The sequence below is a fragment of the Nonomuraea sp. NPDC003727 genome (assembly GCF_053586935.1).
In genome coordinates, this window is the sequence record NZ_JBSFNE010000017.1 from 96,646 (window position 1) to 153,624 (window position 56,979).

Annotated in this window: 51 protein-coding genes and 1 pseudogene (1 of these 52 only partly in view); 29 read left to right on the top strand and 23 right to left on the bottom strand. The window is 71.0% G+C overall.

Annotated elements, in window-relative coordinates; genetic code table 11:
* Positions 1-181: 181 nt before the first annotated feature.
* Positions 182-1,378 carry a cytochrome P450 gene (locus tag ACWDLG_RS35210; protein ID WP_449928454.1) on the bottom strand — a complete coding sequence of 399 codons (1,197 nt, stop codon included), beginning with the start codon at positions 1,376-1,378 and terminating at the stop codon, positions 182-184.
* Between the two features lie 166 nt (positions 1,379-1,544).
* On the opposite strand from ACWDLG_RS35210, the gene ACWDLG_RS35215 reads away from it, so the two are divergent.
* The 3 genes from ACWDLG_RS35215 (at position 1,545) to ACWDLG_RS35225 (ending at position 3,765) form a co-directional block, all read left to right on the top strand.
* A complete protein-coding gene (locus tag ACWDLG_RS35215; RefSeq protein WP_449928457.1) occupies positions 1,545-2,261 on the top strand; it encodes a CPBP family intramembrane glutamic endopeptidase in 717 nt (238 codons plus the stop codon).
* 443 nt (positions 2,262-2,704) lie between these two features.
* Positions 2,705-3,043 (top strand): PadR family transcriptional regulator, encoded by a 339-nt coding sequence (locus ACWDLG_RS35220; RefSeq protein WP_354909969.1) that lies wholly within the window; start codon positions 2,705-2,707, stop codon positions 3,041-3,043.
* Positions 3,040-3,765 (top strand): hypothetical protein, encoded by a 726-nt coding sequence (locus ACWDLG_RS35225; RefSeq protein ID WP_449928459.1) that lies wholly within the window; start codon positions 3,040-3,042, stop codon positions 3,763-3,765. Before ACWDLG_RS35220 ends, ACWDLG_RS35225 begins: the two co-directional genes overlap by 4 nt.
* 75 nt (positions 3,766-3,840) lie before the next feature.
* Here the strand turns inward: ACWDLG_RS35225 and ACWDLG_RS35230 are convergent, their stop codons facing one another.
* On the bottom strand, positions 3,841-7,092 hold the full coding sequence (locus ACWDLG_RS35230) for a glycosyl hydrolase family 95 catalytic domain-containing protein (protein ID WP_449928461.1): 3,252 nt from the start codon (positions 7,090-7,092) through the stop codon (positions 3,841-3,843).
* Positions 7,093-7,362: 270 nt separating this feature from the next.
* Here ACWDLG_RS35230 and ACWDLG_RS35235 point away from each other — a divergent pair, with 270 nt between their 5' ends.
* From ACWDLG_RS35235 to ACWDLG_RS35270, 8 genes are read left to right on the top strand one after another with little or no spacing between them, the layout of a single operon-like run.
* A complete protein-coding gene (locus ACWDLG_RS35235) occupies positions 7,363-8,208 on the top strand; it encodes a fumarylacetoacetate hydrolase family protein (protein ID WP_449928463.1) in 846 nt (281 codons plus the stop codon).
* The gene (locus ACWDLG_RS35240; RefSeq protein ID WP_449928464.1) at positions 8,205-9,494 is read left to right on the top strand and encodes an L-fuconate dehydratase; all 1,290 of its coding nucleotides are present in this window, start codon (positions 8,205-8,207) and stop codon (positions 9,492-9,494) included. Before ACWDLG_RS35235 ends, ACWDLG_RS35240 begins: the two co-directional genes overlap by 4 nt.
* Positions 9,491-10,261, top strand: a complete 771-nt coding sequence (locus tag ACWDLG_RS35245) for an SDR family NAD(P)-dependent oxidoreductase (RefSeq protein WP_449928465.1) — start codon at positions 9,491-9,493, stop codon at positions 10,259-10,261. The genes ACWDLG_RS35240 and ACWDLG_RS35245 overlap by 4 nt, the downstream gene beginning before the upstream one ends.
* Positions 10,258-11,301 (top strand): sugar ABC transporter substrate-binding protein, encoded by a 1,044-nt coding sequence (locus ACWDLG_RS35250; RefSeq protein ID WP_354909954.1) that lies wholly within the window; start codon positions 10,258-10,260, stop codon positions 11,299-11,301. Before ACWDLG_RS35245 ends, ACWDLG_RS35250 begins: the two co-directional genes overlap by 4 nt.
* Entirely contained in the window at positions 11,301-12,773 is a 1,473-nt protein-coding gene (locus tag ACWDLG_RS35255; RefSeq protein ID WP_449928466.1) for a sugar ABC transporter ATP-binding protein, read from the top strand. The genes ACWDLG_RS35250 and ACWDLG_RS35255 overlap by 1 nt, the downstream gene beginning before the upstream one ends.
* A gap of 5 nt (positions 12,774-12,778) precedes the next feature.
* Positions 12,779-13,741 (top strand): ABC transporter permease, encoded by a 963-nt coding sequence (locus ACWDLG_RS35260; protein ID WP_354909949.1) that lies wholly within the window; start codon positions 12,779-12,781, stop codon positions 13,739-13,741.
* The gene (locus tag ACWDLG_RS35265; protein ID WP_449928467.1) at positions 13,741-14,046 is read left to right on the top strand and encodes an L-rhamnose mutarotase; all 306 of its coding nucleotides are present in this window, start codon (positions 13,741-13,743) and stop codon (positions 14,044-14,046) included. Before ACWDLG_RS35260 ends, ACWDLG_RS35265 begins: the two co-directional genes overlap by 1 nt.
* Positions 14,043-14,954 carry an aldo/keto reductase gene (locus tag ACWDLG_RS35270; protein ID WP_449928468.1) on the top strand — a complete coding sequence of 304 codons (912 nt, stop codon included), beginning with the start codon at positions 14,043-14,045 and terminating at the stop codon, positions 14,952-14,954. Before ACWDLG_RS35265 ends, ACWDLG_RS35270 begins: the two co-directional genes overlap by 4 nt.
* Positions 14,955-15,042: 88 nt before the next feature.
* On the opposite strand, the gene ACWDLG_RS35275 is transcribed toward ACWDLG_RS35270, so the two are convergent.
* Positions 15,043-15,636: a TetR/AcrR family transcriptional regulator gene (locus ACWDLG_RS35275; protein ID WP_449928469.1), complete on the bottom strand. Its 594-nt coding sequence runs from the start codon at positions 15,634-15,636 to the stop codon at positions 15,043-15,045.
* 118 nt (positions 15,637-15,754) lie between these two features.
* Here ACWDLG_RS35275 and ACWDLG_RS35280 point away from each other — a divergent pair, with 118 nt between their 5' ends.
* Positions 15,755-16,606 (top strand): SDR family oxidoreductase, encoded by an 852-nt coding sequence (locus ACWDLG_RS35280; protein ID WP_449928470.1) that lies wholly within the window; start codon positions 15,755-15,757, stop codon positions 16,604-16,606.
* A 65-nt stretch (positions 16,607-16,671) separates the two neighbouring features.
* Here the strand turns inward: ACWDLG_RS35280 and ACWDLG_RS35285 are convergent, their stop codons facing one another.
* From ACWDLG_RS35285 to ACWDLG_RS35295, 3 genes are all read right to left on the bottom strand, one after another.
* Complete coding sequence (locus ACWDLG_RS35285) at positions 16,672-17,613, bottom strand: DNA polymerase ligase N-terminal domain-containing protein (RefSeq protein ID WP_449928471.1); 942 nt, start codon at positions 17,611-17,613, stop codon at positions 16,672-16,674.
* A 9-nt stretch (positions 17,614-17,622) separates the two neighbouring features.
* Complete coding sequence (locus ACWDLG_RS35290; protein WP_354909936.1) at positions 17,623-18,063, bottom strand: GNAT family N-acetyltransferase; 441 nt, start codon at positions 18,061-18,063, stop codon at positions 17,623-17,625.
* Between the two features lie 166 nt (positions 18,064-18,229).
* Entirely contained in the window at positions 18,230-19,081 is an 852-nt protein-coding gene (locus ACWDLG_RS35295; protein WP_449928472.1) for a leishmanolysin-related zinc metalloendopeptidase, read from the bottom strand.
* A gap of 198 nt (positions 19,082-19,279) precedes the next feature.
* Between ACWDLG_RS35295 and ACWDLG_RS35300 the strand changes: the two genes are divergently transcribed.
* From ACWDLG_RS35300 to ACWDLG_RS35310, 3 genes and pseudogenes are all read left to right on the top strand, one after another.
* Positions 19,280-19,735, top strand: a complete 456-nt coding sequence (locus ACWDLG_RS35300) for an SgcJ/EcaC family oxidoreductase (RefSeq protein ID WP_449928473.1) — start codon at positions 19,280-19,282, stop codon at positions 19,733-19,735.
* Between the two features lie 45 nt (positions 19,736-19,780).
* Positions 19,781-20,566, top strand: coding sequence for an arylamine N-acetyltransferase family protein (locus ACWDLG_RS35305; protein ID WP_449928474.1), 786 nt, complete (start codon positions 19,781-19,783; stop codon positions 20,564-20,566).
* Between the two features lie 257 nt (positions 20,567-20,823).
* Positions 20,824-20,949: pseudogene (locus ACWDLG_RS35310) on the top strand (sigma factor); the annotation flags it as partial.
* Positions 20,950-20,973: 24 nt separating this feature from the next.
* Here the strand turns inward: ACWDLG_RS35310 and ACWDLG_RS35315 are convergent.
* The 4 genes from ACWDLG_RS35315 to ACWDLG_RS35330 form a co-directional block, all read right to left on the bottom strand.
* Positions 20,974-21,645 carry a FadR/GntR family transcriptional regulator gene (locus ACWDLG_RS35315; protein WP_449928475.1) on the bottom strand — a complete coding sequence of 224 codons (672 nt, stop codon included), beginning with the start codon at positions 21,643-21,645 and terminating at the stop codon, positions 20,974-20,976.
* A gap of 24 nt (positions 21,646-21,669) precedes the next feature.
* Positions 21,670-22,617, bottom strand: a complete 948-nt coding sequence (locus tag ACWDLG_RS35320; protein ID WP_449928476.1) for an MBL fold metallo-hydrolase — start codon at positions 22,615-22,617, stop codon at positions 21,670-21,672.
* Positions 22,618-22,847: 230 nt separating this feature from the next.
* Positions 22,848-23,966, bottom strand: a complete 1,119-nt coding sequence (locus ACWDLG_RS35325) for a steroid 3-ketoacyl-CoA thiolase (RefSeq protein WP_449928477.1) — start codon at positions 23,964-23,966, stop codon at positions 22,848-22,850.
* 44 nt (positions 23,967-24,010) lie between these two features.
* Complete coding sequence (locus ACWDLG_RS35330; protein WP_449928478.1) at positions 24,011-24,961, bottom strand: NADP-dependent oxidoreductase; 951 nt, start codon at positions 24,959-24,961, stop codon at positions 24,011-24,013.
* Between the two features lie 135 nt (positions 24,962-25,096).
* Here ACWDLG_RS35330 and ACWDLG_RS35335 point away from each other — a divergent pair, with 135 nt between their 5' ends.
* Entirely contained in the window at positions 25,097-25,741 is a 645-nt protein-coding gene (locus ACWDLG_RS35335; RefSeq protein WP_449928479.1) for a flavin reductase family protein, read from the top strand.
* Between the two features lie 6 nt (positions 25,742-25,747).
* Here ACWDLG_RS35335 and ACWDLG_RS35340 read toward each other — a convergent pair whose 3' ends face one another.
* Positions 25,748-26,362 (bottom strand): TetR family transcriptional regulator, encoded by a 615-nt coding sequence (locus ACWDLG_RS35340; protein ID WP_449928480.1) that lies wholly within the window; start codon positions 26,360-26,362, stop codon positions 25,748-25,750.
* A 179-nt stretch (positions 26,363-26,541) separates the two neighbouring features.
* On the opposite strand from ACWDLG_RS35340, the gene ACWDLG_RS35345 reads away from it, so the two are divergent.
* Genes ACWDLG_RS35345 through ACWDLG_RS35370 form a run of 6 tightly spaced genes read left to right on the top strand, consistent with a single transcriptional unit; the run spans position 26,542 to position 32,651 of the window.
* The gene (locus ACWDLG_RS35345) at positions 26,542-28,167 is read left to right on the top strand and encodes an AMP-binding protein (RefSeq protein ID WP_449928481.1); all 1,626 of its coding nucleotides are present in this window, start codon (positions 26,542-26,544) and stop codon (positions 28,165-28,167) included.
* Positions 28,168-29,016, top strand: a complete 849-nt coding sequence (locus ACWDLG_RS35350; protein ID WP_449928482.1) for an acyl-CoA dehydrogenase family protein — start codon at positions 28,168-28,170, stop codon at positions 29,014-29,016.
* On the top strand, positions 29,016-30,170 hold the full coding sequence (locus tag ACWDLG_RS35355) for an acyl-CoA dehydrogenase family protein (RefSeq protein ID WP_354909907.1): 1,155 nt from the start codon (positions 29,016-29,018) through the stop codon (positions 30,168-30,170). The genes ACWDLG_RS35350 and ACWDLG_RS35355 overlap by 1 nt, the downstream gene beginning before the upstream one ends.
* Positions 30,167-31,051: a bifunctional MaoC family dehydratase N-terminal/OB-fold nucleic acid binding domain-containing protein gene (locus ACWDLG_RS35360; RefSeq protein WP_449928483.1), complete on the top strand. Its 885-nt coding sequence runs from the start codon at positions 30,167-30,169 to the stop codon at positions 31,049-31,051. The genes ACWDLG_RS35355 and ACWDLG_RS35360 overlap by 4 nt, the downstream gene beginning before the upstream one ends.
* Positions 31,051-31,488: a MaoC family dehydratase gene (locus ACWDLG_RS35365; RefSeq protein ID WP_449928484.1), complete on the top strand. Its 438-nt coding sequence runs from the start codon at positions 31,051-31,053 to the stop codon at positions 31,486-31,488. The genes ACWDLG_RS35360 and ACWDLG_RS35365 overlap by 1 nt, the downstream gene beginning before the upstream one ends.
* Complete coding sequence (locus ACWDLG_RS35370; RefSeq protein ID WP_449928485.1) at positions 31,485-32,651, top strand: lipid-transfer protein; 1,167 nt, start codon at positions 31,485-31,487, stop codon at positions 32,649-32,651. The genes ACWDLG_RS35365 and ACWDLG_RS35370 overlap by 4 nt, the downstream gene beginning before the upstream one ends.
* 163 nt (positions 32,652-32,814) lie before the next feature.
* Here the strand turns inward: ACWDLG_RS35370 and ACWDLG_RS35375 are convergent, their stop codons facing one another.
* Positions 32,815-34,806 (bottom strand): hypothetical protein, encoded by a 1,992-nt coding sequence (locus ACWDLG_RS35375; RefSeq protein WP_449928486.1) that lies wholly within the window; start codon positions 34,804-34,806, stop codon positions 32,815-32,817.
* A 236-nt stretch (positions 34,807-35,042) separates the two neighbouring features.
* Here ACWDLG_RS35375 and ACWDLG_RS35380 point away from each other — a divergent pair, with 236 nt between their 5' ends.
* The 5 genes from ACWDLG_RS35380 to ACWDLG_RS35400 all read left to right on the top strand — a co-directional run bounded on the left by ACWDLG_RS35380 (position 35,043) and on the right by ACWDLG_RS35400 (position 39,813).
* Positions 35,043-36,092, top strand: a complete 1,050-nt coding sequence (locus ACWDLG_RS35380; RefSeq protein WP_449928487.1) for an ABC transporter ATP-binding protein — start codon at positions 35,043-35,045, stop codon at positions 36,090-36,092.
* A complete protein-coding gene (locus ACWDLG_RS35385; RefSeq protein ID WP_354909892.1) occupies positions 36,085-36,762 on the top strand; it encodes an ABC transporter permease in 678 nt (225 codons plus the stop codon). The genes ACWDLG_RS35380 and ACWDLG_RS35385 overlap by 8 nt, the downstream gene beginning before the upstream one ends.
* Positions 36,759-37,430: an ABC transporter permease gene (locus tag ACWDLG_RS35390; protein ID WP_449928488.1), complete on the top strand. Its 672-nt coding sequence runs from the start codon at positions 36,759-36,761 to the stop codon at positions 37,428-37,430. The genes ACWDLG_RS35385 and ACWDLG_RS35390 overlap by 4 nt, the downstream gene beginning before the upstream one ends.
* A gap of 36 nt (positions 37,431-37,466) precedes the next feature.
* Positions 37,467-38,396 carry an ABC transporter substrate-binding protein gene (locus tag ACWDLG_RS35395; protein WP_449928489.1) on the top strand — a complete coding sequence of 310 codons (930 nt, stop codon included), beginning with the start codon at positions 37,467-37,469 and terminating at the stop codon, positions 38,394-38,396.
* 181 nt (positions 38,397-38,577) lie between these two features.
* Positions 38,578-39,813: a GNAT family N-acetyltransferase gene (locus ACWDLG_RS35400; RefSeq protein WP_449928491.1), complete on the top strand. Its 1,236-nt coding sequence runs from the start codon at positions 38,578-38,580 to the stop codon at positions 39,811-39,813.
* 40 nt (positions 39,814-39,853) lie between these two features.
* Here ACWDLG_RS35400 and ACWDLG_RS35405 read toward each other — a convergent pair whose 3' ends face one another.
* Both ACWDLG_RS35405 and ACWDLG_RS35410 read right to left on the bottom strand, forming a co-directional pair.
* Complete coding sequence (locus ACWDLG_RS35405; RefSeq protein WP_449928493.1) at positions 39,854-41,056, bottom strand: hypothetical protein; 1,203 nt, start codon at positions 41,054-41,056, stop codon at positions 39,854-39,856.
* Positions 41,053-41,580: a SigE family RNA polymerase sigma factor gene (locus tag ACWDLG_RS35410; protein WP_449928495.1), complete on the bottom strand. Its 528-nt coding sequence runs from the start codon at positions 41,578-41,580 to the stop codon at positions 41,053-41,055. The genes ACWDLG_RS35405 and ACWDLG_RS35410 overlap by 4 nt, the downstream gene beginning before the upstream one ends.
* A 187-nt stretch (positions 41,581-41,767) precedes the next feature.
* On the opposite strand from ACWDLG_RS35410, the gene ACWDLG_RS35415 reads away from it, so the two are divergent.
* Positions 41,768-42,244: a flavin reductase family protein gene (locus ACWDLG_RS35415; protein WP_449928497.1), complete on the top strand. Its 477-nt coding sequence runs from the start codon at positions 41,768-41,770 to the stop codon at positions 42,242-42,244.
* A 62-nt stretch (positions 42,245-42,306) separates the two neighbouring features.
* Positions 42,307-42,807, top strand: a complete 501-nt coding sequence (locus tag ACWDLG_RS35420) for a DinB family protein (RefSeq protein ID WP_449928499.1) — start codon at positions 42,307-42,309, stop codon at positions 42,805-42,807.
* A 72-nt stretch (positions 42,808-42,879) separates the two neighbouring features.
* On the opposite strand, the gene sppA is transcribed toward ACWDLG_RS35420, so the two are convergent.
* The 9 genes from sppA to ACWDLG_RS35465 form a co-directional block, all read right to left on the bottom strand.
* The gene (gene sppA, locus ACWDLG_RS35425; protein WP_449928501.1) at positions 42,880-44,577 is read right to left on the bottom strand and encodes a signal peptide peptidase SppA; all 1,698 of its coding nucleotides are present in this window, start codon (positions 44,575-44,577) and stop codon (positions 42,880-42,882) included.
* 341 nt (positions 44,578-44,918) lie between these two features.
* Positions 44,919-46,628, bottom strand: coding sequence for a S8 family peptidase (locus ACWDLG_RS35430; RefSeq protein WP_449928503.1), 1,710 nt, complete (start codon positions 46,626-46,628; stop codon positions 44,919-44,921).
* A gap of 144 nt (positions 46,629-46,772) precedes the next feature.
* A complete protein-coding gene (locus tag ACWDLG_RS35435) occupies positions 46,773-48,656 on the bottom strand; it encodes a S8 family peptidase (RefSeq protein WP_449928505.1) in 1,884 nt (627 codons plus the stop codon).
* Positions 48,657-48,784: 128 nt separating this feature from the next.
* Positions 48,785-50,938 (bottom strand): 1,4-alpha-glucan branching protein GlgB, encoded by a 2,154-nt coding sequence (glgB, locus tag ACWDLG_RS35440; RefSeq protein WP_449928507.1) that lies wholly within the window; start codon positions 50,936-50,938, stop codon positions 48,785-48,787.
* A 328-nt stretch (positions 50,939-51,266) separates the two neighbouring features.
* Positions 51,267-52,427, bottom strand: a complete 1,161-nt coding sequence (locus tag ACWDLG_RS35445; protein ID WP_449928509.1) for a copper amine oxidase — start codon at positions 52,425-52,427, stop codon at positions 51,267-51,269.
* Between the two features lies 1 nt (position 52,428).
* Entirely contained in the window at positions 52,429-53,079 is a 651-nt protein-coding gene (locus ACWDLG_RS35450; RefSeq protein WP_449928511.1) for a hypothetical protein, read from the bottom strand.
* 84 nt (positions 53,080-53,163) lie between these two features.
* Positions 53,164-54,486: a maltokinase N-terminal cap-like domain-containing protein gene (locus tag ACWDLG_RS35455; protein WP_449928513.1), complete on the bottom strand. Its 1,323-nt coding sequence runs from the start codon at positions 54,484-54,486 to the stop codon at positions 53,164-53,166.
* Between the two features lie 3 nt (positions 54,487-54,489).
* The gene (gene treS, locus ACWDLG_RS35460; RefSeq protein WP_449928515.1) at positions 54,490-56,202 is read right to left on the bottom strand and encodes a maltose alpha-D-glucosyltransferase; all 1,713 of its coding nucleotides are present in this window, start codon (positions 56,200-56,202) and stop codon (positions 54,490-54,492) included.
* Between the two features lie 20 nt (positions 56,203-56,222).
* Positions 56,223-56,979 carry the 3' end of an alpha-1,4-glucan--maltose-1-phosphate maltosyltransferase gene (locus ACWDLG_RS35465; protein WP_449928517.1) on the bottom strand. Its footprint extends 1,430 nt past the window's final position, so only the last 757 of its 2,187 coding nucleotides appear in the window; its start codon lies off the right edge, out of view — the gene reads right to left on this strand; it ends in the stop codon at positions 56,223-56,225.

The window sequence follows — 56,979 nt, forward strand, 5'->3', positions numbered from 1 at the left end:
GCTGTATGGCGGGTGCGGGACCGTGCGTGTCGAGGGTTTGTCGGCCCGCTGTATGGCGGGTGCGGGACCGTGCGTGTCGAGGGTTTGTCGGCCCGCTGTATGGCGGGTGCGGGACCGTGCGTGTCGAGGGTTTGTCGGCCCGCCTGTACGGCGGGTGCCGGGCCGCCATATGTCGTCGTCCTCACAGGTGCCGGGTGCCGAAGTCCACGCGCATCTCCTTGATGCCGTTGATGAAGTTGGAGCGCAGCCGGCGGACCTCGCCCGCCAGGGCGATGTCGGGCAGGCGGCGGGCGATGGTCTCGAACAGCACGCGCAGCTCCATCCTGGCCAGGTGCGCGCCGAGGCAGAAGTGCGGCCCTCCGCCGCCGAAGCCGAGGTGCGGGTTCGGGTCCCTGCCGATGTCGAACACCTCGGGACGCGCGAACACCGAGGGGTCCCGGTTGGCGGCGCTGTAGTAGACCACGATCTTGTCGCCGCGGCTGACCGGTTGGCCGCCGATGCTGGTGTCGGCCATCGCGGTCCGGCGGAACTGCATGACCGGCGTGGCCCACCGGACGATCTCCTCGACCGCGGTGGGAAGCAGTTCGGGATGCGCCAGCAGCCGCCGCCACTGCTCCGGGTGGTCGAAGAACGCCTTCATCCCGAGCGAGGCCGCGTTGCGTGTGGTCTCGTTGCCCGCCACGGCCAGCAGGATCGTGAACATCCCGACGTCGTCGGGTGACAGCACCGCCCCGTCGGCGTCCGGAGTGATCATTTTGGTGATCAGGTCGTCGCGGGGGTCGTGGGTGCGCTCGGCCGCCAGCGCGTTGCCGTACGCCATCAGCTCGCTCCCCGCGGCCTGCCCGTCCTCGTAGGTGGTCTGGAACTCGGGGTCGTCCCACCCGATCAGCCGGTTCGACAGGTCGAACAGCAGGTCCCTGTCCTCGACGGGCGCGCCGAGCAGTTCGCAGATCACCTGCAGTGGGAGCGGCGCGGCGACCTGGGTGACGAAGTCGCCCTCGCCCGAGCACCGGTCGAGGAGGTCGTCGCAGACCTCCCTGATGTGCTGTTCGAGCCTGCCGATCATGCGGGGGGTGAATCCCTTGTTGACCAGCGAACGCCGTTTGGAGTGCTCGGGCGGGTCCTGGTTGAGCATCAGCAGCCGTTGCAGTTCCTTGTCGGGCTCCGGGTACTCCCCGCTCATCGCCAGGCCCTCGTAGGAGGAGAACAGTTCGGGGTGCCGGGAGACGTGCACCACGTCGGCGTGCCTGGTGACCGCCCAGAATCCGGGGCTTTGCGGGTCGGGGTGCCAGTGCACGGGGGAGTGCTCCCGCAGCCATGCCAGATCCCGGTACGGCACGCCGCGCTCGTAGACGGCGGGGTCGTAGAGCTCGATCATGCGGCGCTCCTCACTTGATCAAGCGCTTGGTCTCGTATGTGTTGTATTACGGTCCTGTACGCCCGTCAAGGAGTACTGCTTTTCTAGCTAGGTTGCATTCCTAACTAGCTTGTTTTACGGTCTAAGTCGTTACGGAAACTTCCTCGATGGTCGGAGGTCGCCCCCCATGCCTGTCGTCCTGTTCGCGCTCCTGGTGATCCACCTGGCCGTCGTCAGCCCCCTGCTCGGCCGCCGCTCCTACGCCGCCCTGCGCGAGAACCGGAGCCGGTACACGCGGATGTCCCTCATCTGGATCGGCGAGCTGTGGGCGATCGCGCTCGTGGCGCTGGCGATCGTCGGGCTGTCCCCCGAGCTGGACCTGGCGGGCATCGGCCTGCTCGCGACCGAGGACCTCTCGACGGTGCTCGGGATGATCGTCGGCCTGACGATCGTGACCCTCGCCGCCGGCCTGGTGATCCGGCTCAAGAAGATCACGATGCCGGGGCAGGCCGCGTTCGAGGCGCTCATCCCCAGGACGGCGGGCGAGCGCTGGCTCGCGCTCGGCCTGGCCATCAGCGCAGGCGTCTGCGAGGAGATCGTCTACCGGGGGTTGCTGATCTCGGGCTTCATGTCGATCCTCGACCTTCCCCGGCCGGTCGCGGCGGGCCTGGCACTGGCGATCTTCGTCGTGGGGCACCTCTACCAGGGCTGGAGGGGCATGGTGATGGTGACGCTCGCCGGGTTCTCCCTCACGATGCTCTATTTCTCGACCGGGTCGCTGCTCCTGCCGATCGTGCTGCACATCCTGGTCGACGTCCGCTCCCTCCTCATCACGCCCCGGCTCGCCCCCACCGCCGAGGGCAGGGAGAACGGCACGGCGGGCGTCCCCGCCGCCCACGCCTGACCGCTTCCCGCCGCCGGCGGGACCACCCGACCTCTCCTCACCCCGAGCCGCCGGTGCTGCTCGGGGTGAGGTGTTGGACGGCCCGCCGAGGCACACGCCGTGGCCGGGGAAGCGAAGGGCTTGCCGGATCAGGCAGGAAGATCAACGGGCGGCGAGGTGGGCCGTTCCAATGGCTGGAGATCGCTGGGCGGCGAGGTGGGGCCTGCGTGCGGCGAAGTGGGGCTTGCGTGCGATGAGGCGGGGCCTGCGTGAAGCGAGTTGGGGCCGGCGGGCGGTGAGATGGCCGGCGGGCGGTGAGGCGGCGGCCGTTCGGGTGACTGGAGATCGGGGGCGGGCCGTCTCGAGGGGTGGGGATCGGTGGGGAGGGAAGGCGGGCTGCTGGGCTGGCGGTGTAGGTGGTGGAGCGGGATAGGTAGCATCACTACCGTGGAAAGATGGGGCGCATGACCGCTGATCGCCGTGCGAGCTGGCTCAAGGGCGTGCTCGACCTCCTGGTCCTCGCCAGCCTCACCGAGGGCGAGAACTACGGCTACGAGATCGCCAAGAGCCTCGCCGAATCAGGCCTGGGCCAGATCAAGGGCGGCACCCTCTATCCCGTCCTCAACCGCCTGGAGGAGGCCGGCCTGGTCGCCGCCGAGTTCCGGGTGACCGAGCGGGGCCCCGGCCGTCGCTACTACCGGCTCACCGAGCAGGGCAGGCGGACGCTCACCGAGCAGGGCGGCCTGTGGCTCGCGTTCGACCGGTCCGTGCGGTCGGTGCTGGAGCAGGGAGGCGTCAATTGAGCCGCTACTTCGACGAGCTCGCCGTACGGCTGCGCGAACGCGGGATTCCGGAGGAGACCGTGCGGGCCACGGTCGCCGATCTGAGCGCTTACCTGGCCGAGACCGGCGCCGACCCGGAGGAGGAGTTCGGCACGGCGGAGGAGTTCGCCGAGCAGCTCAAGGTGACGCCGGAGACGGAGCCGGCCGTCCAGGCCGACACCTGGCGCTGGACCGCCGACATCTTCGTCGACGAGCGGCGGCTGAACGAGTTCGGTGACCAGGGCTGGGAGGTCGACAAGGTCGACGCGCTCGGCTGGTTCGTCAGCCATCGCGATCCGCGCGAGCCCCAGCGGTGGGAGTACCGCAGGGAGGTCGGCACCCGCAAGGGCAGGCAGGCGCTGGCCGAGCGGCTGGCCCCCGACGGCTGGGAGCCGTGCGGCACGTGGGTGTTCTACGAGTACTTCAAGCGTCCGAAGGCCGCCAGCCTAGGTCCTGACGCGGCGATCGACTCGCCGCCGAGCGCTCCGGCGAAGGGCGTCTTCTTCAGCAGGCGGTTCTACGCGCTGATCGTGGTCATGGTGGTGGCGCTGGCCGGGGCGCTGGCGTTGCTGCCGTCGGCGTCGGGCGCGGGGGAGGGGTTCCTGGTGGGCCTGCTTCTCGGCGCCGCGGGCGCTGGGCTGGCCGGTCTGGTCGCCCTCTGGGTGGCCGCCCGCCGCCATGACAGGTCCCGCCGCGAACCCTGACGTCGCAGGCCGACCGCCGGCGGGTCTCAGGGGAACACGCGGCCCTCCGAAGAGGGCCGCGTGCCGTTCCAGGTGTCAGAACGCGAGCCGCTGCCAGTCCGGCACCTCGCTCGCGCTCAACGTCCGCGCGAAGACCGCCATCCGGTCGACGGCCCCGCTGAGCCGCTGTCCGCCGCCCTGGTCGGCGGCGAAGCGCAGCGGCCGGGTGGCGCACCCGGTGATCCCGTCGGCGGGTACCTTGGCCCCGCCCGCACGGGCGCCGTCGACGTACACGGTGATCGTGCCGTTCCGGCCCATGGTGATGACCAGGTCGACGTACTTGTTCGCGGGCACCGTCGCGTCGGTGGTCACGTTCAGGCCCGCTCCGATGAAGCGGACCTTGCCGGCGGGCGTCAGGTCCATCAGGACGCCGTCGGTGCCGGGGTCGCCGGAGGGCTGGAAGTCGAACAGCCGCCGGTATCCCGACCCGGCCGTCTTGACGCGGGCCGCGAACGACGCCTCGGGCAGGAAGCCGAGCGTCGTCGGCGCGGTCGTCAGGTAGGTGGACCCGTCGAGCACCAGCCCTCCGCCGCCGTCGTAGGCGGCGTTGCCGGTCACGGTGGCGTTCCTGCCGTTGCCCGAGGTGTCGGTGACGGTCGAGCCCGAGCTGGGGTCCCATGCCACGAGGGGCTTGTCGGGGGACGGCACCGCGCAGGGGGCGACGGCGAGCACGGCGCCGCCGGTGCCGGACCACGCGTCTCCTCGGGCGGTCGCGACGACGCGCGCCGTGCGTGAGCCGTCGGCGGGTCCCGAGGTGACGGTGAACGTCGCCGTCCTGCTGCCGCCGCCGGGCACGCCCGGCAGTTCGGCGGACGACGGGGTGGCGGTCCAGCCCTTCGGCAGTGCCAGCGTCACCGCGCCTCCCGGTACGGCACGCCCGCCGGTGGCCGACACGGTGACCTCGACCGGGAAGCTCGCCTGCGGTCCCGTCGCGGCGGGCGCCTTGACCGCGACCGCGACCTGTCCGGCGATCGTGTAGGTCTGCCCCGCCCTGGCGGTGAAGGTGATCGTGTCGCCGTCGCGGGTGTGCGGGACCTTCTTCCCGCCGGCGTCGACGAGGCGGTACCGGCCGGCGATCACCTTGTTGCGCACCTTCAGCGGTCCTGCGGATCCGGCGCGCAGGGTGATCTCGGTGGCGGTGCCGCGGTCCCACGCGGCGTCGACGGTCACGTTGCCGCGGGCGCGCAGCCCCTTGACCGAGCCCGTGGCCCAGGCGGACGGCAGCGCGGGCAGCACGTGGACCACACCGGACTGCGACTGGAGCAGCATCTCGGCCATGCCCGAGGTGGCACCGAAGTTGCCGTCGATCTGGAACGGCGGGTGCGTGTCCCAGAGGTTGTCCAGGGTGCTGCCGCGCAGCTGCTCGCCGAGCATCTTGAACGCGTGGTCGCCGTCGAGCAGCCGCGCCCAGAAGTTGATCTTCCAGGCCTTCGACCAGCCGGTGCCGCCGTCGCCGCGCGCGGTCAGCGAGACCTTGGCCGCCTCGGCCATCGGGGTGCCCGCGGTGATCTGCCGTCCGGGGTGCAGGGCGAACAGGTGGGAGACGTGCCGGTGGGTGTTGCTGGGGTCGTCCCAGTCGGTCTTCCACTCCTGGAGCTGTCCCCAGCCGCCGACGCGCAGGCCGGGGTCGAGCTTGGCCAGCGCCTGCCGTACCTCCGGCTCGTCCTCGCCGAGGACGGCGGCGGCCTCCAGCACGTTGGTGAACAGGTCGTGGACGATCTGCTGGGACATCGACGCGCCGGCGGAGAAGTCGCCCTGCTCGGGGGAGTAGCTGGGGGAGACGACGAGCTTGCCGTCGCGCGGGTCGGTGTGGAGGTTGTCCACCCAGAACAGCGCGGCCTCGCGCATCGCCGGGTAGACCGAGCGCAGGTAGGCGGTGTCGCCGCCGAAGCGGTAGTGGTCGAACAGCTGCTGGGTGGTCCACGCGGCCGCCTCGGGGAACCAGAAGGCGGTCGCCCAGTCGTGGACCCCGGTGTAGCCGAACGGGTTGGTCTCGTTGTGGACGACCCAGCCCCGCGAGCCGAACATCTCACTGGCGGTGCGCCGGCCGGGGGCGACCATGGCCTTGACGAAGTCGTCGTAGGGCCTGGTGGTCTCGGCGAGGTTGGTCTGCTCGGCCAGCCAGTAGTTCATCTGCAGGTTGATGTTGACGTGGTAGTCGGCCGACCACGGCGGGCTGGTGGAGTTGTTCCACACGCCCTGCAGGTTCGCCGGCAGCGAGCCCTCCCTGGAGGAGGCGATGAGCAGGTAGCGGCCGTAGGCGAAGAACATCGCCTCCAGCGCCCTGTCGTCGGTGGATCCGCCGCCGGTGTAGGCCCTGAGCAGCTGGTCGGTCGGGATGCGCGGGGCCTGCTGCCCGAGGTCGAGCCGTACCCTGTCGAACAGGCCGCGGTAGTCGTCCAGGTGCGCGCTCCTGAGCGCGTCGTAGCCGCGGGCCGCCGCCTGGTCGACGGCGGCGGTGACCTTGGCGTGCGGGTCCTCGCCGCGGTAGGCGGGATACGTGCCGGCGTAGTCGGTGCCGGCCGACAGCACGAACATCGCGCTGTCGGCGCCGGTCACCGTGATCCGGTCGGCCCCGTCGGTACGGCTGCCGCCGCTGGTGACGACCTGGACCTGCGACTCGAACCGCATGCCGTTGTCGGCAAGGGCGCCGCGGACGGTGAGGCGGCCGTCCTTGACGCTCACGGTCTTGTCGTCGCGCGGTGACGAGGTGCGCAGCGTGAAGGAGACCTTGCCCGCCTCGGAGGCGCTCAGCCTGCCGACGATCACGTTGCCCGGGTGGCTGGCGAAGTACTCGCGGGTGTAGGTGACGCCGCCCGAGGTGTAGCCGACCTTCGCGACGGCTTCGCGCAGGCTCAGTTCCCTGCGGTAGCCGGTGGCGGCGGTGTGCCCGGTGTCCAGCCAGAGGTCGCCGAAGGTCTGGTAGGCGCCGAAGCCGCTCTTGGGCTGGCCGAGTTTCCTGGCCACGTCGTCAGGCGACATCTTGCCGTCGCGGTCGATCTGGGCCTGTACCTCGGCGATCGCGCCCGGTCGGGGGCTGGTCCAGTTGCCGTGGGTGTAGCCGCTCCTGGATCCGGGGCCGCCGGTCCACAGCGTCTTCTCGTTGAACTGCAGTTGCTCGGTCGCCACCCCGCCGAACACGGTCGCGCCGAGCGCGCCGTTGCCGATGGGCAGGGACTGCGTCTCCCAGCTGGTGGCGGGCTTGTCGTACCAGAGCGTGAGGTCGTCGGGCGGGTCGAGGGCGGTGGCCGCGCTCGCCGGAGAGGTCACGGGCGACACTCCGATCATGAGGGCGGACAGCATGACTAACGCAAGCCGAGGGGCCACGGATTCCTCCGGTGACTGGTGGATGTGCGCCACGTTGTTAACACTTGAAAGGTGGGGGTAACAAGAGCTTCGATCCGATGTTTAGTTGGATTTTTCGTTCACATACAGGGACAGATCTCCATAGATCCAGGTCACGGATCGGATGTATCTGCGATGGAGGGCTTGACAGTCATGCGGCCACCCTCGAGCATCTGAGGGCGAGACATCCGATGTATAGCTGAAGGATGCGGTGTGAAGCTGCTGCGAGTTGGACCGGTCGGCCAGGAGCGGCCCGCGGTGATGGACGCGGGTGGAAGCCTGTACGACATCGGAGAGCCCGAAATCGACGGGGCTTTCCTCGCCTCAGGGGGAGTGGCGCGCGTCCGGGCCGCGCTGGAGCGCGGCGACCTGCCGGTGATCGACGCCGAGGGCCTGCGGGTCGGCCCCCCGATCGCCAGGCCGGGCAAGATCGTGTGCATCGGCCTCAACTACAGCGACCACGCGGCCGAGACCGGGGCCACCCCGCCTGCCGAGCCCGTGGTGTTCATGAAGGCGCCCAACACCGTGGTCGGCCCCGACGACGGGATCCTGGTGCCCCGCGGCAGCGTGAAGACCGACTGGGAGGTCGAGCTCGCCGTCGTCATCGGGCTGACCTGCCGCTACCTGGAGTCGCGTGAGGACGCGCTGGCCGCGATCGCCGGTTACGCGATCTCCAACGACGTCTCCGAGCGCGAGTTCCAGCTGGAGCGCGGCGGCCAGTGGGACAAGGGCAAGTCGTGCGAGACCTTCAACCCGCTCGGCCCCTGGCTGGTCACCGCCGACGAGGTGGGCGACCCGCAGGACCTCGGCATGCGGCTGTGGGTGAACGGCGAGCTGCGCCAGAACGGCAACAGCAAGAACATGATCTTCGACGTGGCCGAGATCGTCCGCTACCTGAGCGCGTTCATGGTGCTGGAGCCCGGTGACGTCATCAACACCGGCACGCCCGCCGGGGTCGCGCTCGGCCTGCCCGGCCAGCCGTACCTCAGGGCGGGCGACGTCGTCGAGCTGGAGATCGACGGGCTCGGACGGCAGCGCCAGACGGTGGGCCAGGCATGAGTGACTACCGGATCGTGGGCATGGAGACCCACGACATCCGCTTCCCGACCTCGCGGGAGCTCGACGGCTCCGACGCGATGAACCCCGACCCCGACTACTCGGCCGCCTACGTGGTGCTGAAGACCGACGACGGCTTCGAGGGGCACGGCTTCGCGTTCACCATCGGCCGCGGCAACGACGTGCAGACCGCGGCCATCAGGGCGCTGGAGCCGTACGTGATCGGCAGGGACGCCGAGGACCTCGGCGGCCTGTACAAGACGATGGTCTGGGACTCCCAGCTGCGCTGGCTCGGCCCGGAGAAGGGCGTCATGCACATGGCGGTCTCCGCCGTGGTCAACGCCCTGTGGGACCTCAAGGCCAAACGCGAGGGCAAGCCGCTGTGGCTGCTGCTCGGCGAGATGACCCCTGAGCAGATCGTCGACCTGGTCGACTTCCGCTACCTGAGCGACGCGCTGACCCGCGACGAGGCGCTGGCGATCCTGCGCAGGGGCGCCGTCGGCAAGGCCGAGCGGATCGCCTACCTCCAGGAGCACGGCTACCCCGCCTACACGACCTCCCCCGGCTGGCTCGGCTACGACGACGACAAGCTGCGCCGCCTGTGCAAGGAGGCCCTGGACGACGGCTTCCGGCAGATCAAGCTGAAGGTCGGCGCCGACCTCGACGACGACATCCGCCGCTTCAAGGTCGCCCGCGAGGTCTGCGGCCCCGACTTCCCCATCGCGATCGACGCCAACCAGCGGTGGGACGTGGGCGCGGCCATCCGCTGGGTCAACGCGCTGGCCGAGTTCGCCCCCCACTGGGTGGAGGAGCCCACCAGCCCCGACGACGTGCTCGGCCACGCCACCATCGCCAGGGCCGTCGCCCCGATCAGGGTGGCCACCGGCGAGCACGTCCAGAACCGCATGATCTTCAAGCAGATGCTGCAGGCGGGTTCGATGTCCTACCTCCAGCTCGACTCCGCCAGGGTCGGCGGCGTCAACGAGAACATCGCGATCCTGCTGCTGGCCGCCAGGTTCGGCGTGCCCGTCTGCCCGCACGCGGGCGGCGTCGGGCTGTGCGAGCTGGTCCAGCACCTGTCCATGTTCGACTACGTGGCGGTCACCGGGACGATGGAGGGACGGGTCATCGAGTACGTCGACCACCTGCACGAGCACTTCGAGGACCCGGTCGTGATCGAGCACGGCCGTTACGCCGCGCCGCGCCGCCCCGGCTTCAGCTCCGAGATGCGCCGCGCGTCCATCGCCGCCCACTCCTTTCCCGACGGTGAGGTCTGGAGGAACCAGTGACAGACATCAGAGCTCTCGTGACGGGCGGCGGATCCGGCATCGGGCTCGCCACCGCCGAGGCGTTCGCCGCCCGCGGCTGGCAGGTGGCCTGCCTGGACCTCAACCCGCCGGGTGATCCGTTCATCGCCGTCAAGGCCGACATCACCGACGACGACCAGGTCCGTACGGCTGTCGCGGAGGCCGCCGAGCGGATGGGCGGGCTCGACGTCCTGGTGAACAACGCGGGCATCGGCGCTCAGGGCACGATCGAGGACAACCCGGACGCCGAGTGGCAGCGGGTGTTCGACGTCAACGTGCTCGGCATCGTACGGGTGTCGCGGGCGGCGCTGCCGTACCTGAGGCGGTCGGGCCACGCCTCGATCGTGAACACCTGCTCCATCGCGGCCACCGCGGGGCTGCCCAACCGGGCGCTCTACAGCGCGACCAAGGGCGCCGTGCTGTCGCTGACGCTGGCGATGGCCGCCGACCACGTGCGGGAGGGCATCCGGGTCAACTGCGTCAACCCCGGCACCGCCGACACCCCGTGGGTCGGCAGGCTGCTGGACGCCGCCGTCGACCCGGAGGCCGAGCGGGCCGCGCTCAACGCCCGCCAGCCGATGGGCCGCCTGGTCTCCGCGCGGGAGGTGGCCGCGGCCATCGCCTACCTGGCCGGCCCGGAAGCGGGCGCGACCACCGGCACCTCGCTCGCCGTGGACGGCGGCATGCAGGGCCTCCGCCTACGCCCGAGCAACGAGCAACACACCCCCCAAGAAGAGGCGACATCATGAAGTTCGGCCCCGTGGTCGCGAGCGCGGCCCTCCTGGCTCTCATCACCGCGTGCGGCAGCTCCACCGGGAGCGGCGCCAGCCCGAGCGCCGCCCAGGGCGGCGGCACCGGCGGAAAGATCGGTATCGACCACCCGCGAGCCGACTCCGACTTCTGGAACTCCTACATCAAGTACGTCCCGAAGATGGCGGCCGAGCTCAAGGTCGACCTGATGAACCCGACCAACTCCCAGAACGACGTGGCCAAGCTGGTCGCCAACACCCAGGCGCTGGTCAGCCAGGGCGCCAAGGTCATGGTCATGGCCCCGCAGGACACCGGCGCCATCGCCTCCACGCTCCAGCAGCTGGAGAACAAGAACATCCCGGTCGTGACCGTGGACACCCGTCCCGACAAGGGCAAGGTCTTCATGGTCGTCCGCGCCGACAACCGCGCCTACGGCACCAAGGCCTGCGAGTTCCTCGGCGAGAAGCTGGGCGGCAAGGGCAAGGTCGTCGAGCTGATGGGCGCGCTGTCGTCGGTCAACGGCCGTGACCGCGCCGAGGCGTTCCGCGAGTGCATGAAGACCAAGTTCCCCGGGATCACCGTCTTCGAGGAGCCCACCGAGTGGGACGGCGGCAAGGCCGCCTCCATGCTGCAGACCCGCCTGGAGCAGAACCCGGACGTCAAGGGCATCTACATGCACGCCGGAGGCGTCCACCTGGCGCCCACGCTGCAGGTGCTGAAGGCCAAGAACCTGCTGGTCGCCCCCGAGGACCCCAAGCACGTCTTCGTGGTGTCGAACGACGGCATCCCGCAGGAGTTCGAGGCGATCCGCAAGGGCGAGATCGACGCCACGGTCTCCCAGCCCGCCGACCTCTACGCGAAGTACGCGCTGTTCTACGCCAAGGCCGCCGCCGAGGGCAAGACGTTCAAGCCCGGCCCGACCGACCACGACTCGACCATCATCCAGCTGCCCAACGGTCTCGAGGACCAGCTTCCCGCTCCGCTCGTGACCAAGGAGAATGTCGACGACCCGAACCTCTGGGGCAACCAGGTCAAGTAATGAACATTCACGTTGAAGCCCGGAACATCGTGAAGCGCTTCGGCCCGACCGTCGCGCTGAACGGAGCCGGCATCTCCATCGCAGAGGGCGAGACCCACGCCCTTGTCGGCAGGAACGGCGCGGGCAAGTCCACGCTGGTGTCGATCCTGACCGGGCTCCAGCGCCCAGACGAGGGCGAGGTGCTGTTCTCCGGGCAGGCGGCGCCCGCTCTCGCCGACAGGGACGCCTGGCGGCGGCGGGTCGCCTGCGTCTACCAGAAGTCGACGATCATCCCCGAGCTGACGGTCGCCGAGAACCTCTTCCTCAACCGGCAGACCACCGGCGGGATGATCAGGTGGAAGGACCTGCGCGCCCGCGCCCGCGAGGTGCTGGACACCTACCAGGTCGACGTCGACGCCGACATGCTCGCCGGCGACCTCGGCGTCGAGCGGCGCCAGCTCGTGGAGATCGCCCGCGCGCTGTCGTTCGGCGCGACGTTCATCATCCTCGACGAGCCGACCGCCCAGCTCGACGGGCCCGCCATCGAGCGGCTCTTCGAGCGCATGCGCTCGCTGCGCGAGCAGGGCGTCACCATGATGTTCATCTCGCATCACCTGGACGAGGTGTACGAGATCTGCCAGAGCGTCTCGGTCTTCCGCGACGCCAGGCACGTCCTGACCAGCGCGGTCGCCGACCTGCCGCACGACGAGCTGGTCGCGGCCATGACCGGCGAGGCCACCGGCGCCTACGAGTACCGCTCCCGCACGCCCGGCACGGACGTGGTGATCGCGGCGCGGAACCTGTCGCTCAACGGCCGCTACAGCGACGTCGACCTGGAGGTCCGCTCGGGCGAGATCGTCGGCCTCGCCGGCTCGGGCAGCAGCGGCAAGATCGGTCTGGCCGAGACGCTGGTGGGGCTGCGCAGGGCCGACTCGGGCGTGGTGAACGTCAACGGCACCCCGATCAAGGACGTGCCGTCCGCGCTCAGGGCGGGTCTCGGGTTCGTCCCCCAGGACCGGCACCACGAGGGTTTCGTCCCGCTGCTGTCGATCGGGGAGAACGCCACCCTCCCCATCGCCCACAAGCTGGGCAGGTTCGGCTTCGTCTCGCCCGCGGCCAGGCGGGCGCGTGCCGTACGGATGATCGAGGATCTCGACATCAAGACCGAGGGGCCCGACCAGCCGGTCGGCGACCTGTCGGGCGGCAACGCGCAGAAGGTGGTGCTCGCCAGGGCGCTGGCCGACGACCCCCGGGCGGTCGTGGTGATCAACCCGACGGCGGGCGTCGACGTGAAGGCCAAGCAGTCGCTGCTCGGCGCGGTCGAGGACGCCGTGGACCGGGGAGCCGGAGCCGTGCTGGTCTCCGACGAGCTGGACGACCTGCGCGTCTGCGACAGGGTGCTGGTGATGTTCCACGGCAGGGTCGTGAAGGACGTGCCACGTGGGTGGAGTGACCACGAGCTCGTGGCCGTGATGGAAGGTATCGAACAGTGACAACCATGACCGCACCCGCACCGCGCCTCAAGCTGGCGAGGTTCCGCGACCTGACGCTGGTGCCGGTGATCGTGCTCTTGCTGGTCGTGGGCGCGTTCGTGGATCCGGTGTTCCTCAGTCCGGGCAACCTCATCAACGTCCTGCAGCAGCAGTCGGCGCTCGCGCTGGTCGTGCTGGCCGAGGCGCTGATCCTGATCGCGGGCAAGTTCGACCTGTCGCTGGAGTCGACGGTCGGCATGGCGCCCGCGATCACCGTGCTGATGATCCCCGCCGCCTCCGGCGCCATGGGGTTGCTGGCGATCCCCATCTGCCTGCTCATCGGCGCGGCGATCGGCGCGTTCAACGGCTTCCTGATCCTGAAGTTCCAGCTGTCGGCGTTCGTCGTGACGCTGGCCATGCTGATCGTCGTGCACGGCCTGCACCTGGGGCTGACCGGCGGCAAGAGCCTGTTCGAGCTGCCCGACTCGCTGCTCTACCTGGGCAGCGCCTCCTGGCTCGGGCTGCCCGCGGCCATCTGGATCGCGGGCGTGCTGTTCGCCGCCGGCATCGTCGCGCTCGGCTACTTCCGCCTCGGCCGGGCCCTCTACGCCATCGGCGGCAACGCCGACGCCGCCCGCGCCGCGGGCATCAGGGTGGAGCGGGTGCTGTGGAGCGTGTTCATCATCGGCGGGGCGCTGGCGGCGCTCGCCGGGGTCCTGGAGACCGGCCGCCTGGGCGGCATCAGCGCCAACCAGGGCGTGGGGTGGATCTTCATGGTCTTCGCCGCCGCGGTCATCGGCGGCGTCAGCATGGACGGCGGCAAGGGCACGATCTTCGGTGCGCTCACCGGTGTCCTGGTGATCGGCCTGGTGGAGAACATCCTCACGCTGCGAGGCGTCCCGGGTGAGTGGAAGCAGCTCGTCTACGGCGTGATCATCCTGGTGGCGTTGATGATCAGCAGGGTGGCCGGAGGGAAGGCGCAGGACTGATGCAGCGACTGGCGTTGCGGACCCGGCTCAAGGCCGGCTGCGAGGAGATCTACGACAAGGAGCACGCCGCCATCCCGGCCGAGCTGGAGGAGGCCATGCGGGAGCACGGCGTCTACTCCTGGCGGATCTGGCGCGACGGCCGCGACCTGTTCCACTTCGTGGAGGTCGAGGACTACGCCGCCCTCCAGGACGCGCTGCGGGACCACCCGGCCGACCAGGCGTGGCAGGCGAAGATGAACCGCCTGCTCGACGGCGACTTCGACAAGCGCGCGGGCGGACTCAAGCTGGTCTGGGAGATGCGGTGAAGCCGGCGCGGCCGGTCCTGTCCAGGCTCGGGTTCGGCGGCGCGCCGATCGGCAACCTCTACACCGAGGTCAGCGACGACGACGCGCGCGCGGCCGTCGACGCCGCCTGGGACACCGGGACGCGCCTGTTCGACACCGCGCCGCATTACGGCCTCGGCCTGTCCGAGCGCCGTCTCGGCGCGGCGCTGGCCGGGCGCTCGGGCTACGTCCTGTCCACCAAGGTCGGCCGGCTGCTGGTGCCCGCCGAGCCCGCCCCCGACCCCGACGGCTTCGCCGTCACGACCGGCCTGCGCAGGCAGTGGGACTTCTCCGCGGCCGGCGTCCGCCGGTCGATCGAGGAGTCCCTGGTACGGCTCGGCCTGCCCGCCGTCGACCTGGCCCTCATCCACGACCCGGACGACCACGCCGAGCAGGCGCTCGAGGAGGCCTACCCCGAGCTGGCCGCGATGCGCGACGAGGGTCTGGTGAAGGCGATCGGCGTCGGGACGAACCAGTGGGAGCTCCCGCTGCGCTTCGTCCAGGAGACCGACATCGACGTGGTCATGCTCGCGGGGCGCTACACGCTGCTCGACCGTACGGGCCTGCCGCTGCTGGAGGAGTGCGCCGCCCGCGGCGTCCAGGTGATCGCGGCCGGCGTCTTCAACAGCGGCCTGCTCGCCACCGACGAGCCGGGCGCCACGTTCAACTACGCGCCCGCGTCCGCCGAGCTGGTGGACCGGGCCTCGAAGATCGCCGGGATCTGCGCCCGGCACGGGGTCACGCTGCCGCAGGCGGCCATCGCCTTTCCGCTGCGGCATCCGGCGGTGGCCTCGATCGTGCTGGGCGCCAGGACCGCGGACGAGGTGCGCAGGAACGCCGCCCTCGCCGACCGTCCGGTGCCGGACGAGCTGTGGGAGGAGCTCGGCTAGCTGTCCCCGGCCGGGAACGTGGTGCCGGCCGGGCGCATGCCGCTGAGCGCTCGGCCGCACGCCCGGGGCATGCCGGTGAGCGCTCGGGTCAGCGCGGGGGGCGCATGCCGGTGAGCGCCGTGTCCACCAGGGCGCTCGCGTACTCGTGGGTGAGCGGGCCGCCGCGCTGCATCCAGCGGTTGAGCAGCGGCCCCCACAGCAGGTCGATGGCCAGATCGAGATCGAGGTCGGCGGCGAGCTGCCCCGCCTCCTGGGCCGCCCGCAGCCGCTTCCGCTTGATCTCGCGCATCGGCAGGTCGAGCCGTTCGGCGTAGGCGGCGGCCAGCTCGGCGTCGTGGACGATCTCGGTGTTGAGCGCGCGCATCGGCTCGTCGTAGCGGGGATCGTTCAGCTCGTCGACGGTGGCGTGGAGGACCGTCTTGAGGTCCGCCGCCAGGTCGCCGGTGTCGGGCAGGGCCGCCTCGTCGCCCGGCCCCCCGCCCATGGCCGCGAGGAAGGCGTCGAAGAGCACGGCGCCCTTGGACGGCCACCACCGGTAGATGGTCTGCTTGCCGACGCCCGCCCGCGCGGCGATGCCCTCGATGCTGAGCCTGGCGTAGCCGACCTCGGTCACGAGCTCGAAGGCGGCGGTGAGGATGGCCTGCCGGGAGGTCTCGCTCCGTCGGGCCGCGTTCGCTGTCACGGGCAGCAGCTTACCTGAGACGAGACGGACCGTCTTGACATTCCACATCCAGGCCCCCATAGTTGTCGACGTAATACGAGACGAACCGTCTCGACTCGTACAGATCGGAGCCTCACCCATGCGTACCGCCGATACCGCCAGGACCTGGTTCATCACCGGCGCCAGCCGCGGTCTGGGCCGCGCGTTCACCGAGGCCGCGCTGGAGCGCGGTGACCAGGTGGTCGCCGTGGCCAGGAACATCGAGCCGCTGCGCGAGCTGGAAGCCGCCCACCCGGGCGACCTGCTCGTCCTGCCCCTCGACGTCACCGACCGCGCCGCGGTGCTCGCCACCGTCGCGGCCGCCCACGAGCATTTTGGCAGGCTCGACATCGTCGTCAACAACGCGGGCGCCATGTCCGCCGGCATGGTCGAGGAGTTCACCGAAGAGCAGGCCCGAGCGCAGATGGAGGTCAACTTCTTCGGCGCGCTGTGGGTCGGCCAGGCCGTCATGCCGTACCTGCGGGCCCAGCGGGCGGGGCACATCGTGCAGATCTCCAGCATCGCCGGGCTCGGCGGCTTCCCCACGACCGGCCTCTACAGCGCGAGCAAGTTCGCGCTGGAGGGCATGAGCGAGGCGCTGGCCATGGAGGCGGCCCAGTTCGGCGTCAAGCTCACGATCGTGCAGCCCGGTGGGTACTGGACCGACCTCTACACCAGCATGACCGCCACCACTCCGCTGCCGCCCTACGCCCCGCTACGGGCCGAGCTGGAGAAGCAGTGGGCCGAAGGGTCGATCGACAGCGAGCCGCGCCTGGCCGCCCAGGCGGTGCTCGCGCTGGTCGACAGCGACGAGCCGCCGCTGCGGCTGCTGCTCGGCAGCATGGTGTACGACCTGGCCTTCGACATCTCGCGGCAGCGGATGGACACCTGGGGCGGGTGGGAGCGGGTCAGCCGCGCCGCCGAGCACGCCGTCCCCGCTCCAGGCGCCTGAACGACCGGCGTCCGCGGGCTCCGGGCCGGGCACGCGTCCGCGCAGGGCCGGCGGCTTTCCGGCCGTCACGCCTCCGCCGGGACGAAGATCCACGCCTTCGACTCGCCCTCCTCGTAGGGCGAGTCGAGGCGCTTGGCGACCACGCCGGGCAGGCCCTGGTCGCGGGCGGCCTGCCGTACCGGCTGGGCCTGGCCGGGCCACGCGGGCGCGGTCTGCCACCTGGCGCCCGCGATCTCCAGCGCCTCCAGCGCCGCCCTGCGCGTCCGGTACGGCTCGCCGACCAGTGAACGGCCGGCGTCGTAGAGCAGGTCGTAGGCGACGAACACCTCCTCGCCCGCCAGGGAGACGATCTCGCCGTCGAGCACCGCCGTCCGGCTGCCGAGCCGTTCGGCCAGCGGCCTCAGCAGCGGCACGTCGGTGCGCCCGCCCTCGATCGGCACCAGCGTCCTGCGCCCGCCCCACGCGAACTCGAAGGCGTAGTCCTCGGCGTTCCTCGGCAGCCGGGCGCGCCGCACGGGCAGCATGGGGGCCAGATCGGGCAGCGGATCCCGCGACGGGGGATCCATGCGGTGGATCATCCAGTTCTTGCCGTTCGTCTGGAACAGCGCGAACCTGCCCTGCGCCCGCTCCCCGTGCAGCACCACCTTGACCTCGCGGTCCGACCACTTCTCCGTCTCGTAGGTGCCGCGGTCCCAGATCGTCATCGTGCCGCCGCCGTACTCGCCGCGCGGGATCTCCCCCTCGAACGTCGAGTACTCCATCGGGTGGTCCTCGGTGTGGACCGCCAGGTGGTTGACCGCCGGGTCCTCGGGCAGGCCCTTCGGTATCGCCCAGGAGGCGAGCACGCCGTCGCGCTCCAGCCGCAGATCCCAATGCAGCGACCGGGCGTGGTGCTCCTGGATGACGAACGTGTCGTCGCCGCCCGGCTCGGGTGCCCGCTCAGGTACCGGCTCAGGCGTCTTCGCCGGGTCTCTCATGTCGCGATACCGCTCCAGCTTGTCGGCCACGACGTGGTTCTACCCGCGGCGCTCGTACCTGGTGATCCACAGGCCGGAAATCACCTCGACGTCCTCGATCCTGGTGAACCCGAGCCGCTCGTAGAGGGTCCGCGCCGGGACGTTGCCGCGGCCGGTGGAGACGACGGTCGTCCGGCCGTCCGCCCGGTCGAGCAGCTCGGCGACCAGCGTCCTTCCGATGCCCCGCCGGTGAGCGCGGGGATCGACGACGAGACGGTCGATGTCGACCAGGTCGTCGGTCTCCGTCCACGCCACCGCGCCCACCAGCATGCCCTCGTCGTCGAAGGCGCCCCGCCACGCCAGCGGCGCGGCGATCAGGTCGTCGAGCGTCTCGCGCAGGGGCGGGATCCGGTCGTCGCCGATGAGCTCGGCCTCGACGGCGTAGGCGGCGTGCTGCAGGTCCAGCAGGGTCCTGTCCGGTTCGAGATCATCTATCCGCATCCGCCGAGTATCCCAGCCCACCGCAGCCGACCGCCTGGTCCGAGCACCGGGGCGCGCCGGGACGCGCGGGTCCGCGCGCCGTGGTGGTGCGCCGGGAGAGCGTGCCGGGTCATGCGGCCCGGTCCGTGCGTCGCGGCGGTGGGGTGGGGCGGGGTTGTCCGGCGGCTCAGATGGTGGCGATCGGTTCGGGGGCGGCGACCGTGCACGTCGGAGCCACCTCCGGCCGCATGCCCCTGACCTCGGCCATGAACAGCGGCGACGGCAGCACGTACGGCTCGGCCGCCGCCAGGTCCACCTGGTAGCCCATGTCCTCCAGCGCCGCGACGCTGGTCCTGCTGATCGGGTTGCCGAGCTGCGAGACCCTGCTGGTCATCAGCTCCACCCCGAACACCGACTCGCGCCAGTGGCCGCCCACGCTGCCGGGCCCGCCGACGTTCTCCACCGGGACGGCATGCGGTCCGGCCGCGCCCAGCAGCACCCCGAACTCCCTGCTCGCGGCCGGGCCCACGAAGGTCGGGTCGGGACCGCCGAGACCCGTCGACAGCCCCAGCGTCTCCCAGATCGTGCCGAAGCCCAGCGCGTGACCCATCTCGTGCACGATCACGTCGTGCAGCAGCCCCGTCTGCTCCATCCGGTCCAGGTCGAAGGTGTCGAACCGCATGACGCCGACCGCCGGGAGCGCGCTGCCGGACCTGAGGAGCAGGGGACCCGCCTGGCCGAGGATGTTGCCCTGCTCGGTGCCGGGACCGTCGATCTTCGCGCCCTCCGCGAGGATCACCAGGTCGTCGATCCGCTCGCCCGCCGCGATGCCGGCGGGAAGGCCCTCCAGCTCGGGGATCCGGACGTCGGGGAGGTCGCCCACGATGACCCGCGCCCAGCGGTCGGCGGCGGCGGCGAACGCCGCCTTCTGCGTCTCGCTCAGCCCGCCCATGAACCGGACCTCGATCGTGTACGGCGACTCGGTGTTCGCCAGGGCCTTCGCTCGCCGTGCGTCGGCACGCGCCAGATGGATGTCCATCTCCACCATCTCCTTGCGGCTCCTTGAGGTGTCGTCCAGGGCCGAGTGTGGGCGACAGGGGAGGCGTCGCGCCTGAGTACGCCCCTACTCATCCATACGGGCTTGACATCATGCTGCCCTGCGCTAATCTCTTCATCGGAGAAGATAATTAACAAAAGCAGAATCTTGATAGATGAAGCTGAATGGAAGGGGAGCGACATGACCCGCGACGCCGCCATCGAGAGCGACACCGCCGCCGTTCGCGCGCTGCTGGAGCGGGCACGGGAGGCCTGGGACCGCGGCGACGGCACCGCCTACGGCGCGCAGTTCACCGCCGACGCCACCGACGTGACCTTCGTCGGCAGCGTCTACCAGGGCGGCGCGGAGATCGGCCGGGCCCACCAGGTCCTGTTCGACAGCTTCCTGAAGGGCAGCCGCCTGGCGATGGAGATCATCGACATCCGCTTCTACGGCCCGGACACCGCCGTCGTCGTCAGCCGCGGCGACGTCTACAAGAGCAGGCCGAAGAAGCTCGGCAAGGTGCAGACCTACACCGTCGTACGCGAGGCGGACGGCCAGTGGCGGATCGCGGCCATCCAGAAGACCAAGCGGCAGGGGCTCATGGAGGCGATCTCCTTCATGTTCCAGCCCGCGACCCGGCCCCGCAGCGCCTGACTTCCAGGGCGCACAGCGTCACCCGTCGCATGGTTTGCTTGTCTCGTGAACGAGTCGGAGATCTCCCGCTATCTGGACAGATTCGGTGCGACGCGGCCGGCCGAACCGGACGCGGCCGGCCTGCGTGCCCTTCAGCGCGCCCACCTGAGAGCGGTGCCGTTCGAGAACCTGAGCATCCATCTCGGCGAGCCGATCTCCCTCGACCCCGGCGCGCTCCACGACAAGATCGTCGCGCGCCGTCGCGGCGGATTCTGTTACGAGCTGAACGGGTTGTTCGCCGAACTGCTGACCGCGCTCGGCTACCGGGTGACCCTGCTGGCCGCCAGGGCCTTCCAGGGTGAGCGGCTGGGGCCGCTGTTCGACCACCTGGCGATCCGCGTCGATCTCGACGAGCCCTGGCTGGTCGACGTCGGATTCGGCGACTTCGCCGACGAGCCGCTGCGGCTCGACGAGCGGGCCGAGCAGAAGGACGGCGCGGGCGCCGTCCAGGTCGTCCCCGCACCGAGCGGGCACGGCGACCTCGACATCGTCCACAAGGGCGACCCGGCCTACCGGCTGACCGCCCGGCCGTACGAACTGGCGGACTTCGGCCCGACCTGCTGGTGGCAAACCACCTCTCCCCAGTCGCACTTCACCAGGTCACCGGTCTGCTCCCTCCGCACCGCCGAGGGCCGGACCACGATCAGCGGCCGCAAGCTCATCCGGACGGTGAACGGCGAGCGCACCGAGCAGGTGCTGCAGGAGAGCGACCTCCGCGCCGCCTACCTCGACCACTTCGGGGTCGCTCTCGACCGGCTCCCGTCCACGGGAACCGCGGCCACGGCGCCGTAGCCGGACAGGTGCGGCAGGGCCGGCTCCCGGTCGGAGTCGGCAATAGGGCCGCTCCACGGCACCTGGCCTCTCGCGGGGAGGGGGAGCAGGGGGCCGCCTGCCGTACGGTCCCCGGCGTGCGCGGCACCGGTCGCGCCGTGTCCCCGCCCGGCGGCGGTGAAAGTCGGCGGGCACCTGCAACCTTTCGCCCGGTGGGTCGCGTTGGGTACCGGCGAGAGGAGATCACAGTGGATCGTCACGACGGCTTCGACGAGTTCGTGCAAAGCCGCCAGCAGGCGCTGATGCGGACCGCGTACCTGCTCACGGGAGACGCGCACCTCGCCGAGGACCTGTTGCAGAGTGTGCTGATCAAGGTCGTGGGGCACTGGCGGAAGCTGTCCAGGGACGGCAATCCCGAGGCGCCACCGTCAGAGGGCCTTCTGCAGCCAGGACTCCACCCCTGCCACGTGGACGACCGCCCACGACCGCGCCACCTCCGCCTGCCGCGACGCGATCGCCTCGTAGATCGCGATGTGCTGTTCCCGCGTCTTCTCCAGGGCGCCCTCCTGGGTGAGGCCGCGCCAGATGCGCGCCCTGGTGGTCGGGCCCGAGAGGCTCTCGATGAACGAGCACAGCACGGCGTTGCCCGACCCCTGGGCGATGCGCTGGTGGAAGGTGAGGTCGTTGGCCACCAGCTCCTCGATCGTCGGCTCGGGCGGCAGCGAGTCGAGCACCGCCTTCAGCTCGGCGATGTCCTCGTCGCTCATCGTGAGCGCGGCCATCGCGGTGGCGGCGGGTTCGAGGATGCGGCGCACCTCGAAGAACTGGATCACCGTGTCGTCGCGGTGCAGGTCGAGGACGAACGACATCGTGTCGAGCAGCAGCCGGGGTTCGAGGCTGGTGACGTAGGTGCCGTCGCCCTGCCGTACGTCGAGGACGTTGATGAGCGCCAGTGCCCGTACGGCTTCGCGCAGCGAGTTGCGTGACAGGCCGAGGCGTTCGGCCAGGTCAGCCTCCTTGGGCAGCCTGTCGCCCGGAGAGAGCTCGCCCGAGAGGATCATCTGCTTGATCTTGTCGATCGCCGCGTCGGTGACCGCCACGTATTCCCCCTAGACATCGGATGTCTAGGAGTGTACGGCCACGAACCGGACGGGATCGACCTCGGGGAGCCGCCGGATCAGGCCGCGGGCCTCCAGGGCGCGGAGGTGGGCGGCGGCCTCTCCCGCCGCCATGGCGCGGAGCACGGGCGGGAGGTCGCCCCACGGGCGGTTCCAGGTCATGCGGGCGGCGATCTCCCAGATGGTGAGGGGCTCGCCGGCCAGGGTGGCCAGCGAGGCGAGCTTGTCCTCGTGGTGGGAGCGGATCTCGGCGGCGCGCGCCGCCGCGTCGGGGAAGGGCCACTCGTGGGCGGGGAGCGCCTCGGTACGGCCCAGCGCGGCGACCCGGTCGAGCGAGGACAGGAAATCCGCCAACGGATCTACATCGTCCCGGTCATAGGGATAAATGCCGATATGAGGAGTGATGTCGGGAAGGATGTGGTCGCCGGTGAACAGCCGGTCGGCGTCCTCCAGGTGGAGGCACAGGTGGCCGGAGGTGTGGCCGGGCGTGTGGATGGCCCGCAGGACACGGCCCGGCACGTCGAGCAGGTCGCCGTCGCGCACCGCCAGGTCGGGCTCGGCGGGCGGCTCCGGCCGTCCCTCACCGGCAGGAGGCAGCTCGGTCGCGCCCGCGCCCGCCCGCCGCAGCATCTCGGACTGGAAGGCGTGGTGCTCGTCCTCGCCGAGGTCGCGCATGAGCTTCACCAGGCGCGCGTCGGCCTCGTGCATCGCGATCCACGCGCCCGACTCCTCGCGCACGCGTCCGGCCAGCCCCGCGTGGTCCGGGTGGAAGTGGGTGACGACCACGCCGCGCACGTCCCGCACGTCGACGCCCACGGCCGCCAGGCCCGCGCGCAGCGCCTGCCACGCGTCGTGATGGTTCCACCCCGCGTCCACCAGCACCGGGCCGCCGGGCGAGTCGATCGCGTAGACGAGCGTGTAGCCCAGCGGGTTGCCGGGGATGGGCACCGGCACGCTGCTCACCCCGCCGCCGAGGTCCCGGGGCCGCTGGTCGGCGTACGCCCGGCGGCGCGTCGGCCTCCCGGCCCGCTCCGGCGTGGCGCCGGAGGGCTCCAGCGTCGGCCTCCCGGCCCGCTCCTGTGTGGCTTCGGAGTCCCGCGTCGGCCTCCCGGCCCCCTCCCGCGTGGCGTCGGAGGACTCCCGCGTCGCCTCTCTCGGGGGCTCGCCCCCGCTTCGCCGTACGGTCATGCGACGCGTTCCAGGATGGTGGCCGTGGCGAGCGCGCCGCCCGCGCACATGGTCACGAGGGCGGTCGACAGGTCGGCCCTCTCCAGTTCGTGCAGCGCCGAGGTCACCAGCCGGGCCCCGGTCGCCCCGACGGGGTGGCCGAGCGCGATGGCCCCGCCGTTGACGTTCACCCGGTCCATGTCGGGCTCGTGCACGGACGCCCAGGACAGAACGACCGCCGCGAACGCCTCGTTCACCTCGAACCTGTCGATGTCGCCCATGGCCATCCCGGCCCTGCCGAGCACCGCCGCCGTGGCGTCCACGGGGCCGTCCAGGTGGTAGTGCGGCTCGGCGCCGACCAGCGTCTGGGCGAGGATGCGGGCGCGTGGGCGCAGGCCATGCCGCCGGGCCGCCTGCTCGCTCATCAGGAGCACCGCCGCCGCCCCGTCGGACACCTGGGAGGAGGTGCCTGCGGTGTGCAGCCCGTTCTCGCCGAGCACCGGCTTCAGCGCCGCGAGTCCCTCCGTGGTCGTCTCGCGCAACCCCTGGTCCCTGGAGACCTCGCCCACCGGGACGATCTCCCTGGCGTACCTGCCGTCCGCCCACGCCTTGGCCGCGAGCCGCTGCGACCGGGCGCCGAACCAGTCGAGCCGCTCCCTGGTCAGCCCCCGCCTGCGGGCGATGCGCTCGGCCGCCGTGAACTGGTCGGGCAGGTCGATCGCCCAGTCGTCGGGCTTCGGCTTGGCGGGTAACACGTTGCTGCCGAGCGGCGCCCTGCTCATCACCTCGACCCCGCAGGCCACGCCCGCCTCGATCACCCCCGCCTGGATCAGCGCGGCGACCAGGTGCACGGCCTGCTGGGACGATCCGCACTGCGCGTCGATCGTGGTGACCCCGGCCTGGTACGGCAGGCCCGCGTACAGCCAGGCGTGCCGTCCGACGTGGCCGCCCTGCTCGCCCGCCTGCGTGACGCACCCGGCGAACACCTGCTCGACCAGGCGCGGGTCGATCCCCGCCCGGTCGACGAGGCCGTTGAGCGCCGCCGCGAGCACCTGGAGGGGCTTGCGCTCCGACAGCCATCCGTTCCGCTTGCCGATCGGTGTCCTGACGGCCTCGACGATCACCGGTGCGCTCATAGCTGCCTCCAGAATGATGCTCTGGAGGCAAAATGTAACGCGTTCTACTTTGCCGTGGAAGGCCTGATTTCCAGCACGATCTTCCCGACCGTCCTGCCGGTCTCGCCGAGCTCGTGCGCCTTGGCCGCCTCGGCCAGGGGGAACACGGCCGCGATCTCCGCCCGCAGCCGCCCCGCCTCCACCAGTGCCGCGATGGCCTTCATCGCCGCATGGTCCGGCTCGACCAGCACGTCGACCGCCCGCACGCCGCGCGCCTGCGCCTTGGCGGAAAGCTCGTCGTCCCGGCGCGACAGCACCAGCGACACCAGCGTGCCCCCGGGCCTGAGCGTCTCCAGCGAGCGCGGCCCGTAGTCGCCGCCGATCGTGTCGAGCACCACGTCGACGTCCTTCACCGCCGTGGCGAAGTCCTCGCTCCGGTAGTCGACCAGCTCGTCGGCGCCCAGCGAGCGGAGGAAATCGTGCTTGGCCGCGCTCGCCGTACCGATGACGTGGGCGCCGCGCGCCTTGGCGATCTGGACGGCCAGGTGGCCGACGCCGCCCGCGGCGGCGTGGACGAGCACCCGCCGGCCGGCCCGCACGCCCGCGGCGTCGACCAGCGCCTGCCAGGCCGTCAGCGCGGCCAGCGGCAGCGCACCCGCCTGGACGTGGTCGACGCCGGCGGGCTTGCGGGCGAAGGTCCTGGACGGCGCGGTGACGTACTCGGCGAACGCGCCGTGCCCTGAGGGGTAGCGCAGCATGCCGAAGACCTCGTCGCCGGGCTGGTAGAGGGACACGCCGACGCCGACCGCCTCGACCACGCCGGAGACGTCCCAGCCGAGCACGAACGGCGGCCTGCCCAGGAGGCCGCCGCTCGCCCGGTGCTTCCAGTCGGTCGGGTTGAGCCCGGCCGCGTGCACCCTGACCAGTACCTCGGTCGGTCCCGGCGCCGGCACGGGAAGGTCGATCTCCTTGAGTACCTCTGGTCCGCCCAGAACATCCTGACTGATGGCTCTCATGTGGTACACCCTGCCCGAGGTGCCGGAAACGGGCCAGTGGCCCGATGGTCGAGGTCCTGTCCGGCGGAGCACGCCTGATGGCCCCGGCCGTCGCTTCGGCCGGGGCCGAAGCGATCCGGTCCTACGGTCGACGCCATGAACATCACGGACATGGCCACCGGGCATGTGACGATCACGCCGAGCATCCTGTATTTCGGGACGCCGGTCGTGCTGCTCTCCACCGAGAACGAGGACGGCTCGGCCAACCTCGCCCCGATCTCCTCGGCGTGGGCGCTCGGTCAGGTGGTCGTCATGGGCCTCGGCGTCGAGGGGCACACGGGGCGCAACCTCGCCGACCGGAGCGAGCTGGTGATCAACCTGCCGGAGCCGGGGCAGTGGGCCGCGGTGGAGCGGCTCGCCCCGCTGACCGGGTGCGACCCGGTGCCGGACACCAAGCGGGGCAGCTTCCGCTTCGTGCAGGACAAGTTCGCGGCCGCGGGGCTCAGGCCCGAGCCCTCCGACCTGGTCCGGCCGCCCAGGGTCGCCGGATGTCCCCTTCAGCTGGAGGCTCGTGCCGTCAGGGTCAGACCCGACCTGTCGGGCGACTTCCTCATCGTGGAGGCCGACGTGCTCAAGGTCCACGCCGACCCGCGCATCGTGGTGCCGGGCACGCAGCACGTCGACCCGGCCCGGTGGAGCCCGCTGATCTACAACTTCCGGCACTACTTCGGGCTCGGCCGCGAGCTCGGCCACAGCTTCCGTTCCCAGACCCCGCGTCGCGGCCCCGGATCGCCCGCGTGAGCGGGGTCAGAGGCCGGACAGCAGGCGGGTGGCGGCGATCTCGATGCGGCGCTGGATCTGCTCGTACGTGCGCCGCCCGCGCAGCATCTCCAGGAGTTCCTGCACCCACACGCTGGACAGCAGCCCGGTCAGGATCAGGTCGTCCTCGGCGGTCTGCTCGCCGCCTGCCACCCGCAGCAGCAGCCCGGCCATCCGGTCGCCGAACGGGGTGTCGACCTCGGCCATGATCAGGGATCGGATGAGGGCGTCGGCCAGCTCCGGCTCGCGCATCAGCCCGCGCGTGGCCCTCATGAGCACGTCGACCGCCCGCCCCGCGGCCGTCGGAGCGTTCGGCGGGCGCCGCTCGATGCTGCTCTCCAGCAGGTCGATCTCCTCGCCGACGACCGCGACGACCAGGTCCATCTTGGAGGGGAAGTAGCGGTAGAGGGTGCCGAGGGCGACCCCTGCGCGTTCGGCGACCGTGCGCATCTGCATGGCCTCGACGCCGCCGCGCGAGGCCAGGGCGGCCGCGGCCTGGACGATGCGCTTGCGGCGCTGGTGCTGGCTTCTGGTGCGGACACCGGCGGCGGGCTGGTCCTCCTTGCCGGGAGGCGTGGGGAGAGTCGCATGCGGAGGGCGCATGAGAACACGTTATCCGATGTCCGTGTCGTCCCGCTTGTTACTCGCGAGTCACAAGGAAGCGCATGTCTGCCGCATGTCCCAGGAGACGGGGGATCGCGCATCGGGGGCGGGCACTGGACAGATATTAGAATCTGTTCTAGTTTGTGGCGCGGTTGACCGAGCGCTTGCTGGGAGGCGGGATGACCGCGGACACCCTCGCCGGCTTACTCGCGCGCAGAGCCGCCGACGACCGTCCCGGCCTGCTGTTCGAGGACGCCATCTGGACGTGGCGGGAGGTCGTCGCGGCCTGCCGGGCCCGGGCGGCGGCACTGGCGGGGGCCGGGCACGTGGGCGTGCTCTGCGACAACGTGCCCGAGCTCGTCTTCCTCATCGGCGCCGCCGCGCTGGGCGGCCCCGTGGTCGTCGCGCTCAACACCACGAGGTCCGCCGACGAGCTGGCCAGGGACGCCCGCGCCACCGACGTGGGCCTCCTGCTGTGGGACCCGCCGTACGGCCCGACCGCCGCCTCCCTCGGCCTGCCCGCCTTCCCCCTCGCCGACCTCGCGCACTCCGCTCCGCCGCGGCCGCCCGCCGGGGTGACGAGGCAGGACGGCACGGACGGCACGGACGGCTCGCCCGGCTCGCCCGGCGAGCTGGTGATGCTGATCTTCACCTCGGGCACCTCGGGCGCCCCCAGGGCGGTGCGGATCACCCAGCGGAAGATCGCCGTCCCCGGCCTCAGCCTCGGCGCGATGCTCACCCCCGACGACGTCGTCTACTGCTCGATGCCGCTCTTCCACTCCGGGGCGCTCATGGCCGCCTTCGCCCCCGCCGTGGCCTCGGGCGCCGCGCTGGCCGTCCGCAGGAGGTTCTCCGCCTCGAACCTGCTACCGGACGTCCGCCGCCACGGCTGCACCTACCTGCACTACGTCGGCAAGGCGCTCTCCTACGTCCTGGCCACGCCCCGGCGGCCGGACGACGCCGACAACCCGCTGCGCATCGCGTTCGGCAACGAGGGCAGCGCGACCGCCGTCCGCCGCTTCGGCGAGCGTTTCGGCTGCCACGTGATCGACGCGTTCGGCTCGACGGAGAGCGCCGTGTCGATCTCGCCAGACCCCTCCGGCCCTCCCGGATCGCTCGGCCGGCTCCCCGACGGCGTCGAGATCAGGAACCCGCTGACCGGCGAGCGCTGCGCCCCCGCGACCATCGAGGACGGCCGGCCCGCCAACCCCGACGAGGCGATCGGCGAGCTGGTCAACGTGGCGGGCCTCGGCCTGTTCGACGGCTACTACAACGACCCGGCCGCCGACGCCGAGCGGATCAGGCAAGGCGCCTACTGGTCGGGCGACCTGGCCTACGCCGACGCGCACGGCTACGTCTTCTTCGCGGGCAGGGGGACCGAGCGGCTGCGCGTGGACGGCGAGAACCTGGCCGTGGCGCCCATCGAGGCCGCGCTGCGCGAGTTCGACGGGGTGGTGGAGGCCGCGGTGTATCCGGTCCCCGACGCCGCGGCGGGCGACCAGGTGATGGCGGCGCTCGTGCTCGACCGGCCGTTCGACCCGGCCGCCTTCGCGGCCTTCGCCGCCGGGCTGGGCGCCAAGGCCGTACCCCGGTACGTCCGCCTGTGCCGGGAACTGCCGCAGACGCCGTCGCACAAGGTCGTCAAGCGGGTCCTGGCCGGCGAGGCCTGGCGCACCGCCGACCCCGTCTGGTGGCGTCCCCCCGCCAGGGGCGCGACGGGTTTCCTGAGGCTGACAGGGGAGGACATCAGCGTGATCGAGGACGAGTTCGCCCGGCACGGCCGTACGCACCTACTGGAGAGCTGAGTGGATTTCACCCTGGACGAGACCCAACAGGACCTGCGCACCCTCACCGCCGACCTGCTGGCGAAGGACCCGAGCTGGTCGGCCATGGAACGGGCCGGACTGGCCGCCGTCTGCACCCCCGAGGAGGGCCTCGGCGCGGTGGAGATGGCCGTCGTCCTGCGCGAGGTGGGCGCGGCGGCGGCCGACGTGCCCGCGCTGCCAGTCCTCGCCGCCACCCTCGCCATGGCCGCGTACGGCAGGCAGGTCGACGGCCTGCCCACCGTCGCGGTCAAGGGCATGAGCGCCCCCTACGCGCAGCAGGCCACGCACGCCCTCTACGCCACCGGCGAGGGACTGTTCCTCACCGACGACTTCCAGGTCGTCCCCGAGTTCACCGCCACGGGCGAGCCGTCCGGCACGATCGTTCCCGGCCGCAGCGAGAAGCTCGCCGACCCGGGGCACGACCTGCGGAAGATCGTCACGGTCGCCGTCGCGGCCCAGGCGAGCGGCGTCCTGGCCGGAGCGCTCAAGCTCACCACCGACCACATCAAGAACCGCCGGCAGTTCGGCCGCCCGCTGGCCGAGTTCCAGGCCGTCACCATGCAGATCGCCGATGTGTACATCGCCTCGCGCGCCCTCGACGTCGCGATGTGGTCGGCCGCGTGGGGCATGGACGGCGACGACGCGGCCATCGCGGGCTTCCACGTCTGCGAGGCGTTCCGGGCGCTGTTCACCTGCCAGCACCTGCACGGCGGCCTCGGCCTCGACGTCACCTACCCCCTGCACCGCTACTTCGGCCACGCCAAGCACCTGTCGCACCTGCTCGGCGGCGCCGACGCCCAGCTCGACCTGATCGGAGCGCACCTCTGATGCTGATCGACCTGACCCCTGAGCAGCGCAGGCTCCGCGACGAGCTGCGCGAGTACTTCCAGGCCTGCCTCACCGCCGAGGACCGCAAGAAGATCGCCGAGGACCCGTTCGGTCACGCCTACATGGACCACTGCCGCCGGCTCGGCAGGGACGGCAAGCTCGGTCTCGGCTGGCCCAAGGAGTACGGCGGAGCCGGCTACGGCCCGCTGGAGCAGCAGATCTTCGCCAACGAGATCGCCAGGGCCGCCGTGCCGTACCCGATCATCACGCTGCAGACCGTCGGCCCCACCCTCATGCAGTACGGCACGCCGAAGCAGAAGGACTTCTTCCTGCCGCGCATCCTCGCCGGCGAGTGCCACTTCGCCATCGGCTACAGCGAGCCCGAGGCGGGCACCGACCTGGCCGCGCTGCGCACGACCGCGGTGAAGGACGGCGACCACTACGTCGTCAACGGGCAGAAGATCTTCACCAGCGGCGCGCACTACGCCCAGTACATCTGGATGGCCGCGCGCACCAACCCCGACGCGAAGAAGCACAAGGGCATCACGATGATGATCGTGGACTGCGCCGACCCGGGCTACTCGTGGACGCCGATCATCACCATGGACGGCCGCCACCACACCAACGCCACCTACTACCAGGACGTCAAGGTCCCCGAGGACATGGTGGTCGGCGAGGTCGACAGGGGCTGGGACCTGATCGTCAACCAGCTCAACCACGAGCGGGTCACGCTCGGCCCCGCGGGCAACCTGGCCCAGACCTACGACCGTTTCCTGGCGTGGGCCCGCGCCAAGGACCTGCTCGACGTCCAGGACGTGCGGCGCGCGGTCGCCAGGATCCACGCCTACTACCGCACGAACGAGCTGCTCAACTGGCAGGTCGCGGCGAACATGGACCTCGGCTGGCTGGGCGCGCCCGACGCCTCCGCCACCAAGATCTACGGCTCCGAGCGGATGCAGGAGATCGGCAGGATCGTCTGCGACGTCCTGGCCAGGTACGGCGACCCGGCCGACCCCGAGACCGCCCACCTCATGGAACGGGTGGACCACGGCGTGAAGGGCGCGGTCGTGCTCACCTTCGGCGGCGGCGTGAACGAGGTGCAGCGCGAGCTGATCGCCATGCTGGGGCTGTCGCTGCCGAGGCCGCCGCGATGATCGGCCACGAGGAGCTCATGGAGCTCGCGAGCAAGCAGATCGCGCTCGGCGAGGTGGACGGCACGCCCGCCCCGGACCCCGTCAACGAGCCGATGATCAGGCACTGGCTCGCCGCGATGGGCGACACCAACCCCGTCTACCTGGCCGACGGGGTGGCGCCGCCCGCGATGGCGCAGGTGTGGACGATGCAGGGGCTCGGCCCCCGCCAGTCGTCACCGGTCGACCAGATCATCACCGCGCTCGACGACGCCGGATACACCGGGGTGGTCGCCACCAACTGCGAGCACACCTACCACCGCTACCTGCGGCTGGGGGAGCGGGTCAGCGCCGCCACCCGCTTCACCGAGCTGAAGGGCCCCAAGACAACGGCACTCGGCGAGGGCTACTTCGCCACCTGGAACGTCACCTGGTACTCGGAGGACGAGGCGGTCGCCGAGATGCTCTTCCGGGTCCTCAAGTTCCGGCCTGAGCCCAGGCGGAAGCCGTATCCGCTGCGGCCGGCCATCAACCAGGACACCGCCTTCTTCTGGGAGGGCGTCAAACAGGGCGAGCTGCGCATCCAGCGCTGCGGCGACTGCGGCGAGCTCAGGCACCCGCCGGGGCCGCTGTGCCCGTCGTGCCGGTCGGCCAACCGCGACCACGTGGTGGCCGGCGGGGAGGGCACCGTCTACAGCTTCGTCGTGCACCACCACCCGCCCGTCCCGGGAAGGGAGGCGCCCTTTGTGGTGGCTGTGGTGGAGCTGCCGGAAGGGGTGAGGATTGTGGGCAACATCGTGGACTGTCCGGTTGAAGACGTGGGTATCGGTATGGAGTTGCGTGTGACCTACGTCTCTATAGACGATGAACTGACCCTTCCTCTGTGGGCACCGCGGGAGCCGTGATGCGTACGCTGACCGAAGGACAGGCCGAGATCGGATCGGTGCTCCCCGAGCTGTCGATCGACCTCACCCCCACCCTGATCGTCTCCACGGCGCTGGCGACCATGGACTACACCCCCGTCCACCACGACGTCGAGGGCGCCCGCGCCCAGGGCTCCAAGGACGTCTTCCTCAACATCCTCACCACGATGGGGCTGGTCGAGCGGTACGTCACCGACTGGGTCGGCCCCGAGGCGGTCATCAAGCGCATCAACGTCAAGCTCGGCGTGCCCGCCTACGCCGGCGACCGGCTGTCGTTCAGCGGCGCCGTCGTCGACGTCGAGGACGGCGAGTACACGGTCGAGGTCCGCGGCAAGGTGAGCCTCGGCGACCACGCCACCGCCACCGTCGCCTTCCGGCTGGCCGACTCCGGTACGGCACGGCCGCGGGAGGGCGCGTGAACTCGCGGGCGGCGATCGCCGGCATCGGGGCCACGGAGTTCAGCAAGGAGTCGGGGCGGTCGGAGTTACGGCTGGCCGCCGAGGCCGTGCTCGCGGCGCTCGACGACGCGGGGCTGACGCCGTCCGACGTGGACGGGCTGGTCACCTACACGCAGGACACCAACCAGGAGATCGCCGTCGCCCGCGAGGTAGGCATCGGCGACCTGACCTTCTTCTCGCGCGTCCACTACGGCGGCGGCGCGGCGTGCGGCACCGTCATGCACGCGGCGATGGCGGTCGCGACGGGCGCGGCCGAGACCGTGGTCTGCTACCGCGCCTTCAACGAGCGCTCGGGACGCAGGTTCGGGCAGCCCGACGCCAGGGTGGGCGGCGAGCCGTCCTCCCAGGGGCTCGAGATGAGCTGGCATGTGCCGTACGGGCTGATGACGCCGGCGGCGTGGGTGGCGATGTTCGCGCGCAGGTACATGCACGTCTTCGGGGCAACCTCCGAGGACTTCGGCAGGGTGGCGGTGGCGATGCGCCGGCACGCGGCCACCAATCCCGCGGCGTGGTTCCACGGCAGGCCGATCACGCTGGAGGAGCACCAGGCGTCGCGGTGGATCGTGGAGCCGCTGCACCTGCTGGACTGCTGCCAGGAGAGCGACGGCGGGGTCGCGGTCGTCGTGACGTCGGCCGAGCGGGCGCGCGACCTGCGGCGCTCGCCCGTGGTGATCGCCGCGGCGGCGCAGGGCTCCGGCGCGGGCCAGATGATGATGACCAGCTACTACCGCGACGACATGACCGGCCTGCCCGAGATGTCAGTCGTCGGCCGGAAGCTGTGGGAGATGTCCGGCCTGTCGCCCGCGGACATCCAGACGGCGATCCTCTACGACCACTTCACCCCGTTCGTCCTCAACCAGCTGGAGGAGCTCGGCTTCTGCGGCAGGGGAGAGGCCAAGGACTACGTGAAGGACGGCGGCATCGAGCTCGGCGGCCGCCTGCCGGTCAACCCGCACGGCGGCCAGCTCGGCGAGGCCTACATCCACGGCATGAACGGCATCGCCGAGGCCGTCCGCCAGATCAGGGGCACCTCGGTGAACCAGGTGCCGGGCGCGGCCAACGTCCTGGTCACGGCCGGGACCGGCGTGCCGACCAGCGGGCTGGTCCTCACCGCGGACCGCTGAGCACGGACCTATGAGCAGGGACCGATGAGCGGGGACCGCTGAGCAGGGAGGCGGCGGCGCGCCCGCCGCCTCCCTACGACTACCTGGGGATCCGGAGAAGTCACCGGCATCTCCCCGGCGATCCACCGGAACGCTTCCCGGAGATCCGGTGGAAGGCCTGCGTCTACATGGGGATCCAGAGGAACACCAGCATCGCGATCGCCAGGCAGGCAAGGAAGCCGATCAGCTCCCACGCCCAGTCGTGGTGGCGGCGCCGCTTGCGCTTCTTCTTGCTCGCGGCCTGCTTCGGCGCGGGCCGCTTCGGCTTGCCACCCGCCGGCTTGCGCGAGTCCTTCGCCGACTGCTCGGCGGCGGCCTTCTTCGCGGCACCGGCCTGCTTCGGCGCGGGCTTTCCGAGGGCGTTCGCGCTCCGCCCGGCCACCGCGTCCTTGAGGACACCGGCGGCCCGCGCCGCCACCGACCCCTGCGGATCGCCGGAGGTCTGGGCCGACCCCTTCCGATCACCGGAGGGCCGCGCCGTCGCGATGCCCGCCGGGCCACCGACGGCCTGCCCGATCCGGACGTCTACCGGGCCATCGAGGGGCTGTCCGGTCCGGGTGTCTGCCAGGCCGCCGACGGCCTGTCCCGCCCGGGTGTCCGCCGGGTCACCGAGGGTCTGCCCGATCCCGCCCTCTACCGGGCCACCGATGGCCTGCCCGATCCGGGTGTCTGCCGGGCCGTCGACGGTCTGCCCGATCCCGCTCTCTACCGGGCCGCCGACGGCGTGCCCGATCCGGAGGTCTGCCGGGCCGTCGACGGTCTTCCCGATCCCGGTGTCTGCCGGGACGCCGACGATCTGCCCGGTCGCGAGGCTTTCCTGGGTGCCGGTGGTCGGCGCGGGTGCGGGAATCTCCCCCGGGGCGGGAGGCAGCACGTAGACCGGCTCCTTCGCCGGCCTGCGCGGCACGAACAGGCTCGCCGGCTCCTCCCTCGGCTCGCCCTTGTGCACCAGCAGGTCGGCGAGCGCCGCGCGGTCGCGGGCGCGCATGGGCAGGTCCACCGGATCGTCGGCGGGCGCCACGGGAGGCGGCGCCGCCGCCCACGCGTCGTCGAGGATGTCGCCGCCGACCAGCGGAGCGGGACGCGCGGCCCCGGCGGGCGCGCCGAACGTCGCGGACGGACCGAACGTCGCGGGCGTGCCGGGCGTCCCGGCGACGTCGGGCCTGCGGGAGGTGCCGGGCGTGCCGAAGGCGGTGGGCCTCGGGGTGGTGGAGGGCTTGCCGGGCCTGCTGAAGGCGTCCCAGGCCGCCGGGGCGTCGAGCACGTCGGCGGGGGTGGGCGCCTGCAGCGCGGGCGGGCGCGCGGTCAGGGCGTCGCGCAGCTTCGGCATCGGCGCCGTCGCCGCCTCGTGGGGCGCGATCTTGGCGGGGTCCGGCGGGGTGAGCAGCTCGGTCGGGAACAGCCCCGTGTTCGTCGCCGGATCGGTCTCGCTGAGCGGTACCGGCCAGACGGGGGCCGTCGGCCACATCGGCTTGACGAACAAGGAGCCCGCCACGGGCGCCGGAGCCGGGGCGGACGCGGCGGGGCGCGGGCCCAGCAGGCGCGTCCTGAGCGCCTCGGGCGGCGGGCGCCACGGCAGGCGGCCGAGCACGTCGCGAAGGGGCGCCACGCCCAGCGCGCCGTACACCTCGGCGACCGGCTGGTCGGGGCTGGGCCCCGCGGCGGTCAGCGCGGACGTCAGTGACTGGCGGAAGCGGAGGGCGGCGTTCTGGATCAGCTCGACCGCGGTGTCCTTGGCCACGTCGAGCACCCAGGCCAGTTCGTCGTCGGTGAGCCCGATGACGACGGACAGCATGAGCACTTCGCGCTGGTGCGGGCGCAGGTCACGCAGGACGCGCTCGACGAGCGCGGTGGCGGGGTCGACGAGGGGATCGATGACGGGAGGCGCGTAGACGATGTCGCGGCGGTAGATCTCCCGCCGCGCGAGCGCGTACAGCGCGGCACGCGGCGGCTCCACGGAAGGCACGCTGGACAGGACGGCTTCCAGCGCGTCGGAGGCGGAGCCCGGGTCACCGAGCTGGTCCGCGCAGTAGGCGAACAGCCCGGCGGCGTGACGGTCGTAGAGCTCGGCGACCAGATCCTCGCGAGATCGCTGATCGGTGAGCGGGTGGGTCACGGGGCCGTATTCCTCTGTAAGAAGAGTGGACGCTGGGGATGAGGGGGCGGCGTCGGAGCGTTGCAGGCAATCATGCCGGTTGCCGAGGCGGAATGCACCCTTGGATGCCCATTTAGTCATCGCCTGAAGCGGTTCACGTCGGGGCCAACGGGACACAGGAGTATCGCCCGCCGTAGTCTGTCGAGCAGAGATCATGGGGCGGGCCGCGGCCCCGCCGGTCGAGCGAGAGGTCGCGCATGATCACCTTTGACTCCGTCACCAAGCGTTACCCCGACGGTTTCGTGGCCGTGGACAACCTGTCCATGGAGGCTGAAACCGGGCAGATCACCGTCCTGGTCGGCCCCTCGGGATGTGGCAAGACCACGACACTGCGAATGATCAACAGGATGATCGACGCCAGCGAGGGGCGGATCCTGCTCGACGGCGCCGACGTCAAGGAGATCGATCCCCCGACGCTGCGGCGCGGCATCGGCTACGTCATCCAGCAGGCGGGGCTGTTCCCGCACCGCAAGATCGTCGACAACGTCGCGACCGTGCCGTACCTGCTGGGCTGGGACCGGAAGAAGGCCCGCGATCGGGCCATGGAGTTGCTGGAGCGGGTCGGGCTCGATCCCAAGATGGCCCAGCGCTACCCCTTCCAGCTCTCCGGCGGCCAGCAGCAGCGCGTCGGCGTGGCCCGCGCCCTGGCCGCCGACCCGCCCGTGCTGCTCATGGACGAGCCGTTCAGCGCGGTCGACCCCATCGTGCGCACCTCGCTGCAGGACGAGCTGCTCAGGCTGCAGTCGGAGCTCAACAAGACGATCGTGTTCGTCACCCACGACATCGACGAGGCGATCAAGCTCGGCGACCGGGTGGCCGTGCTGCGCGTCGGGGGCAGGCTCGCCCAGTTCGCCGACCCCAAGACGTTGCTGTCGGAGCCCGCCGACGACTTCGTGCGCGAGTTCCTCGGCAAGGACCGCGGCATCAGGCGGCTGTCGTTCGTCTCCAGCGAGCACCTGCGGCTGCGTACGGACCTGATCGTCCCCGCCTCCTCGCCGGACACGGCCGCCGCGCCCGGCGCCTGGCTCATGGCCGTCTCCGAGGACGGCAGGCCGGTGGGCTGGGTGGGCCGCGACGAGCCGTTCGGCACCTACGTCCACGGCAAGGACTCCATGCGGGCGGCGCTCGACGCGGCCCTGCTGTCCCCGTCGGGGCAGGCGGTGGCGGTCGACCCGGAGGGCAGGGCCGTGGGCATCGCGACCCGGCAGGCGCTCGACGAGGCGCTGGGGGAGGCCGCCGATGGATGACGAGCAGCCGCTGTTCAAATGGAGCTGGGTCGAGAGCAACTGGAACTCCGACTCGCCGAACAGCATCGTCAACCTGCTCCAGGCGCACATCGTGATGTCGATGGCGCCCGTCGTGCTCGGGCTGCTCCTCGCGCTGCCGCTCGGTCTGGCGTGCGTGCGCTGGCGCTACCTCTACCAGCCCACGGCGGCCGTCATGAACGTGATCTACGCCCTGCCGTCGCTGCCGCTGTTCATGCTGCTGATCCCCCAGACGGGCCTCACCCAGCTCACCGTGATCATCCCGCTCACCTTCTACGCCCTGGCCGTCCTGGTCCCGGCCGTGGTCGACGGCATGGGATCGGTGCCCGACCACGTCAGGCAGTCGGCGGTGGCCATGGGCTTCACGCCCCTGCGCCGCCTGGTCCTGGTCGAGCTGCCGATCGCGGTGCCCGTCGTGCTGGCCGGGCTGCGCGTCGTCACGGTCTCCAGCATCAGCCTGGTCAGCGTCGGCGCGCTCATCGGGCAGGGCGGGCTCGGCAACCTGTTCACCGACGCCTTCCAGCGCGACTTCTACACCCCCGCCATCGCGGGCATCGTGCTCATCGTGCTGCTGGCCCTGGTCGGCGACGGCATCGTGCTGGCCGCTCAGCGCCTGCTGACCCCCTGGGTGCGGGCCAGGAGGGCGTCATGAACTGGATCGTCGACTTCTTCACCGACCCCGCCAACTGGTCGGGGCCCGACGCCATCCCCGCCCGGCTCCTGCAGCACCTCGGCTTCTCCGTGGCCGCGCTGGCCCTCGCCGCGCTCATCGGGATCCCGCTCGGGCTGCTGATCGGCCATACCGGGCGCGGCTCGGTGGTCGTGGTCGTCAGCGCGAACCTGGCCAGGGCGCTGCCCACGCTCGGCCTCCTGGTGCTGATCGTCCTGCTGCTCGGCACCGCCGGCATCTGGCCGGTGCTGATCCCGCTGGTGGCGCTGGCCGTACCACCGATCCTGGTCAACACCTTCGAGGGCGTCAGGGGAGTCGACCCCGACCTGCGCGACGCCGCCTACGGGATGGGGCTGCGCGGGCCGCAGGTGCTGTTCGGGGTGCTCGTGCCGGTCGCGCTGCCGCTGATCATGCTGGGGCTCAGGCTGGCGGCCGTCCAGGTGGTGGCGACGGCGGCGGTGGCCGCCTACGTCGGCCTGGGCGGGCTCGGACGTTACATCATCGACGGATTGGCGACACAGGACTACGAGAGTGTCGTCGGCGGTTCTGTACTGATCGTCGGCTTCGCTCTCGCGGTCCAGGGGCTGTTCACGCTCGTGCAGCGGCTCACGGTGTCCCCGGGGGTGAGCCGGCGACTGCGGGTTCGATAATCTCTCCAATACCCCCCGTTTAGAAGGGAATTACGCATGAGGCGCATATTCGGCACCGCGGCGGTGCTGCTGTCGGCGATGCTCACCCTGTCCGCCTGCGGTGGCGGCGGCAGCGGGAGCAACCCGCTGAACACCACCACCAGTGCCGCCCCGACCGGGTCCGCGCCCGCGACCGGCGGGGGAACGGCGGTCGTAGGCTCGTTCAACTTCCCCGAGAGCGTGCTGCTGGGCAGCATCTACGCCCAGGCGCTCAAGGCCAAGGGTGTCAACGTCACGGAGAAACCGAACATCGGCAGCCGCGAGGTCGTCTACAGCCAGGTCCAGAGCGGCGGGCTCACCGTCCTGCCCGAGTACAACGGCGCGCTGCTGTTCTTCGTCGACCCCAAGTCGACGGCCGCCTCGACGGACCAGGTCAACAGCGAGCTCAAGAGCAAGCTGCCGGCCGAGCTCGAGATCCTCGACTCCTCGCCGGCGCAGGACAACGACTCGCTGACGGTCACCAAGGCGACGGCCGAGCAGTACAAGCTGACCAGCATCGAAGACCTCGCCAAGGTCTCCAAGAACATGACGGTCGGCGGGCCGCCGGAGTTCAAGAAGCGCCGCGAGCAGCAGTTCAAGGACGTGTACGGCCTGGAGTTCAAGGAGTGGAAGCCCACGGGCGACACGACGGCCGACGCGATCAAGGACGGCACCGTGCAGGCGGGCAACGTCTTCACGACCGACCCGAAGATCATCATCAATGACATGGTGTCGCTGCAGGACCCCAAGAACGTCTTCAGCGCCCAGAACGTGACGCCGCTGCTCAACAAGGCCGCGGCGACCGACACGATCAAGACCACGCTCAACGCGGTGTCGGCCAAGCTGACCACCGAGAACCTGACGCAGATGATGCAGAAGATCTCGGTGGACAAGGACGACCCGGCGACGGTGGCCAAGGAGTGGCTGTCCTCCAACGGCCTCCTGTAGCGCGCGCCGGCGACGACGCCCGCCCCCGGTGAACGGCACGGCTCTCACCGGGGGCGCTTCGCGTGTGGGGGTCGCCCCCCCCTTCGCCGGACGCGATGAACGGGCCGACCGGGCGAGTGCCCGGGTGCGCCCGGCGGAAACTCGATGGACGAGGCGACCCAGGCGATGCAATAGTCCCGCCGTGACCGCGACCACCGCCTCCTCCGTACCCGTCTCCCTGGCCGGCGGCCTCGTCCTGCGGCAGGCACAGCCCGCGGACCTGGACCAGATCGGCGCGCTTCTCGCCGAACGCGGTGAACCGGCCGACGCCCTCGACCACCGGCTGGTCGTCCAAGACCCCGACGCCGGCTGGTCCGCCTGCGCCGTGGTCGTCGACGGCGACCGGGTCGTCTCCACCGCGACGCTCCTCGACGAAGACGTCCGCATCGGCGGCATCCACCTGCCGGCCGGCCAGATCGAGCTGGTCGCCACCGACCGCGAGTACGAGGGACGGGGGCTCGTGCGGGCGCTGGTGCGATGGGCCCACGACCGCTCCGCCGCCCGCGGCCACGTCATCCAGGTGATGATCGGTATCCCGTACTTCTACCGGCTGTTCGGCTACGAGTACGCCATCGACATCCCGCAGGCGCCGGCCGTACGCACCCCCCCGCCCGGGGAGGCGACGCCCGTGCTCCGGGCCGCCCGGCCGTCCGACGTCCCCGCCATGGCGGCCCTGCAGGAGGCGGCCCAGAACCGGTTCGACGTGGCCATGCCGCACTCGGCGGCCCGTTGGCGGTGGCTGCTGGCCCACGAGGCGAGCACCCTCCGGGTCCTCGAACGCGCCGGCACCGTCGTCGCCGCCGGACGTACCACGCCCCCCGGCGACGAGGTGCTGCTGGCCGAGGCCGCCGCGGTCGACGAGGCGGCGGCACGGGACCTGCTCCGCGGCGTCGCCGCCCTGACACCCGGCAGCCGGCTGAACGTCGTCCATCGGGCCGGCACCGTGACCGCCGCCGCCTGGCAGGAGTTCCTCGACCACGAACCACGCAAGCGGGCCGAGCAGTACTACGTCCGCGTGCCGGACGCCGCGGCGCTGCTCGACCGGCTGCGGCCGCTGCTCCGGCAGCGTCTCACCGCGGCCGGGATCGATCGCGCCGGCCGCGACATCGTCATCTCCACCTTCGGCGCCCACTACCGGATCCCGGTCCACGCCGAGGGCATCGGCGAGGTCGTCACCGGCGGTCCGATGCAGGGGCCCGGAACGGTGGGAGGCCTCGGCGTGGCGCCCGACCACCTGGCCGCCCTGCTGTTCGGCCCCCACGGTTACGAAGGGCTGTCCCGGATCAGGTCCGATGTCTACACCGGGGAGGAGGAGCTGTTCCAGGCGCTTTTCCCGCCGCTCACCGCCGATCTGCTCACCTACTACCTGCCGTACTAGCGCCGGTGACCGGACAGCCGCCTGACCCGCTTCCCCCCTGTCACAAGGTCCCGGGGAAGCCGGGGAGCACGAGATGGAAGAAGTGCTGCGCGGTGTAGGTGGCGAGCTTCCTGGCCTTGCCGGTCCTGACGTTCACCGCGTAGGCCGTGAAGGGAACGAACGGAGGGTCGAGTTCCGAGGCAGGGGCGTCGTCATCGCGGTTCCCGCAGACGAAGGGCCTCGCCACGGCGATGATCTCCTGAGGGCCGGCCCAGCTGCGCAGGTGGACGAAGTTGCCGGTCATGGACAGGCCCCGCACGGGGACTCTCCGGAGCACCTTGCCGGTCGTCCGGTCCAGGTGCACGAGATCCTCGCCGCTTCTCAGGCAGTCGGTGCCGGGGACGGTCACGCTCTGCACCGCGACGACGGTCTCCCCGTCGGGACCGAGCCCGCCGACCAGGTAGTGCCCCGCGACGTCGACGGTCTTCGCGTTGCCCGCCGTGGACGTCCCCCACAGGTGGCTGATGGTCCGCAGCCGGGTCCTGGGCGCGTACTCCGCCAGGGTGATCGTGTCGCCGTCAGGGGACAGGCCGATGGGGTTCCAGCCGTTGGGCAAGGGCCGGACCATGCGCTCGCGCATGTCGAACAGCATCGCGGGGTCCTTCAGCGGCGGGCTCTTGGTGAAGGCCACGAAGCGGCCGTCGTCCGACAGCAGCAGATGGGCGAGGCTGCCGAGCCATGCCCTGGGCACCTTCGTCGGGGCGGTCGCCACCGCTCCGGAGGCGAGGTCGCGTACCGCGAAGGTGCCGGACGCGGAGTCGTAGTAGGCGATCTTGCGGCCGTCGCGGCTGATCGCCAGAGGGCTCGTCCTGACGAAGGGTCCGGGATCGCGCAGGGCCTGCGCCAGCCGATAGGTCCTGCCGCTCCTGGTGACCACCCGCCAGCCGCCGTCCACGCACCCGGGCGGCACCTTGCCGTCCTCCGGCCGGCAGAGCGTCTTGTAGGCGTGGCTCAGCGGCTCCACCCCGCGTGCCGGCAGGTCCGTCACCGTCCCACGCGCGGGCTCGCCTGCCGCGTCCGGTTCCGCCGGCAGCAGTCGTACGGCGGCCGTCGCGGCGAGCGCGATCGCGATGACCGCGGCGGTCGCGACGATCGGGGCGGCCCTGCGCCGCCGCCGCTCCCTGATCCTGATCGTCCGCTCGGTCAGGTCCACCTCGGGCGCGTCGTCGGCCAGGTCGTCCAGCACGTCTCGTAGCCAGGTCATCGGTGTGCCCCCTTCAGGTCTTCCATTCCGGCGAACGTCGGCGCCAACTCAGGCGCGAGCGCCCGTAACCGGGCGAGCGCGTGGTGGGCCTGGCTCTTGACCGTGCCGATCGAGCAGTTCAGCAGCTTCGCGGTCTCGTGCTCGGTGAGGTCCTCGTAGTAGCGCAGCACGATCACCGCCCGTTGCCTGGGCGGCAGCCGTGCGAGCGCCTGCCGCATGGCGAGCCGGTCGATCGTGGACTCCTCGCTGGAGTGAGGCCGCTCCGGCGGATCGGCGCTCGGCAGCTCGGCCGTCCTGACCAGCCGGCGGCGCCAGGAGATGTACTGGTTGACCAGCGCCTTGCGGGCGTACGCCTGAGGGCTGGCGACCTGCGCCAGCCTGGGCCAGCGCCCGAGCACCTTGACCAGCACGGTCTGCAGCAGGTCCTCGGCGAGGTGGGCATCTCCCGTGAGCAGGTAGGCCGTCCGCATCAGCGACTGCTGGTGGGCGGCCATGAACTCGCGGAAGCTGTCGTTGCGGTCCAAGGTGACTCCTCTCGCCCGTTACCGACGCCGGCGAGCGGGTGAAAGGTTGGGTCGGATCGGCCGGCCCGCCGGGACGCGCTCCAGGACACCACACGAGCATGCCGCCGGCCGGCGAGCAGGTCCCGTGCCCGTTTCGCGGGACCTGACGGCAAACGTCACCGTGATCCATCTGTGCCAGAGTGGTCGGGTGAGTGAGTTCACCGAGGCGATGGCGCAACTCGCGGCGGGGGTAGCCGTGCTGACCGTACGAGACGGCAGGGACGACGTGGGCGTCACCGTGTCCGCCCTCATGTCGGTCTCCGCCGACCCGCCGCTCGTGCTCGCCAGCCTGGGCAGCCGCGGCTACCTCACCGAGGTGCTCCTCCGGCAGGACCGCTGGGCCGCCTCGCTGCTGTCGGCGGGGCAGGCGGCCATCGCCAGCAGGTTCGCCGCCGCCGGCCGTCCGAGCGCCCGGCACCTGGTCGCGGGCACCCCGCACCACCGCGGCCCGCACAGCGACGCGCTGGTCGTCGAGGGCGGGGTGGCGGCGCTGGAGGTGGAGACGTCGCGGGTGGTGCCCGCGGGTGACCACACCCTGTTCGTGGCGCGGGTGCTCGCGGTCGACTACGTCGACGCCACCCCGCTTCCCCTCGTACGGCTGCGCGGCCGCTACCGCCCGGTCTAGGGGGCCGTGTCCCGAAACGCCGCGGCCCGGAACAGGGTGACACGGTGCAGCAGAATGTCGGGATGACCGACCCCAGAATCGATCCCCCCGCGGCCGGTGACGAGCGGGAACTGCTGGTCGCCTTCCTCGACTGGCACCGCGAGACCCTGGCCGTCAAATGCGCGGACCTGAGCGAGGCGCAGTTGCGCGAGCGGTCCGTGCCGCCGTCGGCGATGTCGCTGCTCGGCCTGGTGCGCCACCTCACCGACGTCGAGCGCTACTGGTTCCGCCACGTGCTCGAGGGCGCGGACGTGCCGACCGTCTACTGGGGCGACGTCGACGACGCCGAGTTCGACGTGGCCGCGGCCTCCGCCGTCGAGGCGCTGGCCGTGTGGCGGGCCGAGGTGGAGGAGTGCCGCAAGGTCTCGGCCGGCACCCCGCTGGGCGCCCTCGCCAGGCGGGACCGCCGGGGTGACCACCACTCGCACCGCTACATCCTCATCCACATGATCGAGGAGTACGCCCGGCACAACGGCCACGCCGACCTGCTCCGCGAACGCATCGACGGCGCCACCGGAGAGTAGCCCGAACCGCGGGTCCTGGGACGCCGAAGCGGGTGGCGGCCCGCGGGGGGACCGCCACCGCTGCAGGCGCGGCTACCTGATGACGATCTCCCCTGGCAGCAGGAGCGGCCCGTACGCGGGAAGCCCCAGCTCGCCGGCGAGCCTGGCGAACGGCCCCCACGCCTCCAGCCGCATCCTGGCCAGCGCCGCCGACTTGTCCTCGCTGGACTCCGGCCCGCGCAGCCGCTCCAGCGGGTGCAGCCGGGGGTAGGTCCGCACGGGCGCGTCCGCCGCCAGCCCGGCACGCTCGCGGGCGATGCCGAGGGCGTCCTCGAGGCCGCCGAGCTCGTCCACGAGACCGTGCTCGTGCGCGTCGGCCCCCGTCCACACCCGGCCGCGGGCCAGCTCGTGCGCCCGCTCCCTGGTCAGGTGCCGGCCTTCGGCGACCTTGCCCACGAAGTCGTCGTAGATGCGGTCGAGCCAGGCGTTGACCCTGTCCCACTCCTCGGGCGAGAACGGCCTGGTGGAGGAGAACATCGCGGCCTTCGCGCCCTCGCTGATCACGTCGGTGGTCACGCCGGCCTTCTCCAGCAGCCCGCCGAGGACGGCCTTGCCGCCGAACACGCCGATCGACCCGGTCAGCGTGCCGGGCTGGGCGACGATGACGTCGGCGGCCATCGAGACGAAGTACCCGCCCGACGCGGCCAGGTCGCCCATCGACACGATGACCGGTTTGACCCTGCGCGTGAGGACGATCTCGCGCCACACCGCGTCTGAGGCCACGTAGGAGCCGCCGGGACTGTCGACCCTGAACACCACGGCCTTGACGTGGTCGTCCCTGCGTGCCGCCCTGATCGCGGCGCTGATCGTGTCGGAGCCCATGGCGCCGCTGCCGCCGAGGGGGCTGCGCCCGCTGCGACCGAGCCTGATCATGCCGTGGCCGTGGACGAGCGCGACGCTGGGGGCGGTCGGGTGGGGCAGCTTGCGGGCGGTGAGAGCCCGCGCGTACTTGACGACGTACTGCAGGTGGGCGTCGGCGCCCGCGGCCTGCTTGACCTCGTCGTAGACCTCGTCGCGGTAGGCGAGCCGGTCCACCAGCCCCGCCTCCACGGCCTCGGGGCCGATGAACGGCCCCCTGTCGATCAGCTCCCGCACCTTGTCGGGGTCGAGCCTGCGCCCTTCGGCCACGCCCGCGACGACCTGCTCGACGACCGACTCGGCCAGCCTGCCGTACGACTCCTTGTGGGCGTCGGTCATGTGGTCTTCGGTGAAGGTGTTGGCGGCGGTCTTGTACTCGTGGCGCTTGCCGACCTCATAGCCGATGCCGAGCTTGTCCAGGGTGCCCTTGAGGAAACGCTGTTCGAGCGCGATGCCGGTGAGACCGACGTCGCCGCTGGGCTGCAGGTAGACGCGATCGAACGCGCTGGCCAGGTAGTAGGGGACGGTGCCCTGGCCGAACTCGCCGAACGTCTCGCCGAAGGCCACGGTCAGCCTGCCCGACGCGCGGAACCGCACGACGGCCTCGCGCAGCTCCTGGACCATGCCCAGGCCGAGCGGGGCACCGCCGATCTTGACGATGAGCGCCTTGACGCGGGAGTCCTGCCCGGCCCGCTTCAGGCCGGACAGCACGTCGGCCAGGCGGGGCTTGCGCATGGTGAGGAGCGCGGCGAGCGGATCGGTGGGTGGGCCCTCGGTCAGCCCGTCGGTGAGGTCCAGTTCGAGGACCAGGGGCGCGGTGCGCCGCTGCCTGAACCGATCAACGCTGTCAACGATCACCTTGGTCGCGTCCATAAATGTCACCCTAAGCGACGACCTCGGACCTGCGAGCGCCCGCGCTCCCTCCCTCTCACAGGTCCATCCGATCGGATGATCCACCGCCTACCGAAGTCTGATGAGCGGATCCGAAGGTCGGACGCCGCCCGTCCCCCGGACGCCGACACCACCGAAGCCGCCCGTCCACGTCCGCCGAAGCCGAGCGTCCACGCCCGACGCCGACACCACCGAAGCCGAGCGTCCACGCCCGACGGCGACGCCGCCGAAGCTCCCCGTCCGCGTCTGACGGCGCCCTGGGGACCGCGAGCGTGAAAAGGCCACGCCCGCAGGCGCGCGGGCGTGGCCGGGGAAGGGGACGGTCAGGCGGCGGTGCAGGTCAGCGTGGCGGGCGGGGTGTTCGCGCCGCCGCGCGGCAGCTTGCCGTTGAAGCCGAACCTGGTGGACGCGTCCACGGCCAGCGTGCCGTTCCAGCGCGCGTTGGTCACGGTGACGTCGGCCCCGCTCTGGGTGTACCTGCCCTCCCAGAGGGTGGTCACCTTCTGCTGGTCGGGGAAGGTCCAGGCGACCTTCCAGCTCTTGAGGGGCAGGGTGCCGGTGTTCTTGACGGTGACGTTGGCCTGGAAGCCGCCCGGCCAGGAGGCGCGGTTGGTGTAGGTGGCGGCGCACTCGACGTGCGGCACCGCCTTCCAGACGTCCAGACGCGGCGTGGTGACCTGCTTGCCCGCGCTGGTGTAGGTGATCGGCTTGCCGGCCGCCTTGAGCTTGGCGAGGATCTCGTCGACCGAGGCGTCGGGCAGCTTCTCCCTCATCAGCGCGAAGGCGCCCGCGACGTGCGGGGCGGCCATCGAGGTGCCGCCGAAGCCCGCGTACCTGTTGTCGGGCACGGAGGAGAAGATCGGCCAGCCGGGGGCGAACAGGTCGAGCATCTCGCCGCGGTTGCTGAAGGCGGAGACGTCGTCGGTGTGCGTGCCGACCTGCGGGTACTCCACGTCGGTCGAGCCGACGGTCACGACGCTGGAGACGCAGGCGGGCCACGAGACGGACGCCTCGTGCCCCTCGTTGCCCGAGGCGACGACGGTGGCGACGCCCTGGGCGAGCAGCTCGTCCGCCCTGGCCTTGAAGTCGGCGCCGTCACCGGTGTCGCAGGCGGTGTCGTACTTGCCGCCGCCCAGGCTGAGGTTCACCGAGGCGACGCCGTACTGCTTGGCGATCAGGTTGACGTAGGCCATCCCGGTGAGGACGGAGGAGTCGTAGGCCAGGACGCACGGGGTGGAGTCGGCGCCGCCGCAGTACTCGGGGTTGGTGAACCTGCTGAACACCTGCACCGGCACGATCGTCGCGCCGGGGGCGACGCCGTCGGAGGGCTCGCGCTGCGAGGAGTGCGCCTTGCCCGCGACGATGCCGGCCACGTGGGAGCCGTGCGCGCAGATGCCGAAGAGCGCGTCGGAGGGCGGCACGTTCTTCATGCACGCGTCGGTGGTCGCGCTGGCCGCGCCCGCGCCGATCTGGAACGGCGCGCCGCTCGGGCACAGGGAGGTGGCCATGTCCGCGGCGTTCTCGGCGGAGAAGCAGGCCTCGGCGGCGATGCGGCCGCCGAAGAACGGGTGGTCGCCGTCGATGCCGGTGTCGAGGACGGCCACCGCCTTGCCCGCGCCCGTCACACCGGCCGCGTGGGCCTTGTCGGCGCCGATGATGGCCGTGCTCCTGACCAGGTTCGGCGCGTTGAGGTGGTCCTCGCGGATGGCGACGACGTCGGCCTGGCCGGCGATCTTCTTGAATTCCTCGACGGTCCCCTCGTAGACGAAGAAGTCGAGCCTGCCGGCGAGCGACTCGGGGGTCGGGGCCACGTTGTCGACGCCGGGGGCGACCGCCTCGGCCGTGGCGGCGAGGGACTTGGCCTGCGCGGGGCTCTGCACCTGGACGATCGCCCGGTGAGTGCCGCTGATCCGGACCGCGGGGTCGATCTTCCTGATCGGATCGTCCGCGGTGGCGTGCGCGGGGGCCTGGATGAGCCCGGCTGAAACGGCGGCGAGGGTGGCCGCAGCAGCCAGGAGAGACCGCAGTCTCACTGTGCCTCCGAGGGGGGTGATCGATTTGTGGGGTTTGAGTGTACAGATGTGACTTTTGTTGTCAGAAGAGAGCTGACGTGTCTTTTGGGTAACGCAGACGCAGGCCGGACCCGGAACCGGGACCGGCCTGCGTGCCGTGCGGGCTCACCCGCCGAGTGAGGTGGCGGCCTTCCTGAGCGCCGGGCCGGAGGTCGAGCCGAGCCTGACCTTCTCCGCCGCGTTGACCTTCTCCAGGGCAGACGTCGCGCCGTGCGCCCAGTTGAGCCAGGCCGTCAGCAGCGCCCCGTCGAGCGTGGCGCGCGCGCCCTTCGACGCCTTCAGCACCTTGTACGCCTTGCCGAGCGACGAGGCCTTGGTCAGCTCGGGGAAGACCTTGCTCGCCTTGTGCGCCAGCTTCAGATAGCAGGTGAGGGTCTCGTCGGACAGCTGCCCGGTGCCGCGGTAGATCTCCACGGCCCACTGCTTGGCGGTCATCGCGGTGCCTGCCGTACCGCGGGTGCAGACGGCCGCGGGAGCGGCGGGAGGCGTCACGGTGACGGTCACCGTCACCGTGATCGTCGGCAGCGGGACGGGGGTCGGGTCGGGCGTGTCGACGTCGTCGCCGGGGTCCCCGGACTGCGGGTCGTCGTCGGAGGGCCGGGGCGACGGGCCGCTGACCGAGGGCGCCGGAGCGGGCGCGCTCTGGGTGGCGGTGGGCTGCGGCGCGGCCCCGGTCATGGCCGCCGCCAGATCCAGGCGCGGAGTGACGACGTCGGCTCCGTTCACCTGGTAGGAGAACGGCCTGCCGGTCGCCTTCAGCTTGTCGACCAGCGCGCCGATCGCCTGGTCGGGGAAGGCGGCCTTCATGACGGCCAGCGCTCCCGCGACGTGCGGGGCGGCCATCGAGGTGCCGCTGTGGGTGGCCATGACGTCGTCGGGCACCGACGACTCGATCTCCACGCCGGGCGCGAACAGGTCGAGCAGCGAGCCGGAGTTGGAGAAGTCGGCGATCTGGTCGCCGTTGTTGCTGGCCCCGACCGCGACGGCCGACGAGACGCACGCGGGGAAGGAGGTGCCGGTGAAGTACTCGTTGCCCGCCGCGACGACGGTCGCCACGCCCTTGGACAGCAGGTCGTCGATCTTCGGCTTGAAGACCTGCCCCTCCTCGGTGCCGTCGCACGAGGTGTCGGACAGCTGCCCGCCGAGACTGAGGTTCAGCGCCGCGATGGGGGTGGCGGGAGCGAGCGACGCGATGTGGTCCATGGCCAGGCGCAGCGACGACTCGAAGGCCATCAGGCAGGCCGCCGCGCCGCACGCGTCCTCGTCGTTGACCCTGCTGAACACCTGGACCGCCACGATGCTCGCGCCGGGGGCGACGCCGCCGCCACCGGCCGCGATGCCCGCCACGTGGGTGCCGTGCTCGCACAGGTTCTCGCTGCCGAGCAGGCACTTGGCGTACTCGGCGTCGGCCGCGCCAGGACCGATCATCTGGCTCTGGCCGTTCGGGCACAGCGACTCGACGCCGTCGTACTCGGTGGAGGAGAAGCACGCCTCAGCGATGATCCGGTTGCCGAAGAACGGATGGTCCCGGTCGATGCCCGTGTCCAGGATGGCGACGGCCTGTCCCGCGCCCGTCGCGCCGGTGGCGTGGACCTTGTCGGCGCCGATGACGGGAAGACTCGAGATGGCGGTCGGCGGATAGGCGCGATCGCGGTGGATGGAGGAGACGCGCGGGTCCTCGGCGAGCGCCGCCAGCTCCTCCGCGGTGCCTTCGACGACGATGAACGGCTGCGCGGCCGGCTGGAGCACGACCTGGGCGTCCTCGGCCGCGGCCTGCGCGGCGACCGGCGCGGTCTGCCCCGGGTCGGTCAGCTCGACGATGACCCGGGTGCTGCCCTCGGCGACGGCCAGGCCCTCTTCGAGCTTCTCCCCGGCGGCCGTGGCGGACGGCGACGGCGAAGGAGTGGCGGGGGGTTCACCGGCGAGGGCGGGAGCGGCCGGCAGTAATGCCAGCAAGACCGAGCACACGATCAGGCGTCGCAGTCGCACACGTCCTCCGAGGGGGGTGATGATCTCGGAGTGTAGAGAGCTTTGTCCGCTTAGCCCAGAGGATGCGGTGGTTTCTCAGCAAACGTTCATGCGGAAGCCGCCCGAGATCCGGGCGGCTCCGCGGACGCTCAGCCGGCGCCCGGCGTGTGCCTCAGCCAGATCGCGCCCAGCGGCGGCACGCGCAACGTCGTCGCGTACGGCAGGCCGTGGTGCGACTCCTCGGCCGCCTCCACCGCCCCGAGGTTGCCCACGCCGCTGCCCCAGTAGTCGAAGGCGTCGGTGTTGAGCGCCTCCTCCCACTGCCCGCCGTACGGCAGGCCGAGCCTGAACTCCTCGTGCGGAGCCCCGCTGAAGTTGACCACGCACGCCACCGCGGACCCGTCGAGCCCGAACCGCAGGAACGAGAAGACGTTGCCGGGCGCGTCGTCGGCGTCGATCCACCGGAACCCGTCGGGCGTGGTGTCCTGCTCCCACAGGGCAGGGGTCTGCCGGTAGAGGGCGTTGAGGTCGCGGACCAGCTTCTGCACCCCGCGATGCCCGTCGAAGTCGAGCACCCACCAGTCGAGCCCGCGCTCCTCCGACCACTCCGACCCCTGGCCGAACTCGCCGCCCATGAACAGCAGCTGCTTGCCCGGATGCGCCCACATGAACGCGAACAGCGCCCGCAACTGCGCGAACCGCTGCCACTCGTCTCCCGGCATCTTGCCCAGCAGCGAGCCCTTGCCGTGGACGACCTCGTCGTGCGACAGCGGCAGGACGAAGTTCTCGCTGTAGGCGTACATCAGCGAGAAGGTCATCTGGTGGTGGTGGTACTGGCGGAAGATCGGCTCGTGGCGCAGGTAGGCGAGCGTGTCGTGCATCCAGCCCATGTTCCACTTGAAGCCGAACCCGAGGCCGCCCAGATGCACGGGACGCGAGACGCCCGGCCAGGCCGTCGACTCCTCGGCGATCGTCGAGATGCCCGGTGCCTCCCGGTAGCAGACGGAGTTCATCTCCTTGAGGAACTCCACCGCGTCGAGGTTCTCGCGACCGCCGTAGATGTTCGGCGTCCACTCGCCCTCGCGCCGGGAGTAGTCGAGGTAGAGCATCGAGGCGACCGCGTCCACCCGCAGCCCGTCGATGTGGAACTCCTTCAGCCAGTAGAGCGCGTTGGCGACGAGGAAGTTGCGCACCTCGTTGCGGCCGAAGTCGAAGACGTAGGTGCCCCAGTCGGGGTGCTCGCCGCGGGCCGGGTCGGCGTGCTCGTAGAGCGGCGTGCCGTCGAAGCGGGCCAGCGCCCAGTCGTCCATCGGGAAGTGCGCGGGCACCCAGTCGAGCACCACCCCGATGCCGCGCTGGTGCAGGGCGTCGACCAGGTGACGGAACTCGTCCGGGGTGCCGAAGCGGGCGGTCGGCGCGTAGTAGGAGGTCACCTGGTAGCCCCACGAGCCGCCGAACGGGTGCTCGGCCACCGGCAGGAACTCCACGTGCGTGAAGCCCATCTCCTCCACGTAGTCGGCCAGCTGCGTCGCCAGCTCGGTGTAGCCGAGCCCCGGCCGCCACGAGCCGAGGTGCACCTCGTAGGTGCTCATCGGCAGCCGCTGCGGCACCTTGGTCTGGCGCTCGGCCATCCACGCGTCGTCGGCCCACCGGTAGTCGGAGTGGTCGACCACCGACGCCGTCTGCGGCGGCACCTCCGTCCTGCGCGCCATCGGGTCGGCCTTGTCACGCCAGAGCCCGTCGGCGCCGAGGATCTGGAACTTGTAGCGTTCGCCCACGCCGATGTCGGGCACGAACAGCTCCCAGACTCCGGACCGGCCCAGCGAGCGCATGGGGTGGGCGACGCCGTCCCAGTGGTTGAAGTCGCCGACCACCCTGATGCCGCGCGCGTTCGGCGCCCAGACGGCGAACGCGGTGCCGTCGACGTCCTCATGGCGCATCGTCCGCGCGCCGAGGGACTCCCACAGCCGCTCGTGCCTGCCCTCGCCGATCAGGTGCAGGTCCACCTCGCCGAGGGTGGGCCAGTGCCGGTACGGGTCGCGCATGTCGTACGGCTCGCCGCCGCTGTAGCGCACCCGCAGGACGTAGTCGGGGATCTTGTCCAGTCCGCCGACCGTGGCCTCGAACACCCCGTGAGCGACATGCCTCATCGGTCGCGCCTCGTCGTCGAAGACCACCTCGACCTGTTCGGCCAGCGGTCGCAACGCCCTGAACGTGACCCCGTCAGGACCCAGGTGCGCTCCGAGAATCGAATGCGGGTCGTGATGCGCCCCACCTGCGAGGCGGTCGAGCTCTGTCCTCATCGGCATGTTCCTTACCCTGCCCTACAGCGACCTTCCAACCCATGCCCTTGACCGCTGTCACCATGCGAATTCTGGAGACGGGCATTTCAGAAAAATCGGATTAACCGCGGCGGTCGCCGCCAGAAACGTGCGCGACCTGTCCGCCGCCGCCCGCAGCCCGTGCGAGCGCCGGTGATCGCCACCGTGGCCATGGTAACCGCCACTGCCCCGATCAACCCGCCGCCACACCCATAGCCGTCATTTCGGGTCCGGTCATGACCGTAAGGGCATGGTCCCTCACCCACCGGCTCGGGGCCGTCAGGCGAGGGACCATGCCCTTACCGCGGTGTCAGTACGGGTTGGTGGCGGTGACGTCGCGGGGCGTCACGCGGAACCCCTGCCAGTGGATCGGCATCGGGTCGGCGTCCTCGTCCCTGGCGACGTGGTGGAAGCCCACGTTCACCCACACCACCGGATCGGTCACCCGCTCGTCGTCGGCGTACCGGTCGACCGACCTGCCGCACCTGGGCGCGACGTTCTCGGTCGCGAGCCGCTCGCAGGCCCGGTACTGCGTCACGTACACGTCCGCGTGCGTGAACGCCTCGTCGGCGGGGCCGCGGTACTCCGCGCTGTCGGAGTTGTTGATCTCCCACGAGACCGGGTGCCGGTCGGTGTTGCGCACCCCCGGGTCCACCACCCGCCACCAGCGCATCCTGCTGTTGAGCGCCCTGGTCTCCCGGTTGAACACCGTCTTCACCAGCGACCGCTTCTTGGTGCGGTTGCCGGCGAAGTCGTACTGCTCGACGACGTCGCGGGCCCTGCCCTCGATGTCGAAGTCCATCCGCCAGAAGACGTTGTGGCTGTGGGACTCCTCGAAGTGCTTGCGCCCGACCCCGAGCGGCCAGCCGTGCTTCGGCGCGGTCGTGGTGCCCGCCAGCGAGCCCGTGGCGCCGATCCGCGGCGTGATCGAGCCGTCGTCGCCGAACACCCACTCGGAGACGTAGGTGTACCAGCCGACCTGGTAGGCGGCCAGCACCACCAGTTCGTGGCCCTGCGCCGTCCTGCGCTGGCTCTCGTCGCCCCAGCCGTCCTTGAGGTAGGCGTGGCCGCGCGGGCGCGTCGTCACGCACACCTTGCTCTTGGCCAGCTCGCCGCCGGGACAGTCGGCCGCCGTCAGCGTCACCGCGGCCGAGCCGAGCGAGCCGATGTCGTGGTAGCGCGGCTCGCCGCTGTCGTAGGGGACGTGGATCTGCGCCAGCGCCCCGCTGCGCAGCACGCTGATCGACCGGCTGTCCTTGGGCATGTAGCGCACCCTCGTGACGGTCAGGCCCTCGATCGTGCGCATCTCCCAGCACAGCCGCCAGCGCGCGCCGTTCGGCAGCGTCCTGTCGACCAGGTACGGCGAGCCGCACGCGTCGGCCGCGTCGGCCGCCGCCGGTGCGGACGGGGGCGGCGCGGGCGACGCCAGGGGCACGGCGAGCAGGCCGGCGAGCATGAGACGGAGGATCAACTCACCACTCCAGGGTGTGAACCTGCTTGGCGGACAGGTCGAGGACGATGCGGCTGGTGTCGAGGAAGGTGCCGTTGGGCAGCCGGACGAACAGCCGCAGGCACCGGTGCGTCCGGCACGGTCCCCGCTCCGGCGAGTAGATCAGCCCGCGCAGGGCCAGGTCGGACGGCGAGGCGAGCTCCCGCCCCGCGGCCTTCCTGAACGACTGGCGCACTCCCTGCCCCAGCGCCGGGTCGGCCAGCAGCAGCTCGGCGGCGCGCAGTTCCTCCCGCCTGGACGGCGGCGGCTGCACCCCTCTGCCCGTGGTCTCCTCGACCACCCTGCTCTGGCCGAGGTCGACGGTCCTGACGGTCAGCGTGTCGTTGCCGTAGTCGTAGATGTAGGCCTCGGCGCGCCGCGCCTGCTCGGCGTCCTTGTCGTCGTCGCGCTCGACGTAGAGCAGCTCGGCCTGGTCCGCCTTCAGGTGGGTGCCGGCCGTGGCGATCTCGCCGGCTCGGGCGATCTCCTCGGGCGTCAGGGGATCCCCCGGCGCGGGAGACTCCTGGACGGCCTGCGCCGCCTCCGGCCCTTCCCCGCTGGTGGCGATCAGGAGCGTTCCGCTCAGGAGCGCCGTGCCCAGCCCAGCGGCCGCGAACACAAGACCTCGTCGCATCCGCCCCCCTTACTCTTCGCTTATTTAGGCATGCGAAGAGTAATGCTCCGGGTGGGCTTCGGAGGGGGAAACGCCGGGAACGCCTCAGCGGAAGGCGGCCAGTGGGATGGGCAGCCAGGTGGGGCGGTGGCGGGCCTCGTACATGACCTCGTAGACCGCCTTGTCGTACTCCAGCGCCCGCAGCAGCGCCGCGTCCTCGGCGCCCACGTCGGCGTACCCCTCGAGGAAGGCCGTCCTGTTGTGGGTGGCCCACTCGTCCGCCTTCGGGCGCAGCGTCTCGCCTTCGGGGTGGTCGGTCAGCAGATGGCCCGCGGCGTAGTCGAAGGAGCGCAGCATCCCGGCCACGTCCCGCAGCGGGGAGGCGAGCGCCCTGCGCTCCTCCAGCGGCTGTCCCGGCTCGCCCTCGAAGTCGAGGACGAACCAGCCGACGGGTGTCCGCATGACCTGGCCCAGGTGGTAGTCGCCGTGGACGCGCTGCACGCGCACCTCTCCGGTCAGCTCCTCCACCTCGTGGAAGGCGCGCTCGACGACGTCGGCGTGCTCGGCCAGCTCGGGCACCTCGGCGATCGCCCTGGCCAGGCGGCGGCGGAAGCCCTCCACCATCCGCTTGACCTCGTGCGGCTCGACGACGTCGGTGGGGAAGGCGGCCGCCAGCCGGCGGTGGATCTCGGCCGTCGCCGCGCCGAGCCGGTGCGACTCGGCGGCGAAGTCGCCGCCCGCCTCGGCCGCGGACACGTCCTCCAGCTGGCCGTAGAAGTCGCGGACGCTGGCCAGCGCCAGGTCCCAGCCGTCGTTGCTGGTGGACAGGAACTCCTGCATGAAGGCCAGCGTGGTCGGCACGCCGTCGAGGTCGGTCTCGATCCACCCGTACGGCTTGGCGATGTGCGGCGAGCCGCGCTCGGCCAGCGCGGTGACGACCTCGAGCTCCGGGTTGACGCCCGGGATGAGGCGGCGGAACAGCTTGCAGATGTAGGCGTCGCCGTACACCAGCGAGGTGTTGGACTGCTCGGCCCCGAGGACCAGGCTGCGCTGCGTGGTGTCGATCTCCACCCCGTGCGTGTGGCGGAACCTGACGGGGCCGTGGTCCTGCCCCTCGGCCATGCCCTCCAGCAGCAGCCGGGCCAGGGTGGGGTCGTGCGCGGCGTCGTAGACGTGGACGCCGTCCTGCGTGATGCCGACGAGGGCGTGCTTGAGCCGGTCGGGCAGCTCCGCGCGGATGCCGATCAGGAGCTGGTAGCGGTCGCGCGCGTCGGCCTGCCGTACGGACAGGACCAGGTGGCACAGCTGGGCTTCGCCTTCGGTGCCGAGGACGGTGTGCGACTCGATGCCGAGGTCGTCGAGAGGGCGCCCCTTGCCCGCGAACCAGCGTTGATGGGTGATCCAGCGGGCAAGGAGGTCCTCAAGCACGACTTACTCCTCCTGGGGTACGGCGGGCGGAAGGGTGAACCAATAGAACCCATGCCCAGGGAGCGTCAAAAGATACGGAAGTTCGCCAATCGGCGGAAATGGAACTCCACCCATCGTCTCCACGGGCGATACGCCGACGAACCTTCGCAGGTCCAGCTCCACGGGCTGGGGGAACCGCGAGAGGTTGTTCACGCATAGCATGCGATCATCGCCGAGCTCGCGCACGAATGCCAGCACGCTGGGGTTCGACGAGTTGAGTTCGATGTACTCGCCGAGGCCGAAGACCGGATGCCGCTTGCGGATCTCGATCATGCGCTTGGTCCAGTGGAGCAGCGAGCCGGCGTTCTTCTGCTGCGCCTCGACGTTGATCGCCTGGTAGCCGTAGATCGGGTCCATGATGACCGGCAGGTAGAGCCGCCCGGGGTCGCAGTCGGAGAAGCCCGCGTTGCGGTCGGGCGTCCATTGCATCGGGGTACGGACGCCGTCGCGGTCGCCGAGCCAGATGTTGTCGCCCATGCCGATCTCGTCGCCGTAGTAGAGCACCGGCGAGCCGGGCAGCGACAGCAGCAGCGCGGTGAACAGCTCGATCTGGTTGCGGTCGTTCTCCAGCAGCGGCGCCAGGCGGCGGCGGATGCCGACGTTGGCCCGCATGCGCGGATCCTTGGCGTACTCGGAGTACATGTAGTCGCGCTCTTCGTCGGTGACCATCTCGAGCGTGAGCTCGTCGTGGTTGCGCAGGAAGATGCCCCACTGGCAGTTCTCGGGGATCTTGGGCGTCTGGGCCATGATCTCCGAGATCGGGTAACGGGACTCCCTGCGCACGGCCATGAAGATGCGCGGCATGAGCGGGAAGTGGAAGGCCATGTGGCACTCGTCGCCGCCGTTGACCGGGTCGCCGAAGTACTCGACCACGTCGGACGGCCACTGGTTGGCCTCGGCCAGCAGCACGCGGTCCGGGTAGAGCCGGTCGACCTCGGTCCTGATCCGCTTGAGGTAGGCGTGGGTCCTGGGCAGGTTCTCGCAGTTGGTGCCGTCCTCCTCGAACAGGTAGGGGATGGCGTCCATGCGGAATCCGTCGATGCCCAGGTCGAGCCAGAACCTCAGCACCTCCAGCATGGCCTCCTGCACCGCCGGGTTCTCGTAGTTGAGGTCGGGCTGGTGGTGGAAGAAGCGGTGCCAGTAGTACTGCCCGCGGACCGGGTCGTAGGTCCAGTTCGAGGTCTCGGTGTCGATGAAGATGATCCGGGCGTCCCGGTACTTCTCGTCGGTGTCGGACCAGACGTAGAAGTCGCCGAACGGGCCCTCGGGGTCGTGCCGTGACGCCTGGAACCACGGGTGGGCGTCGCTGGTGTGGTTCATCACCAGGTCGGCGATCACCCGCATGCCCCGCTTGTGCGCCTCGTCGACCAGCTTGACGAAGTCGCCGAGATCACCGAAGTCAGGGAGGATCTTCATGAAGTCGGCGATGTCATAGCCGCCGTCGCGCAGCGGCGACTCGTACAGCGGCAGCAGCCAGAGGCAGTCGACACCCAGCCACTGCAGGTAGTCGAGCCTGCTGGTGAGCCCCTTGATGTCGCCTGTGCCGTCGCCGTTGGAGTCGGCGAAGCCCCTGATGAGCACCTCGTAGAAGACCGCCCGCTTGTACCACTGCGGATCGCGGGGCTCTTCCTCGTCGAAGGTGTTCGGGATGGCAGCGGAGTTCACGGTGTCGGACAAATTGGACTCCCCGATCGCTGTTACCGATGAGCCGCTCGCACGGTGAAAACGTGCGCCGGATGAATATGAGGGTCGAGGCGCACGTAGTTGTTCTGCCGCCACCGGTACGACTCGCCCGACATCTCGTCGTCCACGACGAACTCGGAGTTCCAGTCGAGACCGAGAGCGGGGAGGTCGAGATCGACCGTCGCCTCATGAGTATTGTGCGGGTCCAGGTTCACAACCGCCAGGACCACGTCGCCGAGTCCGTGCCGTCGTGTGGCCGTGTCGTAGGCGCCGGGCAGCCGCTTGGAGAAGCAGACCATGTCCGGGTGGTCGATCCTGTGGAACCTCAGATTACGCAATTCCTGGACGGCCGGGTGCGCCCTTCGGAACAAATTCAGATGTGTGATGAAGGGGGCAAGCGTGCGGCCCTCGCGCTCGGCCGCGGCCCAGTCTCGCGGCTTGTACTGATATTTCTCGCTATCGAGGTATTCCTCGCTGCCTGGCCGTACTGGGCGGTTTTCGGTGAGTTCGTAGCCGGAATAGACGCCCCACGTGGGGGAGACGAGCGCGGCCAGGACGGCCCGGATCTTGAAGGCGGGCAGGCCGCCGTGCTGCAGGTACTCGTGCAGGATGTCGGGCGTGTTGACGAAGAGGTTCGGCCTCAGGAAATGCGATGTTTCGTGCGACAGTTCCGAAAAGTAGGTTTCCACGTCGTACTTCGAGTTCTTCCAGGTGAAGTACGTGTACGACTGGTGGTATCCGATCTTGGCGAGTGTCTGCAGCATCGCGGGG

Coding starts and splice junctions, on each gene's coding strand:
- ACWDLG_RS35210 (WP_449928454.1), bottom strand. CDS start 1,378: ATGATCGAGCTCTACGACCCCGCCGTCTACGAGCGCGGCGTGCCGTAC.
- ACWDLG_RS35215 (WP_449928457.1), top strand. CDS start 1,545: ATGCCTGTCGTCCTGTTCGCGCTCCTGGTGATCCACCTGGCCGTCGTC.
- ACWDLG_RS35220 (WP_354909969.1), top strand. CDS start 2,705: ATGACCGCTGATCGCCGTGCGAGCTGGCTCAAGGGCGTGCTCGACCTC.
- ACWDLG_RS35230 (WP_449928461.1), bottom strand. CDS start 7,092: ATGATCGGAGTGTCGCCCGTGACCTCTCCGGCGAGCGCGGCCACCGCC.
- ACWDLG_RS35240 (WP_449928464.1), top strand. CDS start 8,205: ATGAGTGACTACCGGATCGTGGGCATGGAGACCCACGACATCCGCTTC.
- ACWDLG_RS35250 (WP_354909954.1), top strand. CDS start 10,258: ATGAAGTTCGGCCCCGTGGTCGCGAGCGCGGCCCTCCTGGCTCTCATC.
- ACWDLG_RS35255 (WP_449928466.1), top strand. CDS start 11,301: ATGAACATTCACGTTGAAGCCCGGAACATCGTGAAGCGCTTCGGCCCG.
- ACWDLG_RS35260 (WP_354909949.1), top strand. CDS start 12,779: ATGACCGCACCCGCACCGCGCCTCAAGCTGGCGAGGTTCCGCGACCTG.
- ACWDLG_RS35265 (WP_449928467.1), top strand. CDS start 13,741: ATGCAGCGACTGGCGTTGCGGACCCGGCTCAAGGCCGGCTGCGAGGAG.
- ACWDLG_RS35280 (WP_449928470.1), top strand. CDS start 15,755: ATGCGTACCGCCGATACCGCCAGGACCTGGTTCATCACCGGCGCCAGC.
- ACWDLG_RS35290 (WP_354909936.1), bottom strand. CDS start 18,063: ATGCGGATAGATGATCTCGAACCGGACAGGACCCTGCTGGACCTGCAG.
- ACWDLG_RS35295 (WP_449928472.1), bottom strand. CDS start 19,081: ATGGACATCCATCTGGCGCGTGCCGACGCACGGCGAGCGAAGGCCCTG.
- ACWDLG_RS35300 (WP_449928473.1), top strand. CDS start 19,280: ATGACCCGCGACGCCGCCATCGAGAGCGACACCGCCGCCGTTCGCGCG.
- ACWDLG_RS35325 (WP_449928477.1), bottom strand. CDS start 23,966: ATGAGCGCACCGGTGATCGTCGAGGCCGTCAGGACACCGATCGGCAAG.
- ACWDLG_RS35330 (WP_449928478.1), bottom strand. CDS start 24,961: ATGAGAGCCATCAGTCAGGATGTTCTGGGCGGACCAGAGGTACTCAAG.
- ACWDLG_RS35335 (WP_449928479.1), top strand. CDS start 25,097: ATGAACATCACGGACATGGCCACCGGGCATGTGACGATCACGCCGAGC.
- ACWDLG_RS35340 (WP_449928480.1), bottom strand. CDS start 26,362: ATGCGCCCTCCGCATGCGACTCTCCCCACGCCTCCCGGCAAGGAGGAC.
- ACWDLG_RS35345 (WP_449928481.1), top strand. CDS start 26,542: ATGACCGCGGACACCCTCGCCGGCTTACTCGCGCGCAGAGCCGCCGAC.
- ACWDLG_RS35355 (WP_354909907.1), top strand. CDS start 29,016: ATGCTGATCGACCTGACCCCTGAGCAGCGCAGGCTCCGCGACGAGCTG.
- ACWDLG_RS35360 (WP_449928483.1), top strand. CDS start 30,167: ATGATCGGCCACGAGGAGCTCATGGAGCTCGCGAGCAAGCAGATCGCG.
- ACWDLG_RS35365 (WP_449928484.1), top strand. CDS start 31,051: ATGCGTACGCTGACCGAAGGACAGGCCGAGATCGGATCGGTGCTCCCC.
- ACWDLG_RS35380 (WP_449928487.1), top strand. CDS start 35,043: ATGATCACCTTTGACTCCGTCACCAAGCGTTACCCCGACGGTTTCGTG.
- ACWDLG_RS35385 (WP_354909892.1), top strand. CDS start 36,085: ATGGATGACGAGCAGCCGCTGTTCAAATGGAGCTGGGTCGAGAGCAAC.
- ACWDLG_RS35390 (WP_449928488.1), top strand. CDS start 36,759: ATGAACTGGATCGTCGACTTCTTCACCGACCCCGCCAACTGGTCGGGG.
- ACWDLG_RS35395 (WP_449928489.1), top strand. CDS start 37,467: ATGAGGCGCATATTCGGCACCGCGGCGGTGCTGCTGTCGGCGATGCTC.
- ACWDLG_RS35405 (WP_449928493.1), bottom strand. CDS start 41,056: ATGACCTGGCTACGAGACGTGCTGGACGACCTGGCCGACGACGCGCCC.
- ACWDLG_RS35420 (WP_449928499.1), top strand. CDS start 42,307: ATGACCGACCCCAGAATCGATCCCCCCGCGGCCGGTGACGAGCGGGAA.
- sppA (WP_449928501.1), bottom strand. CDS start 44,577: ATGGACGCGACCAAGGTGATCGTTGACAGCGTTGATCGGTTCAGGCAG.
- glgB (WP_449928507.1), bottom strand. CDS start 50,938: ATGAGGACAGAGCTCGACCGCCTCGCAGGTGGGGCGCATCACGACCCG.
- ACWDLG_RS35450 (WP_449928511.1), bottom strand. CDS start 53,079: ATGCGACGAGGTCTTGTGTTCGCGGCCGCTGGGCTGGGCACGGCGCTC.